Source organism: Sphingobium nicotianae, assembly GCF_018603885.1.
Taxonomy (GTDB): domain Bacteria; phylum Pseudomonadota; class Alphaproteobacteria; order Sphingomonadales; family Sphingomonadaceae; genus Sphingobium; species Sphingobium nicotianae.
The window spans coordinates 285,635-343,305 of record NZ_JAHGAW010000002.1 but is presented as its reverse complement, the minus strand read 5'-3'; the positions used below and the strand labels follow the sequence as shown (position 1 = coordinate 343,305).

Genomic DNA, 57,671 nt, shown 5'->3' with positions numbered 1-57,671 from the left:
TCGAGACGACGCACACCGGCAAGGGTGTCGCCGCCAACCATGCCCTCCTCGACATCTATCAGAAGCAGATCGAGGGGTACCACCGCATGTGGCACCATCACTTCGAATTCCTGCTGCTCGGCTATGGCGCCTACATGACCTTCTTCGACTTCTGCAAGAAGGCCTTCCCCGAGATCAGCGACCAGGCGATCAGCCGCATGGTCGCCGGCATGGAGGCCGAGATTTTCCGGCCCGACGAGGAAGTGAAGCGCCTCGCCCGCCGCGCGGTGGAGCTGGGTGTCGACGCGCATTTCACCGATGGCATGAGCATCGAGCAGGTGCTCGCCGATCTCGACAAGGTCGGCAATGCCGGCAAGGAGTGGCTGGGCGAACTGGAGACGAGCCGCAACCCGTGGTTCAACGTCTCCTCGGGCGACGGCTTCTACCATTATCACCGCTCGTGGAACGACGACCTTTCGCTGCCCTTCGCGGCGCTGCCCGGCTATATCGACAAGATCAAGGCCGGCACCAACATCGAGCGGCCGACCGGCCAGCTCATCGAGGAGCGCGAGCAGCTCGTCGCAGACTATCGCGAGCTGCTCGATACGGACGAGGACCGCGCGACCTACGACCAGCTCATCGGGCTCGCCCACCGCGTCTTCCCCTATGTGGAGGGGCATAAATTCTACTGCGAACATTGGTACACGAACCTGTTCTTCAACAAGATCCGCGAGTTTGGCGCGCTGCTACGCGACAACGGCTTCTGGGCAAAGGAGGAGGACGTGTTCCACCTCACCCAATATGAGCTGGAGAGCGCGATCGTGGACCTGATGCTGAGCTGGGGCATCGGCTCACCACCGCGCGGGCCGGACCACTGGCCGGCGATCGTCGCGCAGCGCAAGGCGGCCATTGCCGAATGGGGCAAGCATGGGACACCCCCGGCGCTCGGCCAGGTGCCTGACGCGATCGACGATCCCGCGATCGTCATGCTCTGGGGCATCACCCGCGAGAGTCTCGACGCCTGGCTGTCGGTCGACGAAGACGCACCGAGCAACGAACTGAAGGGCTTCGCCGCCTGCCAGGGCGTGGTCGAGGGGCCGGCCCGCGTCGTCCGGTCGGTGGAGGAGATCAGCCGGCTCAAACAGGGCGACATTCTCGTCTGCCAGGTCACCAACCCGACCTGGGCGCCGATCTTCCAGAAGATCGTCGCGGCCGTCTCCGACATTGGCGGATCGATGAGCCACATGGCCATCGTCGCGCGCGAATATGGCCTGCCCGCGGTCGTCGGCACCGGCTCCGCCACGCAGCGGATCAAGGACGGCCAGCGCATCCGCGTCGATGGCGGGCGCGGTATCGTGACCATTCTCGAAGACGAGCCTGTGCTCGAAGACGCCTGAGGAACAGCCGTGACGGACAACGCAGCGGTCAGCTGGTTCGCTGACCTTCGAATCACCGATCGCCCCACCGTGGGCGGCAAGGGCGCGAGCCTGGGCGAGCTCACTTATGCCGGGATCGACGTGCCGCCCGGCTTCGTGGTGACGACGGCCGCCTTCGAGCTGTTCCTGAAGGCGCTGGAGGAGCGATCGCCGGTGCGCGCGCTGATCGAGCCGCTGGACGAGACTGATCTCGATGCGGTGACGGCGGTGTCGAAGACCTTGCGCCAGCGCGTCGTGGAAGAGCCGCTGCCGCAGCAGGTGGAGCGCGCCATCCTCGATGCGCACCTGGCGCTGACCGGGGCGGACATGGCGGTTCCTGTCGCGGTGCGCTCGTCCGCGACGACTGAGGATGCCGAGGATGCGAGCTTCGCGGGTCTGCAGGACACCTTCCTGTGGGTGCTCGATGCGCAGGACACGGTCGCCCGCGTGCGCGAATGCTGGGGCAGCCTCTATTCGGTCGAGTCCATCACCTATCGCCGCAAGCATGGCCTGCCCGAGGATGGCGTCGCCATGGCGGTGGTCGTCCAGAAGATGGTCGATGCGCGCACAGCCGGCGTCATGTTCACCCGCTCGCCGACCACCGGCGACAAGTCCGTCATCACGATCGAGGGCGCCTGGGGTCTCGGCTCGGCGGTCGTCTCGGGCGAAGTGACGCCGGACCGCTGGGTGATGGGCAAGATCACCGGCGAGATTTCGGTGCGCGACATCAGCGAGAAGCATATCCGCCAGGTGCCCGCGCCCGGCGGCGGCATCGTCGACGAAGAACTCAGCGGCGACATGCGCACCCAGCCCTCGCTGAGCGATGACGAGTTGCAGGCGCTGCGCACTGTTGGCCGCAAGATCGAGCGCCATTATGGCCGGCCGCAGGATATCGAATGGGCGATCGATCAGGAGGGCAAGCTGCTGCTGCTGCAGAGCCGGCCCGAGACTGTCTGGTCGGCCAAGGCGGCCGCTCCGGTCGCGCCGGTGATCGATGACCCGCTCAAACATGTGATGACGATTTTCGGAGGGCGCCAATGAGTCTCACCGCCAAGGATGTCGATGAGATCATGAAGCTGCTCGAAGGCTCGTCCTTCGATCGGCTCAGCCTCGAGGTCGACGGGCTCAAGCTCGAGCTGGAGCGTGGTGGCGGCGGTGCGCCGCGCGCCGCCCGCCCCGCCCGCGCTGCGGCCGCGCCGGCAACATCGGCCGCACCCGTTGCCGCAGCCGCGCCGCCACCCGCCGCCAAGGCGCGCCAGAGCAGCGAGGCCGGCCTCGTCGAGGTCAAGTCCCCCCTGCTCGGCATTTATTATCGCGCGCCCAAGCCGGGCGAACCGCCGTTCGTCGAGGTCGGCTCGAAGGTCGATGCCGAGACGGTGATCGGCATCGTCGAGGTGATGAAGCTGATGAACTCGGTGCATGCCGGCGTGGCGGGCGAGGTGGTCGAGATCATCGGCGCCAATGGCGAGCTGGTCGAGCATGGCGAAGTGCTGCTGCTGGTGCGGCCGGCGTGAACATCACGAGAATGCGAAGGGACGACAACCTTGGCCCCTCCTCTTCAGAGGAGGGGTTGGGGTGTTGCTGGACGATCCGAATGATCGCGTCGCGAGCGATGCTGCGCATCGCCACCACCCCCTACCCCTCCTCTGAAGAGGAGGGGCGTTAAGTGACTATCCGCCGCATCCTCATCGCCAATCGCGGCGAGATCGCCGTGCGCATCATCCGCACGGCGCAGCGGCTGGGCATCGAGACGGTGCTGGCGGTGTCCGAGGCGGATCGCGGATCGCTCGGCGCGCAAATGGCCGACCGGGCGCTGTGCATCGGCCCGGCGCGGCCGAGCGAGAGCTATCTGCGCGTCGAGACGATCGTGCAGGCGGCTTTGGGATCGGGCTGCGATGCGATCCATCCGGGCTATGGCTTCCTCTCCGAGCGCGCCGCGCTGGCGCAGCTATGCGAGGATGAGGGCGTCATCTTCATCGGCCCGACCGCGCGGCAGATCGAGGCGGTCGGCGACAAGCTGCGCGCGCGGACCGAGGCGATCGCGGCCGATGTGCCGGTGGTGCCCGGCGGGCCGGTCGGCAGCATGTCCGAGGCGCAGGCGCTCGCGGCGGAGATCGGCGCGCCGATCCTGGTCAAGGCGGTCGGCGGCGGCGGCGGGCGCGGCATGAAGCTGGTCGAGCGGCTGGAGGATCTGGCCGCGACGATGGACATCGCCTCGGCGGAGGCTGGCGCGGCGTTCGGCGATGCGCGCGTCTATCTGGAGCGCTATGTCGCGCAGGGACGGCATGTCGAGGTGCAGGTGCTCGGCGACGGCGCGGGCAAGGTCGTCCATCTGGGCGAGCGCGACTGCTCGGTGCAGCGGCGCTACCAGAAGCTGATCGAAGAGACGCCGGCGCCGAACCTGCCCGAGGACATTCGCGCGGCGATGCATGAGGCAGCGGTGCGCTTCGCCGCGCGGCTGGACTATCGCGGGGCGGGCACGGTCGAGTTTCTCTACGACGTCGCGCGGCGCCAGTTCTACTTCCTGGAGATGAACGCCCGCATCCAGGTCGAGCATCCCGTGACCGAGATGGTGACGGGCGTCGATCTCGTCGCCGAGCAGATCGCGATCGCCAATGGCGAGGGCCTGCGGTTCGCGCAGGAGGATATCCGCATCGACGGCGCCGCGATCGAGATACGCGTCAATGCCGAAGACCCGGCCCGCGACTTCATGCCCTCGCCCGGCACCGTGAGCGCCGCGCACTGGCCCACCGGCGAGGGCATCCGCGTCGACACGCATATCGTCGCGGGCGCGAAGATCCCGCCTTATTATGACTCGATGGTCGCCAAGATCATCGCGCATGGCCCCGACCGCGCGACCGCGCTCGATCGCCTCAGGGCCGCGCTGCGTGAAACCCGGATCGAAGGCGTCTCGACGAACATCGCCTTTCAGGCAGAGAGTCTCGCCGATCCCGATTTCGCGGCGGGCGGCGTCGACACCGGTTTCCTCGCCCGCAAGGCGGCACAGGCAGAAGTATAGACATGGCCAATATCCAGATCGTCGAAACCTCGCTACGCGACGGCAATCAGTGCCTGTGGGCGGCGCTGGGCGTCGACACCGCGCGCACGCTCACCATCGCGCCAGTGATGGAGCGGGTCGGCTACAAGGCGATCGACTTCACCACCTCCACCCATATGGGCGTGGCGGTCCGCTACAAGCAGCAGGACCCGTGGGAGCGCATCCGGCTGATGGCGGCGGCCTGTCCGACCACGCCGCTGCAATTCCTCTCGACCGGCTTCCGCTTCATCGCCTGGGAGACGGCGTCGCCTGATTTCATGGCGCTGGCGTTCCGCACGCTGATGAAGAACGGCATCGGCCGCTTCGCGCTGGCCGACCCCAACAATGACGCGGACGCCAATGTCGAGGTGGCGCGGATGATCAAGGCGGGTGGCAGCGCCTATGTGGTGGGCGCGCTGGTCTTCACCTTGAGCCCGATCCACGACGATGCGCATTATGCGGATGCGGCGCGCAAGATGGCGCAAAGTCCGGACATCGATGCGCTCTACATCAAGGATCCGGGCGGGCTGCTGGACTCAAAGCGTGCGCAGACATTGATTCCCGCCATCCTTGCGGTGATCGGCGACAAGCCGCTGGAGCTGCATGCCCATTGCACGATCGGGCTGGGCGAACAGAGCTATTACGAGGCGGCCGATCTGGGCGTCTCGGCCATGCAATGCGCGAGCGGCGCGGCGGCGGACGGCACCTCCAACCCGCCGATCGAGCGGGTCGTCGCGAACCTGCGCGAGCTCGGCCACACCGTCGACATCGATGATGCGGCCATGGCGGAAGTCGGCCGCTATTTCACGCAGATGGCGGAAGCGGAAGGACTCGCCTCCGGGCATCCCATGGCGTTCGACGCCGCCTATCTCCATCACCAGCTGCCCGGCGGCATGGTCGGCACGATGCGGCGGCACCTCGCCGATCATCGCGTGCCGCATCTGGAAGGCGCGGTGGTCGAGGAGCTCGGCCGGGTGCGCGAGGAGCTGGGCTGGCCGATCGTGATGACACCCTTCGCCCAGATGGTGATGACGCAGGCGGTGATGAACGTGACCGCGAGCGAGCGCTACAGCGTGATCCCGGACGAGGTGATCCGTTATGCGCTCGGCAAGTTCGGGCGGCCCAACCAGCCGATCGCGCCCGATGTGCTGGACAGGATCATGGCCCTGCCACGGACGAAGGAACTGGCTGCCGAGCCCGGCCCGGCGGAGCTGTCCGACCTGCGCAAGCGGATCGGCACCGGACTTTCGGACGAGGAATTCCTGCTGCGCGCGACGATGCCGGCGGGCCAGGTCGATGCCATGCAGGCGGCCGGCCCGGCGCCGCGTCACTATGACCCGACCCTGCGCCCGGCCATGGAGCTCATCCGCAAGCTCATTGCGCGCGCCGACATGGGCCGGATCCTGGTCGAGAAGCCGGGATTCAGGCTGGAGCTGGAGAGCTACGGCTGAGCCTGAATAAGCCCCTCCCTTTCAAGGGAGGGGAAGGGGTGGGTGGCGATGCGGAGCATCGCTCGCAAGGCCGTCCGGCAACGCACCGCCCTACCCCACCCCAACCCCTCCCCTGAAGGGGAGGGGCTAGATTTTTGGAAGGACGAATAGAGATGACCGCCGCCCTCTTCACCGAAGCCCTCCGCCCTGCCAGGGGCTTCATGTTCGATCTCGACGGCACGTTGATCCTCAGCGACAAGGCGCTCGGCGGCTATCAGCTGCTGCCCGGCGCGATCGAGCTGCTGACCGAGCTGCGGGATCGCGACATCCCCTTCCTCGCCCTCACCAACGGCAGCGCCTATCCCGCCGCACAGCAGGCGCCGCGCCTTCGCGCGCTCGGCCTGCCGATCGCCGACACGCATCTCTTCACGCCAAACAGCGTCGCGGGCCACGTCTTTCGCGCGCGCGGGTTCGAGCGCGTGCTGGTGCTCGGCACGCAGGGCGTGGTCGATGCATTGACCGGCGAGGGCATTGCCACAGTCCGCCCCGGCGAGGACGGCGCCGAGAAGGCCGACGCCGTCTATGTCGCCTGGCATCCAGACTGCGGCATGCCGGACATCCACGCCGCCTGCGAAGCGGTGCTGGGCGGGGCCGCGCTGTTTTCCGCATCGGACGTGCCCTTCTTCGCGTCGCAGGCCGGGCGCGCCTTCGGCTATAGCTGCGCGATCGGCGGCGCGATCGCCCGCGTCACCGGGCGCGAGCCGGAAGTGACCGGCAAGCCCTCGCTTCACGCCATGCATTTCGTCTCCGCCAAGCTTGACGTCCCCGTCGAGGATGTCGTCGTGATTGGTGACGATCCCAAGGTCGAGACCGAGATGGCGCGGGCCGGCGGCGCGATGGGCATCGGTGTGACGACAGGCACGACCTCCGCCGCCGAGTGGGCCGCGCAGGCGCCCGAGCGCCGGCCGCATCGCGTGATCAGCGGGTTGGATGAAATCCGGGAGCTTGGGCTGCTGGGCTAAGCCGAACGCAAGGGTGCTTCTGCGCGACCGATGATCCATGTAGGATGGCGGGACTCACAAGCCGGAGAGGCCGCTCCATGATCTTCGACGATCCTAAAATCACCGCTCTTTTCGAGGAGTATCAGGCCCGCAACGCGCAGGAGCGGAGCCTTTTCAACACCATGATGTCCGGCACCGGAACCGTCTCGCGAGACGATCTGCTGCTGCCGGTCGGCCCCGAAGTCGGCGCCTTCCTGCACGCGCTGGTGCTGGCGCATCGTCCGAGGCGGATCCTGGAGCTCGGCACCAGCTACGGCTATTCGACCGTGTTCCTCGCCGATGCCGCCAGGAAGGTCGGCGCCAAGGTCATCACCATGGAGCTGGCCGACTATAAGCAGGCCTATGCGCGCGAGAAGCTGGCCGCCGCGGGCCTGGTCGACGTCGTCGAGTTCCGCCAGGGCGAGGCCGTGGCGATGATCGAGGCCGACGAAGACCCGTTCGATCTCGTGCTGCTGGACATCTGGAAGGAAGTCTATCTGCCCTGCTTCGAGGCTTTCTATCCCAAGCTCTCGGAGGAGGCGATCATCGCGGCAGACAATATGATCGACCCCGCCTCGGCGCGCGACAGCGTGCGGCTCTATCGTGCGGCGGTGAAGGCCAAGCCGGACCTGCAGACAGTCTTGCTGCCGATCGGCCAGGGGATCGAGTTGACGGTCAAATGGAGCGCCGGGAACGGGAAGCTCTAGGGCACCCCGCGTCACCAAAAAAAGGCCGTTAAGGCGGAGTCTTACGGAAAATAGAGCTTCAATGCTGTCCGTGACATCTCCGCACGGATGGCCGGATCGGGCACCCAGGCGCAGAAGCTTTCCAGCACCCGGCTGTAACTGACGCGGCCCTCATAACCCACGAACGGCGCATCGCTGCCCCAGAGCAGCCGGTCCGGGCCCACCCGCGCGAGCAGTTCCTGCGCGACGAGCGCGGCGATGCTGTCGAGATCACCCTGCGGTTCACGCCACGTGTCCGTGCCGAGCAGGCGAAAGCCGCCGGAAAGCTTGACCCAGACGCGGCCAGTGTCGACCGCCGCCAGCATCGCCCCGAACCCGTCGCAGCCGAGCGGATCGGCCGGATCGGGATGGCCCATATGATCGATGACGGTGTTGACCTCCGCCTCCAGCAAAGGTTCAAGCACTCCGCGCAGGACCGGTCCCTCGATGGCGACGTGAACATGCCAGCCAAGGTCCCGGACGCGCCGGAACAGCAGGCGATAGGCATCGCTGCGCAGATCCGGCAATTGTTCGGCGCGGGCAAGCTGGAGCCGCACGCCGACGATACCTTCGGCTGCCATCTGCTCGAGCGCGTGGAAGCCGGTGTCCGGCGCGACGATCGCGGTGCCGCGCAACCGCCGATAGCGGCGCAGCGACCGGATCATATAATCATTGTAGAAGCCGGAAATGCTGATGCCGGAGATGACGCCGAAATGGACGCCGTGCGCATCCAGCATCGCCAGCAGTTCCTCGGCCGAAAATCCATAGTCGACCTGCATCCAGGCGTCGCGGCTGACCGGCATATCCCTCACGAAAATATGCGCGTGACAGTCGACGATCGGCGCGTCCGTCCCGAGTCTCACGCTGGACCTCGTCTCGCTCAATCGCGCCTCCGTTCGATCGAGCCGTCTCTGAACCAACCGGCAGAAACTCACTTGCACAGACGGGCAGGATCGCTTGACAGCTCGACCAGGTTTGGGTGGCCGAAAAGGCGCCCGTCGCGTTTTTCACAGCTTGCGACGAATGGGGCCTGGCGGCCCGGAACCAGAAGGCCGGCTCAGACGTATCCCGCAGTGCAACATGTCTCAATCAGGGACGCACGGTCTGGGAAAAATCGGAATGTTCTACAAGTCGTTCGGTCAGCCAGTTTCCCACATCGCCGTGCTCGGCAATGCCCTCCCCCGTCAATGCGGACTCGCCACATACACCAGCCACAGCGTCGAGGCCCTGCGTGCGACCTTTCCGGAGCTCGTCGTCGATCATTATGCAATGGATGACGGCCATGGGGCGATATACGGACCGGGCGTCAAGATGACGATCGGCGAGGGAGACATCCCGGCCTATATTCGCGCCGCCTCTGCCATGGAGCGATCTGGCGCAGAGCTTGTCTGGATCCATCACGAGTTCGGGATTTTTGGGGGGCCGGCGGGCGATCATCTCCTCACCCTGCTGCGCCATCTGAGCATTCCCGTGGTGGTGACCCTGCACACCGTTCTGGCCCGACCGGACGCCGAGCAGTACCGCGTCATGCGCGCGCTGATCAAGGCGGCCGACGGGCTGATCGTCATGGCGCAGGAAGCCGCACGGTTGCTCGAAACAGTTTATGACGCGGACCCGGCGCGCATCCGGATCATTCCCCATGGTGCTCCAGACCGGCCCTTCTCGCCCACCTTGCCCTTCAAGGAGAAGCTGGGCCTGGGCGCCGGGCCGACTGTGCTGACCTTCGGCCTGCTCTCGCCCGGCAAGGGCATCGAGATCGCCATCCGCGCCTTGCCGGAGGTTGTGCAAGATCATCCCGCCCTTCACTATTACATCGTCGGCGCGACGCATCCCGCGCTTGTTCGTGCCGAGGGCGAGCATTATCGCGAGACCTTGACGACGCTGGCGCGGACGCTCGGCGTCGCTGATCACGTTGTCTTCGTCGATCGCTTCCTCGGGAATGAAGAACTGCTCGACTATTTGCAGGCGACCGACATCTATCTCACGCCCTATCTCGGGCGCGAGCAGGTGACCTCCGGGACGCTCGCTTATGCTCTGGCGATGGGGAAGCCTGTTGTTTCAACACCCTATATCCATGCGGAGGAAGCGCTCGCCAATGGTGTGGGGACATTGGTTCCCTTCGGCGATGCCGACGCCATTTCCGAGGCTTTGCATGATCATCTGCGCGATCCGGCCCGGCTGGAAGCGCTGTCGCGCGCCGTCTGGGACAGTGCGCGATCGACGATTTGGGACGAGAATGCGAGGGCAGTGATGGATCTGATCTCCGAAGCAAAATCGAACATGCCGGTTACCATCAAGGATCGTCGGCCGCCCCGCGCCGAGCAGCAGGTGCAGCTCGCCGGCATCGCCGCGATGACCGACGATGTCGGCATCACTCAGCACAGCATCCATGGCGTGCCGGACCGGCGCCATGGCTATTGCATCGACGACAATGCCCGCGCGCTGCGACTGATCTGCGAGACGCGCGCCGGCGATCCCGTTGAGCGGCAGCGTCTGGCGCGTATCTACGCCGCCTTCGTCGAGCATGCGTGGAACGAGGAGACCGGTCGGTTCCGCAATTTCATGGGTTACGACCGGTGCTGGCTGGAGACGGAAGGCTCGGAGGACAGCAATGGCCGTACGCTCTGGGCGCTCGGCTGCGTCATGCGATCCGCGTCGCAGCCGGCGCTGCGGCGCTGGGCTAATGGCCTCTTCAACAAGGCCCTTCCCCTGGTCGACGAGATGACGTCGCCGCGCGCGATCGCTTTCTCGATGCTCGGCATGGCGGCGGTGCTCGAAGTGGAGCCGGGTCACCAGCGCTGCCGCGAACTGTTGACCAGCTCAGCAGCACAGTTCAGCATCCTGCTCGCCCAAGCGCAGCGGCCTGGCTGGGCCTGGTTCGAGATCGTGCTGGCCTATGACAATGCGCGTCTGCCGCAGGCGATGATCGCGGCTGGCCGTGTGCTGGGAGATAAGGTCGCCACCTCGGTCGGGCTCTCGACCCTGGCCTGGTTACTCGACAAGCAGCGCGCGCCCGCCGGCCATTTCCGACCGGTAGGGTCTGACAGCTTCGGCCGGGCCTATGCCGAGCCCGAGCCGTTCGACCAGCAGCCGCTGGAGGCCGAGGCGACGATCGACGCCTGCGCGGCGGCGCATGCGGCAGACGGCGACGCTCGGTGGATCGAGGCGGCGCACAGAGCGTTCACCTGGTTTTCCGGCGAGAACGACCTGCAGCTGCCGCTTACTTGCGAAGACGGCACACTCTGTTTCGATGGGCTGACGCCGCAGGGCGTCAATCTCAATCTTGGCGCTGAATCCATCCTGGCCCTGCAGGCGGCGCGGCAGGCCATGGCCCAGTTCACCGGCACGCTCGACGAGACGCCGCAGCTCATGGTGGTGCAATAACGTCGCGAAAGGCGGCTGGCATGAGCAGCAAGCCTGCCGTAAGAGCGGCGCTCGACCCCGATCAACGAGCCGACAGGGACGCCGTGCCAATATTTCGTCGCCTGGAGCAACGGCTCACGGCAGATCCTGCCCGCGTCGTGGTCCGCCCTTTCCATCTGAGCTGGCAGGCCGCCGGGCTCGCCACCAGCCGCGCGGGCAGGCTGGTCAGCGACATATTGGACATGAACGACGCGGCGGTCGACCGCGCACTGGAAGCCGTTTTCCACGATTTCGAGGCCCGCCACTGGCAGATCGCCCGCGTGTTCGAGACGCGCTTCGAGCAGGTTGCAACTGATCTCAAGGTGGATTGCGCCCTGATCAGCGGGGCGAAGCGCCTCCTGATCGGTGCTTATTTCTGCCACGAATATAGCTATGCCGCCGCCGCGTTGATGAACCCCTCGATCGTGCCGCATCCCGACCAGTCGGGCTTGGACGCGGAGACGGTGCGCTTCGTCATGTCGCTGCGCGCGGTCGGCGAGGGGCATATCAGCTCCATCTCCTTCCGCGAGGGACTGGTCAGCGCGAGCGGCCGGTTCGACCTTGTGCGCGAGCCGCCGATCGCCACCGCCGCGATGGCGCAGCCGGGCGGGGGCGATTCCGATGGCGTGGTGATCGTCAATCGCGACCATGACAGCACCTTGTCCGGAACGGTGATCTTCCCGGTGACACCGGCTCAGGCCAATGGCCTCGAAGACCTGCGCCTCACGGCCTTCACCCATGATGACGGCGAGAAGGAATGGATCGGGACCTATACCGCCTATAGCGGGCAGGCGATCCACTCGGAGCTGATGCGCACGCATGATTTCCGCCGGTTCAGCCTGCAACCGATGGCGGGATCGGCCGCGGTCAACAAGGGCATGGCCTTGTTCCCGCGCAAGGTCGACGGGCGCTACATGATGATCGGACGGCAGGACGGGAAGAACCTTTTTCTGCTCGGCTCCGACGAGATGTGCGAATGGTCCGGCGGCGCGCGGATCATGGAGCCCAAATATCCCTGGGAGTTCATCCAGATCGGCAATTGCGGACCGCCGATCGAGCTGGACGAGGGGTGGTTGCTGCTCACGCACGGCGTCGGCCCGATGCGCAAATATGCCCTGGGCGCAGCCTTGCTGGACAAGAATGATCCCTCGATCGTGCTGGCGCGCACGCCTGACCCGCTGCTTTCCGCAGCCGATCATGAGCGCGAGGGCTATGTACCCAACGTGGTCTATACCTGTGGCGCCTTGCGGCTCGGCAAGACCCTGTTCCTGCCTTACGGGCTCGCCGACAGTTCGGTCGCCTTCGCGTTCGCGGACATCAGCGATGTGCTGGCGAAGATGGAATAGCCGCCAGAGCGATCATGCGATCCTCCGTCACGCTACCCCGAGCGCCGACGGCCTCGCCGATCAGCAGGACGGTGGGGTCATCCTGCCCGATCGTACGCACCAGGAATGACAAGGCGTCGAGGCGCCCGCGCAGCACGCGCTCGGTGGGAAGCGACACGTTGACCGCGACCATGACCGGTGTCGCCGGATCGCGCCCCGCCGCGATCAGCTCGCGTGCGATCGACGGCGCGGCAGCACGCCCCATATAGATGGCGAGCGTGCCCTTGGCTCTGGCCAGCGCATCCCAATCATGCACAAGCGCTTCCCCCGCCTTGGCATGGGCGGTGAGGAAGGTGAGCTGCCGCGCGGCACCGCGCAGGGTGAGCGAGGCGAGTCCGCTGGCCGCCGCGGCGCTGGCGGCGGTGATACCCGGGCAAATGCGGACCGGAATGCCATGCTCGGCGCAGGCGGTCAGTTCCTCCGCGACGCGCCCGAATACCGACGGATCGCCGCCCTTGAGGCGAACGACGCGACGACCGAGCGACGCCGCAGCGACGATCAGCCCGTCGATCGTGCTCTGATCCTTGCTGTGACGGCCGGACCGCTTGCCGACGCTCACCAGTTGCGCCTTGGGGGCGAGCGCCAATATCTCCTCGCCGACCAATGCGTCGTAGAAGACGATCTCGGCGGCGGCGAGCAGGCGCTCGGCCTTGCGGCTGAGCAGTTCGGGATCGCCGGGGCCGGCGCCGACGAGCCAGACGGTGCCGGGTGGGAAATCATCAGCCATGGGCTGCCTCCTTGCCTTCGGTTGCGAGCAGCCGGGCGAGCGCGGGGCGGCACGAGCCGCAATTGGTGCCCGCGCCCAGCGCCGCGCCGATCGCGGCGACATCGGCCAGTTGCTGATCGCGGATCGCCGCGACGATGGTGCGCACGCCGACATCGAAACAGACGCAGACGATCGCGCCGCGATCCTCCTGCGCGCCCGGCGCGCGGCCGGCGAGAACCTGCAGGCCCTGCGGCTGGCTGAGCTGCGAGATCAGCCAGTCGCGGCCCGGCAGCTCACCGGTGCGCGTGACGAAGAGCGCCGCGACCAGCCGCCCATCGCGCAGCACCGCGACGCGCCGCGTGCCGCGCGCCGGATCGTTCGCCTCGATGCGTTCGCCCCTGGGCAGAGCTGCATCGAGCGCCGCCGCGTCACCCAGCCCGGCCAATTCGAAAAGCGCGCCGCCGGGGACCGTCACGCGGGTGGCCCACAGGCAGTCCGGTGCCCCGGCCTCGCCATGGACGATCAGGAAGCCGTGCCAGTCGACGGTGACGGCCTCGATCCGCACCGGCGTCATCTTGAAACCGGGCTGCCCCGAATGCGGGTCGACGAGCGGGCGCGGCAGCAGGCCGGTACGCCCGCCGGTCGATTGCCGATCGGTCCAGTGGATCGGCGTGAACAGCTCGCCGCGCCGCTGGCCCGTGCTGTGCGCCACGCGGAACAGGCTCTCGCCCTGCGGGGTTGCCACGCGGGCGAGCTTGCCATCGGCAATGCCGAGCGCCGCCGCATCGTCGGGATGGATCTCGACCAGAGGCTCCTCGCGGTGGCGTGCCAGCCTGGGACTGAGGCCGGTGCGCGTCATCGTGTGCCACTGGTCGCGATAACGGCCGGTGTTGAGCGTCATCGGCCAGTCGGCAAGCGGGTCCTCGGCCTGACGCTGGGTCAGGTCGATCAGTCGCGCCTTGCCGTCCGGCGTCGAGAAGCGGCCATCGGCAAAGGGAGCGCCGCCCCACTGGAACGGCGCCATCGCATCATAGGCTTCATTGCCGATCGCGGCTCTGTCGCGCAGGTCGAGCAGCCGTGCGCCATCGTTGCGATAGGCGGTGAGACGCGCATGCTCGCGCCAGATCTCGGCCGGCCGGTCATAGCCGAAGGCGGTGCGCCAGCCCATGCGGCGGGCGACTTCCTTGATGATCCACCAGTCCGGTCTCGCTTCGCCCGGCAGCGGCAGGACGGCGCGCTGGCGGCTGACGGTGCGGTCCGAATTGGTGACCGTGCCGTCCTTCTCGCCCCAGCCGGCCGCGGGCAGGCGAACATGTGCGAAGCGGCCGGTGTCGGTATCCGCGATCACGTCCGACACGACGACGAACGGACAGGCGGCCAGCGCCTCGCGCACCCGGCCGGCGTCGGGCAGGGAGACGGCGGGATTGGTCGCCATGACCCAGACCGCCTTGATCCGCCCCTCGCCCATCGCGCGGAACAGGTCGACCGCCTTGAGGCCTGGCCTGGTCGCCATGCGCTCGGCCGCCCAGAAGCGGCCGACGTCCGCGACATCCTGCTCGCCGAAGCCGCGATGGGCCGCGAGCGTAGAAGCGAGCCCGCCGACTTCCCGCCCGCCCATGGCATTGGGCTGGCCGGTGATCGAGAACGGCGCGGCGCCCGGCTTGCCGATCCGGCCGGTGGCGAGATGGACATTGATGATCGCGTTCACCTGATCGGTGCCGCGGATCGACTGGTTGATGCCTTGGCTGAACAGGGTGACGGTGCGCGGCGTCGCGGCAAACAGCTCATAAAAGCGCTGCAGCTCGGCCGGCGGCACGTCACAGGTGCGCGCGACGCTCCACAAGTCATGATCGGTATGGAGAGCGTTCCAGAAGCCCGCAGGCACATCGACATGGTCGGCGAGATAAGCCTCATCGACCAGCCCCTCGCGCCGGCAATGGGCGAGCAGGCCGTTCATCAGGGCGACGTCGCTGCCGGGCCGCAGCGGCAGATGCAGGTCAGCTTCCTCGCAGGTCTCGGTGCGGCGCGGATCAATCACGACGAGCTTTGTGCCGCGCGCGGCGCGCGCCGCCATGATCCGCTGATAGACGATCGGATGGCACCAGGCGGTGTTGGAGCCGACCAGCACGATGAGATCGGCCTCGTCGAGATCGTCATAGCTTGCCGGCACGACATCCTCGCCGAACGCGCGCTGATGCCCGGCCACCGCGCTCGACATGCAGAGTCTTGAATTGGTGTCGATATTCGCCGAGCCGATGAAGCCCTTCATCAGCTTGTTGGCGACATAATAATCCTCGGTGAGCAGCTGGCCCGAGACATAGAAAGCGACGCTGTCCGGCCCGTGCCGCGCGATCGTCTCGCGGAAGCGCTTCGCCACTAGGTCGAGCGCCTTGTCCCAGTTCGCGCGGCGATTGCCGATCATCGGGTGGAGCAGCCGGCCTTCGAGGCCGACCGTCTCGCCCAGATGCGTGCCCTTGGAGCAGAGCCGGCCGGCATTGGCGGGATGATCCGGGTCGCCCTTGATCTCGACGGCGCGACCGCCGGTCGGCGTCGCGAGGATGCCGCAGCCGACACCACAATAGGCGCAAGTGGTGTGGATCGCATCCATTAACCCCTCTCCTTCAGGTTCAAACGAGGCACGTGACTCGTTTGAAGGGAAAGGGGTGGGGGCGATGCGCAGCATCGCTCGCGAAGCGACAAACTGCGGCGTTGCCGCCCCACCCCAACCCCTCCCCTGAAGGAGAGGGGCTTATGGTTGTTCACCCTCACGCCGCCGCCTTGAGCGTGCTCGCCCGGCAGATCAGCACGCGGCCGCCGTCGATCTTCACCGGAATAGTCGGCGTGCAGCCCTTGTCCTCGCCCTGCGCCTCGCCCGTCGCCAGCGCGATGCTCCAGTTGTGCAGCGGGCAGGCGACGCTGTGCCCATGGATGATGCCCTGGCTCAGCGGCCCGCCCTTGTGCGGGCAACGATTGACCAGGGCGAAGACCTTGTCGTCGCCGGTGCGGAAGACGGCGATCTCCTCGCCGCCATCGACCGGAACGGTGCGGCTGCCGCGCATCGGAATTTCGTTCAGCCAGCCAATGTCGAGCCACTCGCCGATCATGCCATTTCCTCCTGTCGGATGGGTTTGAACTGCGCCATGTGCGCATGCTGCTCGCGCTCGGCGCCGGCCGCGCGCTCGGACCAGGGATCGTTCTGGCTGAAGCTCTGCGAGAAGAGGAAACGCGAGCGCAGCGCCTCGCGGCCGACCTCGTCCTCGACGATGCGGGCACGGACATAGTCGATGCCGACCCGCTCGATCCAGGGCGCCGTGCGCTCCAGATAGCGGGCTTCCTCGCGGTAGAGCTGGATATAGGCCGCGCAATAATCCAGCGCTTCCTGCTCGGTCGCTACCTTGCACAGGAAGTCGGTGGCGCGGACCTTGATACCGCCATTGCCGCCGACGCTCAGCTCATAGCCCGAATCCACGCAGACCACACCAAAGTCCTTGATCGTCGCTTCCGCGCAATTGCGCGGACAGCCCGAGACGGCGATCTTGAACTTGTGAGGCATCCACGAGCCCCAGCTCATCTTCTCGAGCTTGACGCCGAGCCCGGTCGAATCCTGCGTGCCGAAGCGGCACCATTCCGATCCGACGCAAGTCTTCACCGTGCGCAGCGCCTTGCCATAGGCGTGGCCCGAGACCATGCCGGCGGCATTGAGATCGGCCCAGACGGCGGGCAGATCCTCCTTCCTGATCCCGAAAATATCGAGCCGTTGGCCGCCGGTCACCTTGACCATCGGCGCGTTATATTTCTCGACCACGTCGGCGATGGCGCGCAGCTCGCGCGGGTTGGTGAGGCCGCCCCACATGCGCGGCACGACCGAATAGGTGCCGTCCTTCTGGATGTTGGCGTGCAGCCGTTCGTTGACGAAGCGGCTCTGCTGGTCGTCCCGATATTCCCCGGGCCAGGCGCAGAGCAGATAATAATTGAGTGCGGGACGACAGGAGGAACAGCCATCCGGCGTCGACCAGCTCAGCTCCTGCATGATCTGCGGCATTTCCCGGAAGCCGCGCTCGACGATCGCCTTGCGGACATCGTCATGGCCAAAGCTGGTGCATTTGCACATCGTCTTGACGGCGCGCTCGCCAGAATAATCGTCGCCCAGGGTGAGCGCGAGCAGGCTCTCGACGAGGCCGGTGCAGGAGCCGCAGCTTGCCGACGCCTTACAGGTAGCGCGGACCGCGTCGAGCGTACCGGCGCCCGCTTCGATGCAGGCGATCACCTTGCCCTTGGAGACGCCGTTGCAGCCGCAAATCTCGGCGTCGTCCGAGAGCGCCGCAACGGCCGCCTTAGGGTCCGCCGCGCCTCCTCCCGAGGCGAAGGCCTGGCCGAAGATCAGCAGGTCGCGCAGATCGGCGACATTCTCGCCCTTGCGCAGCAGGTCGAAATACCAGCTTCCGTCAGACGTGTCGCCGAACAGGACGGCGCCCACGACGCGGTCATCCTGTAGGATCAGCCGCTTGTAGATGCCCCGGCTGGCGTCGCGCAGAACGATGTCCTCGCAGCCGCCGCCGGTGCCGGAAAAATCGCCCGCCGAGAAGACATCGAGCCCGGCGACCTTGAGCTTGGTCGAGGTGACCGAGCCGCGATAGGGATTGGCCTTGCCGACCAGACCGTCCGCCAGGCTGCGGCACATGTCCCACAGCGGCGCGACGAGACCATAGACATTGCCGTCATGCTCGACACACTCGCCGACCGCGAGGATAGCCGGGTCGCTCGTCACCATATGATCATCGACCTTGATGCCGCGGCCGACATCCAGCCCGGCCTCGCGCGCCAACGCGACGGAGGGGCGGATGCCGACGGCCATGACGACCAGGCTCGCGGGAATCTCGCGCCCGTCCTTGAGGCGGACGCCCTCGACCTTGCCGTCACCGAAAATCTCGGCGGTGTCGGCGCCGGTCAGGATCGTCTGCCCGCGCGCTTCGAGCGCGGTCTTGAGCAGCCATCCGGCCGCCTCGTCGAGCTGGCGCTCCATCAGCGTCGGCATGATGTGAAGCACTGTCACCTTCATGCCGCGCAGGGTCAGGCCGTGGGCGGCCTCGAGGCCGAGCAGGCCGCCGCCGATGACAACGGCGTCGCCACCGGCCTCCGCAGCCGCAACCATACAGTCGACATCCTTCATGTCGCGAAAGCTGATCACGCCGGGCAGATCCTTGCCCGGCACCGGGATGATGAAGGGATCGGACCCGGTGGCGATCAGCAGGCGATCATAACCCATCGTGCGACCCGAGCGGCTGGTGACGCTCCTGGCGGCGCGGTCGATCGCGGTGACGGGATCGTCGGTCACGAGTGTGATGTCGTTATCGGCATACCAGTCGGGGCCGTTGATCACGATCTCGTCGAACGTCTTCTCGCCGGCGAGCACCGGGGAGAGCATGATCCGGTTATAATTCACATGTGGCTCGGCGCCGAAAATGGTGACGCGGTAGCGGCCGGCGTCGCGCGCCAGCAGTTCCTCCACGGCGCGGCAGCCGGCCATGCCGTTGCCGACCACGACGAGATGCTCGCGCCGGTCGACGGAGCCGCGCTCCGACGCGTCCCCCGCGCTATCGCGGGATTGATAGTCCTGGAAGTCCATGTCCGTAGCTCCAAAACGAAAAAGGCCGCCATCCGGGCTCCGGTTCTGAAACCGAAACCTGGATGGCGACCTTGCCATCACGATGCGCCTTGGCGACCCGGCATCGGGCCATCGCGGCTATGAAAGAGTCGGGCAGCCTTGCCCTTCGCACTGCAACATGATCGGAAATGCTTGAGGGTGCAAGTGATTCTCTTGCTTTCAGATCCTCCCCGAGCGAGCTCGGGGAGGATCCCGGTTTAAATCCGGGCGCCGGTGCTCCAGTTGGCGCGCCACTTGGCCTTGACCAGAAGGATGCCGGCAAGCGCGAGGACCGCCAGTCCGGCGAAGATCAGGAAGCCCGAGGCGAAGCTGCCGGTGAACTGCTTGGCGAAGCCCAGCGACGAGGCGAGATAGAAGCCGCCGACGCCGCCGGCCATGCCGACCAGGCCGGTCATGATGCCGATCTCCGCCTGGAAACGCTGGGGCACGAGCTGGAAGACGGCGCCGTTGCCGGTGCCGAGGGCTAACATCGCGACAACGAACAGTGCTAACGCCGTGCCGATCGTCGGCGCCATGCTGACCCCGGCGAGCGCGACGGCCGCGACGATGAACACGATCGTCAGCGTCGCAATGCCGCCGATCCGATCGGCCAGCGCGCCGCCCATCGGCCGCACCAGCGAGCCGGCGAACACGCAGGCCGCCGTGCAATAGCCGGCGAGCACCGTGGTCAGGCCGAACTGATCGGTGAAATAGATGGTGAGCGAAGACGCCAGCCCCGAAAAGCCGCCGAACGTCACCGCATAGAAGGCCATCAGCCACCAGGCGTCGGCCGTCTTGAGCGGATGGAAATATTCGGTGAACTTCTTGGGCGCCGGCTGGTTAGGCGCATCCTTCGCCATGATCAGATAGGCGACCAGGACGATCGCGAGCGGAATGCAGGCAAGGCCCAGCACCGCGTTCCAGCCGAACAGCTTGGCGAGCGTCGGCGCGAACAGGGAGGCGAGCACCGTGCCCGAATTGCCCATGCCGGCAAGGCCCATCGCCTTGCCCTGATGCTCGGCGGGATACCAGCGGCTGGCCAGCGGCAGCGCGATGGCGAAGCTCGCCCCCGCGAAGCCGAGGATGACGCCGAGCGCCAGCGTGCCGCCGAAGCTGTTGACGCCCAGCAGCCAGGCCGAGAGCAGGCCGACGATCACGATGACCTGCCCGATCGCCCCGGAGAGCTTGGGGCCGATGCGATCGACCAGCAGGCCGTTGACGACGCGCAGAATGGCGCCCATGAGCGTCGGCGTGGCGACCATGAGGCCCTTCTCGGCCGGGGTCAGCGAGAGTGTCTTGGCGATCTCCGGCGCGAGCGGCCCGAGCAGCACCCAGACCATGAAGGCGAGATCGAAATAGAGAAAGGCAGCGATCAGCGTCGGCCGGTGGCCGGCGCGCCAGAAGCTGTTGGCGTCGGCGGTTTCGCCGGAAACGGCGCCTGAAATGTCCTTGACGATTGTTGCCATGTCACGTGCTCCCGAGGATGCGCGATGAAACGAAAAAACAAAAGCCGCTCGACGGACGTCCGCACGGTGGTGCGAAATCCGGTCAGCGGCTTTGCTGCGAAATTGTCTGATTAGGACGGCCCAGGCTCCGTCTGTGGAGCACGCTATCCTGATGGGCGCACATCTTTGCGCGTCGGAAACTTTATCTCGCGATTCGTTTCATGTTGCAAGGCACAAATTTGCAATCGCTCAGCGGCGGGGCGGGAAGCCGGCGACATACTCCTCGATCCGATCCGGATCGAAGGCGCGGCCATCGAAAAAACGATCCGGCCCGAGCGTGATCGACCCCTTCGGCGCGCCGATCGCCAATGGCGAGAGGAGCGCGCCTTCCACCTTCATGCTGGCGCCGGGCATCGGCGCATCGCTGTCCGCGAGCGCGCGGCGGTAAATGTCGGGGCGGAACACATCGGCGGCGCGCGCCTGCGCCTGCGCGCTGGGCTCGACCATGCCCCAGCGGACCAGCTGCGAGTAGATCCACAGCGCCTGGCTGCGCCACGGAAACGGCGTCGCGTCGCGCGCGAACAGGATGAAATCGGGCAGGTCGACCGGCGCCTCACCCTGCCGCACGACGATCCGCCCGGCGAGCGCGCGCTCGATCAGTTCGGCGGGCTGATCGACATAAGCCGGCTGCGCCAGCAATCCGGCCAGCTCGACGCGGTTCACCGGATCATCGCACCAGGCGGCTGCCCCGGCCATGGCCCGCAGCAAGCCATCGACGAGATCGGGATGTTGCTCCATCCAGTCGGTGCGGAAGGTCAACACCTTCTCGACGCCGCGCTGCCATAGGCGCTCGCCCGCCGCGACCGCCTCGGCGAGGCCGACCTCGACGGCCGCGCTGCCCCACGGCTCGCCGGCGGTGAAGCCGTCAATCTCGCCGGCGCGCATCGCCTCGACCATCAGCGAGGGCGGCAGCACGCGCAGGACGACGTCGCGATCCGGATCGATGCCAGCGCTCGCCAGCCAGTAGCGCAGGATCAGCGCATGGCTGGAGAAGCGATGCACCACGCCGATGACCGGCTTGCGATGGTGGAGGCCGATCGCATTGGCGAAGTCATGCGCGGTCGCCAGCGGATCATTGAGGCGCACAGCCGCGTCCCGCTCCAGCGCGGCGGCGAAATCGGGCGCCATGACGAGCTGGTTGCCGTTGACGTTGAGCTTGTAGGGCGCGGAGAGCGCGCAGGGCTGCTGGCTGAGGCCGAGTGTCACCGCCACGGCGAGCGGCGCCAACATATGGGCGGCCTGCACCTGCCCATAGACCAGCCGGTCGCGCAGTGTCGCCCAGCTTGTGTCGCGGACGAGATCGAGCGCGATGCCCTGCGCCTCGGCAAACCCCTTCTCGCGCGCGGCGATCAGCACGGCGGCATCGGTGAGCGCCAGGAAAGCGATGCGGATCGGCGTCACGATGTCCCTCCCAACAGATCGCTGGCGGTGATCAGCGCCGCAGCGACGTCGACCAGCTTCTTGCCCTGGTTCATGGCAGTGGTCCGCAGCAGCGCATAGGCGTCCGGCTCGGACAGGCCGCGCGAGCTCATCAGGATCGCCTTGGCCCGGTCGATGGTCTTGCGATCGGCGAGCTGGGTACGGGCCTCGTCCAGCTCCGCCTGCATGCGCGCGAAGGCGCTGAAGCGGCGGATGGCGAGATCGAGGATCGGCTTCACCCGCTCCTTGCGCAGGCCGTCGACGACATAGGCGGATACGCCGGCATCGATCGCCGCGCCGATCATATTGTCGTCCGACTGGTCGACGAACATGGCGATCGGCTTGGCGAGCGCGCGGCTGACGACCAGCATTTCCTCCAGCGTGTCGCGGCTCGGATTGCCCAGATCCATCAGCACGACATCGGGCGCCATGCGCTCCAGGCGAGCGACGAACGCGCCGCGCGGCGGCACCACGTGGATGTCCTCATAGCCCGCATCGCGCAGACCCTCCTCGAGGACCGTCGCCCGCGCACCGCTGTCGTCGATGATGACGATTCGCACCCAAATCCCCTTCGCACGTGCAACATGAATGCATCTCGCGCGATGGAACGTCAAACGGCTTGCCGGAATCCGAGCCCGCTCCCACGCCGGGGGCAAGGCGCCCCGTCATCGCCCGGTGAAAATTTTCCCTTGTGCACTGAAGGCTTTAACCGAAGCAGGCGCGGCCAGCCGGCAGGGCCAATTTTGTCGCTAGGGCGTCTCCAGTTTCCCCGCGATCCAGCGCTCGATGACCGCAGCGCAGGCATCACTGTTGCGCTCCAGCATCAGGGCATGGCCATTGCCGAGCACGCCTTGATCCTCCAGCCGCACATGCTCGACATCGGCGCCGGCCTGGCGCAGCACATCGACGGTGCCGTGATTGTCGGCCGCCATCCAGCTCGCCTGCGCCGTTACCACTACAATCGGATAGCCTTGCAGGTTGGGCAATGCCCGCGCTGGTTCGGCCTGCACCCGACAGGCCTTGAGATCGGCACCGGGCGCGGGACGCTCGACTGAAGACAGCGCCTCGCCCTGTGCCAGCGGCGGATCGAAGGTCAAAGGCGCGGCGGTGAGGCCATAAGGCAAGGTGGTCGGGTCCGCCGACATACCGGTGAACGGCGGGCCGAACGGCTCGACCGCGACCAACGCCTTGACGAGGTGCGGGCGCGCATCCGCGATCATCCAGCCGCAAGGGCCGGCGGCCGAGTGGGTCATCAGGATCGCCGGGCCGATCTTGTCGAGCGCCTCGGCCCCTGCTTTTTGTGCGGCGAGATGACTGGCGGCCATGTCCTTCTGCGCCGGCCCGGTGCCGGCGATGAAAGCTTCCAGCAGGGGATCCTCGACGGTGCCCGGGCCTGGCCATTGATTGTGCAGACGCGCCTGCGGATAGGCCTCCGGCCGGGCGCCGGGATTGGTGAAGAGCGCGCTCAACAGCTCGAACGTGCCGGGCGGCGTCATCTCGCCAAGCGCATCGGGATGGAAGGGTGCGCGGCCGTGGCCGGGGCGGTCCATCACATAGACGGCATAGCCCTGCCGCACGAAATATTTGGCCCAGCCTTCCCGCCCGTCGGGCGTACCGAGATAGTCAAGCCCCTGCCCGCCCCCGCCATGCAGCATGAGGATCGGCCACGGCCTGGTCAGAGCGGAGGGGATGAAATATTCGACATAGGCCTGGCCGGCGACGATCGTGCCGCCGGGCGTCGCCTTGCGTTCGATCCCGGTCCAGAAGGAGCCGTGCGCGGCGAGATTGAGCGGCTCTCCGGCGGCATGAAGGTCGCCGGGTTTCAAACTGCGCATCACTTGGCCTCTCTCCTTGCTCTGATTGGCTACCTTGCTACAGATTTCGCAGGCGGCGCGCGACTGTTTCGACGCACTGCCAGGGAGAGAGAATGATGGAGGATGTCGGAGAGGTGCTGATCGTCGGCGCCGGGCCAGTCGGCGTGTTCAGCGCGCTGGCGCTCGCGCAGACGGGGGTCAAGGTTACGCTGATCGAGGCGGGCGCGCAGATCATGGATTCGCCGCGCAACGCGGTGGTGATGCCCTCGACCATCCTGGTTTTTCAGGAGCTGGGCATCCTGCCAGAGATCGAGGCGCTCGCCGTTCCCTGCACCACGCTCGGCCTGCATGTGCCGGGCTTCCGCGAATCCTTCACCCTGCACTATCCCGAGATGTTCGGCTGGCCGATCGACCGGCAGCTTCATGTCGGCCAGCATCTCTTCACCGGCATCGGCCTGGAGCATGCGCGCCGCGCGGGCGTGGACGTGCGGTTTGGCACCGCGCTGACCGGCTTCAGCCAGACCGACGATCATGTGGTGGCGGAGGTGGAGACGGCGAACGGGCGCGAGCAATTACGCGCCAAATGGCTGATCGGCGCCGATGGCGGGCGCAGCGCGGTGCGCAATGCGATGAACGTCACGTTCGACGGCTTCACCTGGAGCAACCGCTTCGTTGCTACCAACATCTATTGCGACTTCGCCTCCTATGGGTACGGCCCGGCCAACTTCATCTGCGATCCGGTCTATGGCGGCGTGATCGCCCTGCTCAGCAAGGACGGCCTCTGGCGCGTCACCTATCAGGAAGATGCGGCGCTGCCGGCGGAGACCTTCCTGGAGCGCCTGCCCGAGCGCTTCGACCATATCCTGCCGAAGGCCGCCGCCTACACGATCGACACGGCGAGCCCCTATGCCCTCAACCAGCGCGCCGCCAGCAGCTTGCGCGAGGGCCGGGTGCTGCTCGCCGGCGATGCGGCGCATGTCACCAATCCCAATGGCGGCATGGGGCTCACGGGTGGCATCTGGGACGCCATGATCCTCTCGGACGTGCTGGGCGCGGTGGCGCGGGGCGAGGAGAGCGAGGTGATCCTCGATGCTTACTCCCGCGAGCGGCTGCGCATCTTCTGGGAGATCGCCTCGGCGAGCGCGGTCGAGAACAAGAAGATGCAGGAGCGCAGCGACCCGGCCGAGCGGCAGGCCGACCTGGAAGGCTTCCGCGCGCTGGCGACCGATCCGGAGCTGAGCAAGGCGACCTTCGCCTATCCCTTCCGGCTGATCGGCGACACGCTGCGCGAGACATCACGCTGGCGCACGATCGACCCGACCGGCGGCGCGATCATCGGCAGCTCGCATTCGCAGCTGTCGACTGGTCAGCGCTGAGAGGCCGTGATCTAACCCACTCCCTGTCATTCCCGCGAACGCGGGAATCCAGCATCACGAGCGCCGCCCTGTCGGAGTCTGGATCCCCGCGTTCGCGGGGATGACGATGGGAATATGCGGGGGCGCTCGACTTAATGCGCCGCGTCGATGAACCCGACTTCGCCCTTGTCGCTGATCGGATTGCGATCATTCTGCGCGCAGATGAATTCGAGCTGGTCCTGTGCCCGCTCGCGCGAGAAGAGATAGGTCGAGTGCCAGGGCGCCGCGAGCGCCAGCGGGTCTTCGAAGGTGTTTTCGACGACGAGGACGTCCTTGTTGGCCGGATCGAGATGGATGCGCTCGGTGATCTTCACCTTGTCGCTGTGGCTGATCCCCCAGCGGCCCATGATACCGCCCTCGCGCAGGCCGACCGTGGTGACGACCAGCGTGCTTCCCTCCCAATGGCCGACCGAGAAGCCGTTATAGGTCGGGTCCGGATCTTCGGGCAGCGGCCGCCCGTCGGTGAAGATACGGCGCACCTGCATATAGGCCTCCTGGATCATGGTGACGCGGCCGGGCGTGAACAGGAACTCGATGTCATAGGGCTGCGTCATGACGCCCGGCATGCCCGGCGGCTCGCAGGCCGAGGCGCGCCGCTCGACCTTGAGTTGCGCTTCGGGATCGCCGCTTTTGATCAGCGCCTGGATCTCGTCGTAGAGCGTCTTGTATTTGCCGATCAGCCTGGGAATTTCGGGCTTCGGCGCGCCCGGCATAGGAAGCCAGATGCCGCGCCAGTCTGGCAGGCTCTGCAGGGCGGCATAGCTCACCTGCTCGGCCGCCGAGGGCCAGATCTTGCCCGCCGCCTCGCTCTGCGCCGCGACCGGGGCCGCCTGTTCGGCCGCCACGGGCAGGGCGGCGAACGCGGCCAGCATCACGCCGAGCGGCAGGAAGCCAGGCCGCATCATTCTCATCCCGCTCATCCGCTCCGGCCTATTTATTCTCGAGGATCTTGCTGTCGGGCAGCACCACCTTGACGAGCGACCCACCGGTCTTGCCGTTGAGCAGCGGATGATAGGTGACGGTGACCTTGTCGCCGGGCTTGAGCGAGCTGCGCCGCCAGCCGCTCAGCACCAGATTGTTTGGGCTGGTCATCTCGAGCGCCCAGTTGGCCCTGGTGCCGCTCTTGTCGGCCATGTCGACATGCATCCAGGCGTGCGGATTGGTCCAGCGGAAGTCGGTGACGACGCCTTCGGCCGTCACGTCCTTCTTCATGTCGAACATCGCGAAGCTGTGATGAGCGATCGCGGGGACGGCGAGTGCGGCCACGGCCAGCATCGCGACAGATTTGATGCGCATCTCTGGCGACCTCCTCAATTGGCTGACGGCACGTTGATGGGCTTGCCGCTGGACGGCCGCACATCGGCGAGGACACTGCCGTCCGGCAGGACGACCTTGTTGAACAGGCCGCCCTTCTTGCCGTTGCGCAGCGGATTGAGCGTCACGGTCACGGTCTGGCCGGGCTTCAGCGACGAGCGCCGCCAGCCCTGGCGAGTGAGGTTGTTGGGGCTGTTGAGCTCGATGCTCCAGCGATCGCTCGCGCCCTGCCCGTTGGGGACATCCAGCTCGATGAAGGCATGAGGATTGGTCCACTGGAATTCGACGACCTGCCCCTTGAGCGACACCGTCTTGTTCTGGTCGAACATCGCGAAACTATGATGCGCTGCCGTGGGCATCGCGATCATCGCCGTCGCCAGCGCGGCTGCGGCCAGGAGAGACTTGCTCTTCGTCACATCGGTTCCTTTGATCATTTCTTCTTCTCGCGCTCGTCCAGCTCCTGCTGGCCGCGATCGGTGCCGGGGAGATTGGCGTTGCGCGCCTCGGTGCATTCGACTTCGCCGATGTCGGCCTGGGTGACGCGATCCCACCGCTTGGTGTTGCGCCACTCGCCCTTCCACATCCTGGGATCGGTCATGATATATTCGATCTCCAGCGTGTTGCCGCCGTTGATCATCCGGATGCGCTCGACCATGTGGAATTCGTCGCTGATCGGCAGGCCGACATCGATCCAGTGATGATCGGTCTCGAATCCCTGGGTGTCGACGACCAGCGTGTCTCCCTCCCAATGGCCGATCGATTCGCCGTTATAGGTCGGCACGTAGATGTCCGGATCGGTATGCGGCCGGCCGTCGAGGAAGATGGTGCGGAAGCTGTTGGTGAAGCCCGCGACCATGTAGATGGCGGTCGGCACCTGCACGAACATGATCGGCCAGACCCGCGTCATGATCATCGGCATGCCGGCCGGATAGCATTGCCCGATGCTGTCCCGATAATTCTCGCCCCGCGCCCGCGCCGCCGCGCCCTCGATCTGCGCCTTCTTCCCCTCCTCGAAAAACTCGGGATAGGGCGGACCGAACATGAACTTGTTGAACCCCTCGGAGAGGTCGACGAACCAGGTGCCGGTCATGTCGAAGCCGGGCTTGGGGCGCTTCTTCGCAAGATTGTCCGGATCGAGCGCTCCGGCGAGGCCAGGGTGACGCTGCTGCATGATCTCCAGCTGCTCCGGACTGAGGCGACGATTGCGGTCCGTCGTCTGTGCATGCAGGGGGACCGCCAGCAGCAGAGCGCTCGCCGCAACCGCCAGCACATCGCGGCATAATCCGGTCCGGAACCGGGACGCGCACTTCGCAGCCATGCTCATTTCTCTCCCGCTCCCTTGCGCACGGACGTCCCCGGCCAACGCTGGCCGCGCCAAACCCTCGACAAGTTGGAGCCCCGTGATTCGTTACAGTTGACAAATCAACCGTCACCGTTGATCAGTCAATAGCGAGACGGACGTTACAGAAAAACGATGAACGTACGGAACGTTTCAGATTGCGGTTAGCCGCGGGTTTTCTCGCAAAACTGCAGGCGGAACAGGGGGAGAGGATGATGAAGACATTCGGGACTCGGTCCAGGATTCGGGCCGATATGATTCGCGCCGCCGCGCTGGCGGGCACTGCCATGATGGGGCTGCAGGGCGGAACGCTGCACGCACAGGCAACGCAGCCGCAGGCTTCCGGCGACAATGACGTCGGCATTCAGGACATCATCGTCACCGCGGAACGCCGCGCGACCAACCTCCAGAATACGCCGCTGTCGATCATCGCGGTGACGCAGGAGACTCTTGAGGCCAAGGGCATCCAGGATCTGCAGGATCTCTCCCATTTCACGCCGAATCTCAGCATCTCCCCCACCCGCGGCGGCGGCAGCAGCGCGGCCAGTTTCGTGATCCGCGGCATTTCGGGTGGCGGCGGCGCGACGGGCGAGCGCGGTGTCGGCCTCTATGTCGACGGCATCTATATGCCGCGCACGAGCGGCGCCGTCCTGCGCGTGCTCGACGTCGACCGGATCGAGGTGCTGCGCGGGCCACAGGGGACGCTGTTCGGCCGCAACTCGACCGGCGGCGCCATCCGCATCTTCAGCAAGCAGCCGACCGACCGGTTCGAGGGTTCGCTGGAAGGCGTGGTCGGCACCTTCAAGCATAGCGACGTGATCGGGATGGTGAACATCCCCATCGGCAACGGTTTCGCGCTGCGCGCACAGGGCGCCTATCTCTATCAGGACGGCTTCGTCAGCCGTGGAACGCAGAAGCTCGGCATGCAGGAAGACTATGTCGCGCGCGTGCAGCTGCGCGGCGAACTTGCGCCCGGCCTGACCGCCACTTGGGGCTTCCTCTACAACAAGTCCAAGGAGAACGCGACGCCGTGGGTCATGCAGGAATTCGACATGCGCCCCGGCATCGACGGTATCATCCAGGGCAATTATGGCGACTGGCTAAACGACTCGTTCAAGGCGGCCGGCCAAGCGCCGCTTGCCGCCTATAATGATCCGCGTCTCGTCAAAGGCCCCTATCAGGCGCCCGACGTCTGCCTGATGGATGATTTCAACCCGGACTATGACGCGGCCTGCGACCAGTATAATAATGACGAATATTGGCAGGCGGATCTCAACGTCAATTGGTCGCTCAGCGATACGGTGAGCCTCCACTCCATCACCGGCTATTCGAAGCTCAAGCACCGCGCCGTGACCGACTGGGAACTTATCGGCATGGAAATGCGCTACGACATCCTCAACTCGCGCGTCTTCTACCAGGAATTGCAGCTCAATGCGGCGCTGTTCGGCGGCGCGGTCGATCTGGTCGCGGGCGGCACCTATTTCCACGAGAAGAGCGGCGCGCCCTATAACTATATCGTGAATCGTCGTGGTACGAGCAACTATCCGGCTACGCCGGGCACACCAGCGAACGCCGATGGTGGTCTTTATACGCGCACGATCAGCGACGTCTTCCAGACCTCGGACTCCGTCGGGCTGTTCGCGAGCGGCACCTGGCACGTCACCGACAAGCTCAACCTGACCGCCGGCTTGCGCCACGCCTGGGATCACAAGGATTATACGCAGACGCGCTATCCGCCGCCCGCGACACCCTATCAGACACCCGACTTCACCGTCGCGCCCGGGACATCCTCGACGACCGTCAACGCCAGCGCGCCGTTTCGCGCGCTCGATTACCGCGCGACGATCGACTATCACTTCACCGACGACATCATGGCTTATGCCACGATCTCCAAGGCCTATAAGGCCGGCTCGTTCAGCTACACGGTGCTTGGCTGGACTGCGACCAACAACGCAACGGGAGCCAACCAGAGCCCGCTGGTCAAGCCCGTCCCGAACGAAGAGGTGGTCAATTACGAGTTCGGCTTCAGGACGACCCTGTTCAATCGTCGCCTGCGGCTCAACCCGACCGCTTTCCTGATGCACTATACCGATCGCCAGGCCGTGATCCGCGTCAATTGCGGCACGGGTCCGCTGGCGCAGATCGTGCCCGGCAGCGCGGCCTGTCCCGTAGGCTTCATTCCGACCCTGCAGGATCAGGGCGACGCCTGGATCCGCGGCATCGAGGTCGACGGCCAGCTCGTGGTCGCGCCCGGCCTGACGGTCGACGGCAGCCTGGGACTTACCGCCTACACGCTCAAGAATCCGCCGGCCGGGACGACCCACCTCTATCCGGACATTCCCACGCCGACCTACAATATCGGCGCGACCTACACGACGCGCATGGGCGCGGGCAAGGCGACGCTGAACGTCAATTATGCCTATGTCGGCAAGCAATCCGTCTATCCGGACGATACGGCGGATTCGGGCTATATCCTGCCCTCCTACGGGCTGGTCAATGCGCGGGTGCAGATCCAGCCGACCGCTCTGCCCATCACCCTCACCATCTATGCGAACAACCTGCTCGACAAGGTCTATGCGACCTATGCGCAGCGCTTTGGCGGCGGCTTCTGGGATTCGGGCGCGGGTACCGGCATCGCTGCTCCTCCGCGCAATGCACTCAGCGTCGTGCGCGGCCGCCCGAGCGACATCGGCGTCTCGCTGAAGTTCAACTTCTGATCGAAGGGAGAGGGGCGCCCACGCGTCCCTCTCCTGCCAACCGGGCAACAGCTCTCCGTCCAGCACCGTGAAGCGAAGATCGTCGGCGACACACGCCGTCACGACGATCCTTCGTGTCGGGTGCAACCTTGCGCTCTGGACATCATGCCGCTCCAATCATAACCGTTGACTGATCAACAGTTTTGGATAAAGTCCGGTTTCCAACTTGCCCGGAAGTGCGCGCCCGGCGCGGACTTCCTTCGAGGATCGATCATGACCCAATGGATCAACGAGCTGGTCACCTGGCTCGAAACCACCAGCGTTCATCAGACGATGCAGACCGTCGAATGGGCCGTGCCCGCCGTCCAGACCATCCACATCCTGGCGATCGCCGCCGTGTTCGCCTCGTCGCTCGCGCTGTCGCTGCGCACGCTGCAACTCGCCGGGAGCGACTGGTCGCCGGCACAATGGGGCCGGCGACTGGACGGCTGGATCGGCTGGGGACTGGCGGTGCTGCTTGTGTCCGGCGTGACGATGATCTGCGGCGAGCCCGCCCGATCCCTGAACAATTTCCTGTTCCAGACGAAGATGCTCCTGCTGCTGGTCGCTATCGCCCTGTTCCTGGCGCTGTCACGCTCGGTCCGGGGGCTCGTCCAGCCGGAACAGCGCACGCCGGGCGGTGTCCGTCTGCTGGCGATCCTGCTCGTATCGGTCTGGATCGCGATCATCATCTGTGGGCGCTGGATCGCTTATACCTGAACGATCGGGGGATATTGATGTACGACTTACTGGACGCCATCGGATCGAGCGCCATCGGCGATTTCATGGCGGTCGATCCGTCTGCCTTCCCGGCCGTCGAGACGGTGCATGTGATTGCCATCACCACGGTCATCGGCCTCATCGCGATCGTCGACCTGCGGCTGATCGGCCTTGCCGGGGTCAGCTATCCGATCAGCCGGCTGAGCCGCGCGCTGCTGCCGCCGACCTGGATCGCCTTCATCCTCGCGGGTATCACGGGGACATTGCTCTTCACGTCCCAGCCGGTCACCTATTTCGACAATATGGCGTTCCGCATCAAGCTGGCGCTGATGCTGCTCGCCGGGATCAATATGCTGGTGTTCCACTATCTCACGATGCGCAACATCGCGGCGTGGGACCGGGGCGGACCGATCCCTGCTGCGGCGAAGCTGGCGGGCCTGTTGTCCCTTTCCATCTGGATTCTGGTCGTCGCTTGCGGCCGCTGGATCGGCTTCACCACGGCGCCTTTCTGAGGCGCAACCCGTTCAGCCAGATCAATCCTTGGACCGGCGGGAACGCGGGGCTCCAGCCGTCCGGATTCGCGTACTCCGTCGTTCGTCCACCCGGATCGCGATGCCTTCCAGCGCCCGGTTGAAGTTATGCCGCTCTTCCTGGGTCATATCCTGCATGATGTAAGAGAAATAGGCGTCGCGCGTGGCGACGACGCCGTCGAATACGACCCGTCCGGCAGGGGTCGCGATGATCCTCATCTTTTGGCGGTGGCTGTCATCCGGCTCGCGCTGGATCAGATCCGCCTTGAGCAGGCGCGAGACGGCACGGCTGACCTCGGCGCGGTCCGTCTCGAAAACGGCGCAGATCTCGGCGGCGCTGGACGAGCCCCGCGTGCAGGTGATGCTCAGCACACGCCACTCGGCGACCGAGATGTTGAACGCTGATTGCAGGTCGCGCGCCGTTTCCCGTTCGATCTTACGCGCCAGCAGCAGCACGCGATGCGGGATGAAATAATCTCCGCCGTTTTGGTTCCACGCAAGGGGCAAGGCCATAGCCGCCTCTGTTGGCGCGTGCGTGGCCGAAATGCAACTATGATCGGCGGAACGCCGCCGCCGTCCTGCTACGAGACATCGAGATCGGCGACGTCGGGGCGGTGCAGATGATGCCAGTTCTCCCGCCCGCTCAAGGGGTTCATGCCCGCGGGACCGGCCATGGTCGGTCCAGTAATCGCTGTCCGCGCGGCGATCGCTCCGGACGCGCACTCGCCCCAAGCAACTCCGGACGCAGGCCTGCCTCGATCGTCGCCATGCTCACCTGTCCCTCTTTGTCTTTGGAACCTCTTATGCCGGGCTGGCTGACAGGAGACCCTCTTTTCCCTGAACGGGTGGCGACCCCGAAACATTGTCGCAACACTGGCGAAACACATTAGTACAAATCCTGACTGGACCCGTCCCGCCTTCGCGAGCATTCCATCGCCATGAAGCATGTGAGTTCCGTGCTGTTCTGCACATTCCTCGTCTCCGCGTGCAGCGTCGGCCCGACCTATCGCCCGAGCAGTGCGGCCGATCTTGGCGTTCCCGATGGCTGGTCGGTGGTCGCGGCGCCCGCTGCCGAGGATCTGACGCGCTGGTGGAGCAAGTTCAACGATCCGGTACTGACCCGGCTGGTCGATCAGGCCTCGGCCTCCAACCTCGATCTGGCGCAGGCAATCGCGCGGCTGCGGCAGGCGCGCGAGCAGCTCGCAGTCAGCCAGGCGTCCCTGTTCCCGAGCCTCAGCGGTTCGGCCGGCTACAGCCGCACCGAGCCGATCCGTGGCGGCGTGACGACGACCACCCTGCCCAACGGCACGGTGACGACCACCGGCAGCGGTGGACGCAGCAGCTTTTCGCTCGGCCTCGACGCGAGCTACCAGGTCGATCTGTTCGGCGGCGTGCGCAGCGGCGTGGCGGCGAGCCGGGCGGACTATGAGGCGGCCGGCTTCGACTATGCGACCGTGCTTCTCTCGGTCGAGAGCGAGGTCGCGCGCAACTATGTGCTGGCGCGCGCCTATCAGGCTCAGCTCGACAATGCGAAGGCCAGCCTCGCCATCCAGGACGACAATCTGGAGATTGTCGGCTTTCGCGTGCAGGCCGGCCTCGTCTCCTCGCTGGACGCCGAACAGGCCCGCGCCAGCCGGGCGCAGACCGCCGCCGCCATCGCGCCGATCGAGCAGCAATATAATGCCGCCGTCTCGCGCATCGCCGTGCTGACCGGGCAGGCCCCGGGCGCGCTCAAGCCCTTGCTCGCCGCGCCGCAGCCAATCCCGGTCGGCCCGGCCGATGTCGCCGCCGGCATTCCCGCCAACATCCTGCGCCAGCGGCCGGACGTGCGCGCGGCGGAGCGCAACCTCGCCGCAGCGACGGCGCAGATCGGTGTCGCCAAGGCACAGCTTTTCCCCGCGCTCAATTTATCCGGCAGCCTGTCCGCCAACGCCGGCAACTTCAGCAGCGTGCTGGACACGATTACCGGCGGGCTCTTCGCCAGCCTCAGCCAGGTGATCTTCGACGGCGGCCGGCTCAGCGCCCAGGTCCGCGCCAGCCGCGCCGCGGCGGACGGTGCCTTCGCGGCCTACAAGTCGAGCGTCCTGACCGCGCTCGAGGATGTCGAGAATGCCGTCATGGCGCTGCGCTCGGCAACCGAGCGCGAGCAGCAGTTCGCCATCGCCTATGACGCGGCCAGCAATTCGGCGATCCTGGCGCGCAGCCAGTATCGCTCGGGCCTCACCGATTTCACCACGCTCAACACGCAGGAAGCGGCGCTCATCTCCGCGCGCAACGGGCTCGTCCAGGCCCGCTCGGACAAGGGGACGGCGCTGATCGCGCTTTATGGCGCGCTGGGTGGAGGATGGGATTCCGCCGTCACGCCGACCGCACCTGCCGCACCCCCCTCCGCATCCGCGCCCAACTGACCGGAAAAGACGAAGCCATGGCTGATCAGACCCTCGATGACTTTCTCGGCGTGAAGCAGCAGCCGGCCTGGCGCCGCTATATCAAATGGGGCGTCATCGCCGTGGTGATGCTCGTGCTGGTCCTGCTGCTGGCGCGCTGCTTCGGCGGATCGAGCAATCCCGACTATGCGACCGCGACGGTCGAGCGCGGCAATCTCGTCACCACAGTCGCCGCGACCGGCAAGCTGGCTCCCACCAATCAGGTGACGGTCGGCTCGCAATTGTCCGGCCTCGTCGTGAAGGTTCTGGTCGACGTCAACGACAAGGTCACGGCCGGCCAGGCCCTCGCCGAGATCGACCCCGAGCAGATCGAGGACCAGATCCGCCAGAGCAAGGCCCAGCTCGCCGCCAACCAGGCGCAGGTTGGGCAGGCCCGCGCAACCCTCGCCGAGGCGCAGGCCCAGCTCGCGCGCTATAAGGAAGTCGCGAAGCTCTCGGGCGGCCGCGTGCCGGCCGAGACGGAGATGCAGACGGCGGAAGCCAACGTCCAGCGTGCCGTTGCCGCACTCAATGTCGCGCAGGCCAACGTCCTGGCCAGCCAGGCCTCCCTCTCGCAGAACCAGACCCAGCGTGCCCGCGCGATCATCCGCTCGCCGGTCTCCGGCGTCGTGCTCGCGCGGCAGGTCGATCCCGGTCAGACCGTCGCCGCCTCGTTCAACACGCCGACCTTATTCGTGATCGCGGAGGATCTCTCCAAGATGAAGCTTGAGGTCGCGATTGACGAGGCGGATGTCGGCTCGGTCCAGAATGGGCAGCGCGCGACCTTCACCGTGGATGCCTTCCCCGGCCAGACCTTCCCCGCGACGATCTCGCGCGTCGACATCGGCTCCAACCTCTCGGCAAGCTCGGCCAGCTCCTCCTCGTCGACCACGAGCAGCAGCACGACGGCCAATCAGGTTGTCTCCTATTCGGCGGATCTCACCGTCGACAATGCCAGACTCACGCTCCGACCGGGCATGACCGCAACGGCCGACATCGTCACGTCGGACAAGAAGAATGTGCTGCTGGTGCCCAATGCGGCGTTGCGCTTCACGCCGGCGGCGACGACCAGCAGCCAGTCCGGGGGTATTACCGGTGCGCTCACCATCCGGCCCGGCCGCCGGGGCGCAGGCGCCGAGCGCACCGCCACGCTCGGCCGCGGCGCGACGCAGACCGTCTATGTGAAGGACGAGGACGGCAAGCCCAGGGCGATTCAAATCACCACCGGCGATACGGATGGCTTCCATACCGAAATACTCTCGGGTGATCTCAAGCCGGGCATGGAAGTCATCACCAGCCAGCTCGCCTCAGGCGGATCGGCGAAACAAAGCGGGTCATCGCGCCAGAGCACCGGTAACGGCGCGGGCGGCAGCTCCGGCCAACGCCAGCAGGGCCGCGCAGGGGGCAATGGTGGCTGAGGACAGCTTCATCTCCCTGCGGGGCATCACCAAGGTCTATGGCGAAGGCGCGACCGCCTTCCAGGCGCTCAAGGGCGTCGATCTCGACGTTGCTCAAGGTGATTTCGTGGCGGTCATGGGGCCATCGGGCTCCGGCAAGTCCACGGCCATGAACATCATCGGCTGCCTCGACGTGCCCACCTCAGGCACCTTTCGGTTCAAGGGCTTTCCCGTCGAGACGCTGGACCGCGATCAGCGCGCGCTGCTGAGGCGCAAATATCTCGGCTTCGTATTCCAGGGCTTCAATCTGCTCGCGCGCACCTCCGCGCTGGAGAATGTCGAACTGCCCCTGCTCTATCGCGGCGATCCCAAGGCCGAGCGGCGCGAGACGGCAATGAACGCGCTCGACAAGGTCGGCCTGAAAGAATGGTGGGACCATACCCCCGCCGAGCTCTCCGGCGGGCAGCAACAGCGCGTCGCGATCGCCCGCGCACTGGTGACCAATCCCGACGTGCTGCTTGCCGATGAGCCAACCGGCAATCTCGACAGCGAGCGTTCCGTGGAGATCATGGAATTGCTCGCCGCCCTCAACCGGGAGGCGGGCATCACCGTTCTCATGGTGACGCACGAGCCTGACATGGCGTCCTTCGCGCGCACGATCGTCCATTTCAAGGATGGCCTGGTCGACCGGATCGAGCAGGGCAACGGAGCGAAGGCGGTGACGCCATGAGTGCGACCATCCAATCTCCCCTCCTCTTCAGAGGAGGAGGCGAGTGTGGTGGTGCGCAGCATTGGTTGCGCAGCAACATATTGGTACCCTCCAGCACCACCCCCGCATGGGGTGAACAGCGCCCCGCGCTGTTCAGGTCATGCCGGGGGCATGACCGGCCCGATGCGCCTCCTCTGAAGAGGAGGGGCTAAGAAGATGCTCGGTACGACCTTCCTCCTCGCGCTGCGCTCGATCCTGCGCCACAAGCTGCGCTCGTTCCTGACCACGCTCGGCATCATCATCGGCGTCGCGGCCGTGGTGACAATGGTGACGCTGGGCAAGGCGACGACCGCCGCCGTGCAGCAGCAGATCGCCGCGCTCGGCACCAACATCCTGCAGGTGCGGCCGGGGCAAGGCTTCGGGCGTGGCGGCGGCGGCCCACGCCCGCCGGATTTCGAGCCGGCCGACGTCACCGCGATCCAGCAACAGGTGACGGGCGTCACCGCCGTCGCCCCGCAGGCGCAGTCGACCGCGACGGCGATCTATGAGGGCGCCAACTGGTCGACGACGATCAACGGGACGACCTCGGCCTATTTCGTCGTGCAGCCCTGGCCGCTGACCGCCGGGCGCCTGTTCACGCCGGCCGAGGAAGGCGCCGGCAAGGCCGTCTGCATCATCGGCTCGACCGTCGCGAAGAACCTGTTCCGCAATGTCGAGCCCATCGGCAAGCGCTTCCGCATCGGTGACATCAGCTGCGATGTCATCGGCCTGCTCTCGACGCGCGGCCAGGCAGGGTTCGGCGGCGATCAGGACGATGTCGTGATCATGCCGCTCAAGACGGTGCAGCGCCGTTTCACCGGCTCGACCGACGTGCGGATGATCCTCGTCGGCGTTGATCAGGCCTATTCGACGGCGCAGGTCACCTCGACGCTGACGGACCTGCTGCGCGACCGTCGCCACCTGACCGGCGGCAAGCCGGACGACTTCAACATCTTCGACACCAAGCAGATCAGCGACACGCTCACCAGCACCACGACCATGTTGACCCAGATCGTCGCGGCGGTGGCGGGCATCAGCCTCGTCGTCGGCGGTATCGGCATCATGAACATCATGCTCGTCTCGGTGACCGAGCGCACCCGCGAGATCGGCATCCGCCTGGCCATCGGGGCCGTCGCGAGCGAGGTGCTGATGCAGTTCCTGGTCGAGGCGGTCGTGCTGTCCTGCCTTGGCGGTGTCATCGGACTCCTGATCGCCCAGCTTGTCATCGGTGTCCTCACCCCCGTCATGCAGGTGCCCTGGACCTTCGATCCGCAGATCAATGCCTTCGCCTTCCTGATTTCGGGCGTGATCGGCGTGGTCTTCGGCTATTTCCCGGCGCGGCGCGCGGCCAGTCTCAACCCGATCGACGCGCTGCGCCACGAATGAGCGTCATCGCGCCCGGGCGAACGCCGCCGCGCACAAGGTGAGACCGGCCGAGAGGTAAAGCGCGGCCTCGGCGCCGAGCTGCGGGAAACGCAGCGCCAGGGCAGCGAGCAGCGCGCCGATCGTCTGGCCGGTGAGCCGGCAGGTCGATTGCATGCCGGACGCGGCACCGGCGCGATCGAGCGGCCCGGTGCGCAGCATCACATTGTTGTTGGGCGACTGGAACAGCCCGAAGCCGAGGCCGCAGCAGGCCAGAGCCGCAGCAAGCGCCGCGAGCGGCGCATGATGCCGGATCATGACCGCCAGCGCCACCAGCGCGGCGGCATTGAGACAGAGCCCCAGCGCGCTCATCAGCCCGGCCCAGTGCTTGTCCGCCATGTGCCCGGCGACCGGGGAAGACAAGGCGATCATGATCGGCAGGGACAGCAGCAGGAAGCCGACGGTGGCGACATCGAGATGCAGCTGGCCTTCGAGCAGGAACGGCAGCGAGACCAGCATGCACATCTGCGCCGCGAAGGCGCAGATCGACGCGCCATAGGCCTTCTGCATGCGCTTGATCCGGATGAGGTCGAAGGGGATCATCGGCCGCGTGTTCGACCGGCTCCGCGCCACCAGCGCGGCGCCCGCGGCGAGCCCGGTCAGCATGCACCCGGCGAGCCACAGCGACGGCCCGCCATGCACCGCTTCCGAGGCGGCGAGGAAGAGCGCGCAGAACATGATCGCGTTCAGCGCCGCACCGGGATAGTCGAACGTGGAGGTTGCCGCCGGCGTGCGCGGCCCGAAGCCCAGGACCAGAGCGAGCGCGAGCAGGCCGATCGGCACGTTCACCAGAAAGAGCCAGGGCCAGTCCGCAATGGTCAGCAGGAAGCCGGCAAGGCCGGGGCCGGCCGCAGCGGTGCACGAGACGACGACCGCATTATAGGCAATGCCGCGGCCCAGCAGCGCGCGCGGCCAGACGAACCGGAGCTGCGCACCGTTCACGCCCATCATCGCCGCCGCGCCGAGGCCCTGAACGAAGCGGAACGCGGCCAGCGCTTCGAGTCCCGGCGCGAACGCGCAGCAGACCGACATCAGGATGAACAGCACGAGCCCACCGAGATAGACGCGGTGATAGCCCAGCCGCTCCCCCAGCGCCGCCATCGGCAGCAGCGTCATCACGATCGCGATCTGATAGGCGGTGACGATCCAGGTCGTCGTCGCCGAGCTGACCGAGAGGTCGCGGGAGATGGTCGGCAGCGCGATGTTGACGATCGAGGAATCGATGACCGACATCGCCATGCCGATCCACAGGCCCGCCGCCGCCCAGGTGCGGCGCGGCGTTGGCAGGCCGTCCAGCTCGGCGGCATTCTCACGAAAGGTCACGGTCATGCCGGCGCAGATGCCGGGGAAGCCCGGCCTTGCCAAGCGCTATCGGCAGGGAACCGATCGGCCCGAGCAGCAACCGTCCGTTCGCGTCGAACGGGAAGGGTGCGGAACACCTCTAGACGCGCGCGGCACGGCCTTTCGCGCTCGGGCCGCCATTCGCGAGATAGCGCAGCAGATGGCGACCGGGCACGAAGAAGTAGCCGCCGCCGCGCAACGTCACGAAGTTGGGCATCGGCGCCAGCGCGACCGGGCCGGTGCGCACCGGGACGGTGAAGCCATTGCTCCCGGCCGTGCCGGCGACGGCGATCGGGTCGGTCTCCGCATCCAGCCCGTGGAATTTCACGCTCCCCATCCAGGTCTGCTGGATGAATTCGAACTGCCGCTCGATGTCGGCATTGAGGCACATGAACATGAGGCCGGACGAGCGCCCTTCGCGCGCCGCGAAGCCGCGCCCGATCCGCAGGATGCGGTGGCGGTTGGTGATCTCGACCTGCTCCATGGACCCCGGATCGAGGCTGTCGCGCGGGTTGGCGCGGCGGACATGCGCGCCATAGGGGCAGCGCAGCCCCTGCGGGTCCTCGGTGCCGAACAGATAGTCATTGTCCGGCTTGACCGCCGGCGTCGCCGCCGCTTCCCGGTCGGCCGCCTCGATCGGCGTCGCAGCCATGTTGGCGGGGTGGGTCTTCTCGCGCTTGAGCTGCGGGGCGCTGGCCTTGCCGGAGAGCTGCTTGAGCCGGCTCGCCGACATATAGGGATTGCGCACCAGCGACGAGCCGTCGGTCCAGCGCCCGATCATCTTGGCGGCGATGAACTCCGCGTCGCAGATCACCGGCTCCGGAAAGCGCGCGGAGAAGCTCTTCGCCTGCGCCGTGCAATAGTCCCAGAAGCGCTCGTGATGCTGCTCGAGCTGGCGCACGACGAGGAAGCTGCCGTTCATGCCGACGAGGCGCGGGTTCGCGCCGATCTGATCCTCGAATTCATGATCGTCCCCCGCGATCGGCAGCATCATGGCGGGGTCGTCCTTCGCCCTGAGCATCGGGCCGGTCGGAATGCTCCGGCGATTGTCGGGATAGCCCAGGATGATCTCGCCCGGCTCGACGAGATGGATCGGATCGGCATTGCGCAGCCCGCGATAGGTGCCGCGAATGGCAGGCTGCGAGATGCCGTCGACGAAGCCGAACGGCTCCTTGCGGTCGGTCAGCTCCCCGGCGACCCGGACGAGATCGATCTGGTCGACGAGGCGCGCGCCGGGCGGCAGCGCCCTGGCGATCATGTCGGTCAGCGCCGCGACGGCTTCGACCGTGTCGCCATAGACCAGCAGGACGCCGTCGACGGCGTCCTTGTCCCACCACCAGTCCGCATTGGGATCGTCGCCCAGGATGCGGGCACGCCCCTCGCCGCGCATGCCGAGGAGAAACGCGGCCGGGAAGCTCTCGACCGCATCCTCGGGCAGGCCCAGCTTGGCAAGACCGCTGCAGGTGACGCCGATCGTCACCACCGCCTCGCGCGCGATATAGCGCCCGTCGTTGAAGCTCATCGCCGGGAAGATCTCGGCGAGCGCGGCCTGATTGGCGGCAATGTCGTCGCCCAGACGGATCGTAACGACCCGTCCCTCCGGCTTGAAACCCATGCCGCCAAAGACGATGCTCTGGATCTGCGGCGTATCGAGCTTCTCGGCCGGCCGCCGCGCGGAGCCGAACAGGGTCAACCACTCGGCCGCCTCCGTCTCGGTCTCGACATGCAGGCCACGGCGGATCGCCGCATGGTCGCGGATGTTGGCGGTCGTGAGCGTCGGATAGGCGCTGTACCAGAAGGGCGTGTAGCGCATGCTCTGCCGGGCGAAACGCTTGAACCGCTCGCCATCCGTCGCGCCGTCGAAGAACAGGTTGGTCGTGCGCGGAAAGCCGATGGTGTTGGACCAGGCGCCGGTCAGCCCCTCATGCGCCTTGGTGATGAAATCCTCCAGATAGCTTTCCCAGCTCCCGCCATAGTTGGAGAAGAAGAGCAGATCGCGCGTGCCCGGGATCGTCACCCAGCGCGCGAAATGGATGGTGCCGATGTCGCCGAGATGGCCGACGCGCGGATTGAGCGCCGTCCGCGCCGCAATGATCCAGAAAGCGAGCCGCGTGGTAAGATAGCGCAGCAGGCCGGGCTTGCGGATGGTGTGCGAGAGCATGTGGTTGTGCGCGTAGCCGGGCGCATTTTCGTGCGCGAACATCTCGCAGGCATCATCGAAGGTCGGCGCCGTGTCGGAGGGGACATCGGCCGCTTCCGCACGGGAGAAAGCGAGATAGACCATGAGCAGGAGGGTGACGACTTCCAGCACCAGCAACAGCGTGGCGTAGAGTGCGAACGCCACGCCGGTCGTGACCAGATGCGGCCAGGACGATCCGTCCACCGGCGGCCAGGGCCAGCCGCCGGCCGGCCAGGCCAACCAGACGGAGAGCGGCAGGAAGATCAGCAGCGCGGGCCACAGGAAGGTCTTGATGAAGCCCGGAATGAGCGCCTTGAGCGTTTCGCCGGGCGTCGGATCGGCGCGGGGATGCGGCGGCACCGGCGGCGGCGGCGCCTTCGCCCAGGACCATTGCGGATCCGCGGACAAAGCGGCGCGCACCGCCTCGAGATGCGCAAGCGCGGATGCCTGCTCCTCGTGCCCTGCCAGCAGGCGCGCGATCTCCCGCGCCAGTGCCGCCTCATTCTCGATCTCGCCGACCGTGCGCCCCGGAATACCCGCGAAGCAGAGTCCGGCGGTCTGGAACAGGCCATGCCCGACCGTCACCAGATGGCCGATCAGGAATGTCGCGAGATCCTCCTTCCGCAGGCTCTCCTTGGCGATCCGGAAGATCGGCAGGAACGCGTCCCCGGCCCGTGTCGCCAGCCGTTCGAGAATCTGTCGCGGTTCGCCATCGGCCGACATTTCCAGCACCAGATAGCCCCGCCCCGGCCTATGCGAGCGAATGGCGTGGAGGCTCCCGAAATGGACGAACTTCTCCTCCTCCAGCGTCGGATCGCCGGCGATGGCGAGGCCGACCTCGCGGGCCGGATTGCCGAGCGACGTGTCGATGAGCGCCTGCGCGGCCTCGACCTGCGCGGCGTCGATCCGCACGGCAACGGTGATCATCGATTGCGTCATGGACGCGTCCTTTCTGTCGGAAAGCGAGGAAATTGCGGTCGGTCCCGGCGCGGCATTCAGTCGAATTCCACGACGAGCGAGCTGGCCAGCAGCCCCTTGCGGCGCAGCCTGCCCATCGCGCCCTTCGCGCGGCGCAGATTGGGCCGCGCCAGCAGCGGCTTGAGCATGAGGTGCAAGGTCGCGCGATTGATATGGCGGCCGAAGCATTCGTGCAGGCCATGGCCGAAATGGATGTACGCATCGGCCGGCCGGTCGGACCGATAATCGCCGGGCTCGGGCACGCGCGCGGGATCGCGCATCGCCGAACCGATGCAGGCCAGCACATGGGCGCCGGCCGGAATGGTGCGGGCGCGAGGCGTCCCCACCGCCAGCTCATGCGTCGAGAGCGCGGTCCGCGCCAGCCAGGGTGCGATCGGATCGAACCGCATCGCTTCCATGAGGCAGGCCCAGAGCTTGTCGTCCTCATCGGCCCGGGCCGCCGCCTGCGCCTGCGCCAGCGCAGCCGGGCGGCGCAGCAATTGCTCGATCGCGTGCGGCAGGACCATCGGCGGCTGAGGCGGCCCGCCGACAACCAGGCCGACCAGCGCGGTGCGGATCACCGCGTCCGAATAGCCCGGCTCGCCCGCCGCCTGCAGCGCCAGGCAGCGCGACAGCACATCGTCCCGATCGATCGGATGCGCGCGGCGCTGCTCGATCGCGCGCTGGACATGAGCGCGGATGATGGGCGCGATCTGCTCCGCCTCGGCCTGCAAGGGCTTATCATCGGCCACGAAGACATATTCGAAGAGGCGCGTGCCCCATCGATAGAGGCTGTCGTCTGCCGTCCGGGGCACGCCAAGATAGTCGGCGACGAAATCGAAGGCGACGGGCCGGGAGAGTTCGCTCACCACGTCGATCCAGCCGTTCGACCGCTCGACGATGTCGCTCGCCATGCGGCTGACCGTGGCAGCAAGGCGAGGCAGGTCGTCCCGGCGCACCACGCGCTCCAGCGCGGCGAGATCGGCGCGGTAGTCCGGGCCGTCCGCCATGCCCAGGATGAAGCGCTGATGATCCATGACCATGTCGAGCTTGGCCAGATACGGCACCCCGAACACGACGTCGGTCTCGAACACCGCTCGAACATCCTCGGCGCGCGTGACGAGATAGGTGTTGCCGAAGCGGGCGATCGGGCGGACACGACGCAAGACGCGGAAGACGAGCGGCAGCAACCCCATGCCGGCCTGCGTCAGCCATTGCATCACGACGCCGCCGCGATCGCGCAGGACCGGCGGCGCAATGGAAACCGAGGATGCCGCCATCAGACGGTCTCCACGGCAAATCCACGATTATCAGCAAGCAGCCGTCCGGGGAAGCAGGCCGCACCGCGCCGCCGATACGGCGGCTCGCCCGGATAGATTGGGGAATTGGACGAAAATCGACGTCCTGCTCGAACCTGCGCCATCTATATCCCCGACGAAGAGGAGGTGGACGCGACCTTTTTCCTGTTTGATTGCGCTTAGATCATCGAACCCGCAGGAGGTCAAACGGGATCATCAGGCCGACGGCGCCTGTTACCTCGATTTCGGATGTCGACCGGCCGGTATTCGCGCTCTCAAAAACGGGAGTCACTCAGGCGGTCGGGAGCGGGACGGCCGGCTCCGCATCGACCGGTCCCGCCCGCCGTCCCCACCAACTTTGTTCTGTTTCGAGGAACATTTCTATCGGTTCGACCGTTCGGTTCCCGAGTTCCCAAGTTCCCGCGCGAATACCGGCGCATGAAGGAGACACCGGCTTGTTCCATCTCAGCCTCCCGCGGATCAACCTTCACTCGGCGCGCGCCGCCGGGCAGCTTGTTCTCAACGGCGGCGTGTGAGCATTTTCGTGCGGGACGATCTTTCATCTGGCGCACGCACAGGCGTTCAGGGCCTCGATGACATTCTTGGCGGAGGGCTGACGCGCGGTCGGCTCTTCCTGCTTGAGGGAAGTCCGGGAACCGGGAAAACCACCATAGCAACGCAATTTCTGCTGGAGGGTGCGCGGAACGGCGAGCGTTGCCTTCACATCACGCTATCCGAAACCGAAGATGAGATGCGCGAGAGTGCACAGTCCCATGGCTGGGATCTTTCGGATATCAAGCTGTTCGAGCTCTTGCCTCCGGAGAGCTTGCTCGACGACGAGCAGCAGCAGAGTCTTCTATATTCCTCGGATCTCGAACTTGGCGAGACCACCAAGCGGATCTTCGCTGCTTTTGACGCGTTGAAGCCCGATCGGGTCGTCCTCGACAGCCTGTCCGAAATCCGGCTTCTTGCCCAAAGCTCGCTACGCTACCGACGGCAAATTCTGGCGCTCAAGCACTTTTTTTCGACGCAGCAGGCGACCATCCTGATGCTCGACGACCTCACGGCCGACGTTGCCGACAAGACAGTGCACAGCGTCGCCCACGGCGTGATCCGGCTTGAGGAATTGTCGCCGGGCTATGGGCCGGATCGGCGCCGGCTTCGCATCGTCAAATTTCGCGGCCGGCGCTTCCGCGGAGGCTATCATGATTTTGTGATCGATACCGGTGGGGTCCGGGTCTTTCCCCGTTTGGTCTCGGCCGAGCATAAAACCGATTTCTCACGCGAAATGCTTCGGAGTGACTCGCAAGAACTGGACGCGCTTCTGGGCGGCGGCGTCGAACGCGGATCGAGCGTGTTGGTCCTCGGGCCAGCGGGCACCGGCAAGTCGTTGGTCGTGCTGACCTTTGTGGTCGCTGCGGTCGCGCGCGGAGAGCGCGCCGCCATGTTCATCTTCGACGAGGAAATCGGCCTGCTTTTCTCCAGGGCGATCGGGCTCGGTATCGACCTGCAAAAGATGGTTGCCGATGGAAATCTGGTCATCGAGCAGGTCGATGCCGCCGAATTATCACCCGGCGAGTTTTCGGAACGTGTCCGCAACTGCGTCGAGCGACATGCGGTACGGACGATCGTGATAGACAGTCTCAACGGCTATCAGGCCGCGATGCCGGAAGAGAATGCGCTCGTGCTGCATATGCATGAACTCCTGCAATATCTGAACCGGCAAGGCGCCACGACGTTCCTGACTGTGGCCCAGCATGGCCTGGTTGGCGACATGAAGGCGCCGGTCGACGTCACCTATCTGGCCGATACCGTGATATTGTTGCGCTATTTCGAGGCGTCCGGCCGTGTTCGTCGCGCGATGTCAGTCATCAAGAAGCGCACCGGCTCGCACGAGGATACCATTCGTGAGTTCCGGATCGGCCATGATGGCCTCCGCTTCGGCGCGCCGCTGGTCGACTTCCAGGGCGTACTGCGCGGGGTTCCGACGTTCACCGGTGAAAAACCCGCGCTGCTTGAAGATATTCCGTGATCCCGCACCTTTCGGAGCGCGCGCTCATCCTCGCACCCCATGGCCGCGATGCGCGCATCGCCGCCTCCATCCTTTCCGAAGCGGGGGTGTTGACGGATATCTGCGCTTCGCTGGGCGCGCTTCAGCAGGGGCTGGAGGGGGGAGCGGGATTTGCGCTCGTCACCGAGGAAAGCCTGCTTTCGGCCGATCTTCATCCTTTGTCGCATTGGCTGAAGACTCAGCCGGAATGGTCGGACTTCCCCTTCATCCTCCTGACTCACAAGGGCGGCGGACTGGAGCGCAATCCCTCGGCTCGGCGTTTCCTCAACCTGCTCGGCAATGTCACTTTTCTGGAGCGCCCTTTCCATCCCACAACCCTGCTCAGCCTGGCGGAGGCGGCGCTCCGCGGCCGACGGCGCCAATATGAAGGGCGCGCTCGGCTCGAGGAACTCCATAGCGTCGCCAACAAATATCGCTCGCTGTTCGAATCCATCGATGTCGGCTTTTGCATCATCAAGATGGTCTTCGATCAGGCCGGACGGCCGATCGACTATATCTTCCTGGAGGCGAATCCGGCCTTCGCGCGGCAGACCGGCCTCGATCATGTCATCGGCCGGTCGATGAAATCACTGGTGCCGGGACACGAACAGCGCTGGTTCGATGTCTACGGCCAGGTCGCTTTGGAGGGCCGGAGCGTTCGTTTCGAGGAACATGCCGCCGCGCTCGGCGGTATCTGGTATGACGTCTATGCGTTTCGCGCGGGGACACCGGATCAAAACCAGGTTGCCGTGTTGTTCAACGACATTTCCGAGCGCCGTCGCATGGAACAGACGCTGCGAGACAACGAAGACCGCCTGCGACGGCTCAACGAGACGCTCGAGGAGCGCGTGATGGAGCGGACCCGCGACCTGGAGCAGGCGCAGGGTGCGCTTCGGCAGTCGCAGAAGCTCGAATCCATCGGCCAGCTGACCGGCGGCGTCGCGCACGACTTCAACAACCTGCTGATGGCGATCATGAGCAGCGTCACCCTGCTCCAGAAGCGTGTGCCGGACGATCCCGTTCTGCATCGCCTGATCGACAATGCCTTGCAGGGTGCCCAGCGTGGAGCGGCATTGACCCAGCGCATGCTCGCCTTCGCGCGCCGGCAGGATCTTTCGTCGGTTCAGATCGACCTTGCCGGCCTGGTCCGCGACATCACCGAATTGGTCGAGCGCACGATTGGTCCGGCCTGGTCTCTCGACATACGCATCCCCGATGATCTGCCGCGGGTGGTGGGCGATGCCAACCAGCTGGAAATGGCGTTGCTCAATTTGGCGGTGAATGCGCGCGACGCGATGCCCGAGGGCGGCGCGATCATCATTGCGGCGGAACGGCGCCATTTCGCATCGCAGGAGATCGAGGGGCTCGGGGCCGGTCGTTATGTAGGACTATCGGTGATCGATACGGGCGTCGGCATGGACGCGGAAACGCTCGAGCGCGCGACCGAACCCTTTTTCACCACAAAGGGTATCGGAAAGGGGACCGGCCTGGGCTTGCCGATGATCCATGGCCTGGCCCGCCAGTTGGGCGGAACCTTCACGCTGACGAGCGCCCCAGGGGAAGGTACAACGGCAACATTGTGGCTGCCCGCCGCGCAGGCGGATGACGTCAACATGATCGCGCCTTCCGACCAGGCCAGCCAGAACAACATGGTCGGTCGGCTGAAAGTGCTGGCCGTGGATGATGACGGGCTCATCCTGATGAACACGTCCGCGCTGCTCGAGGATCTGGGACATTCCGTCCTTGAGGCAAGCTCGGGGACCCAGGCTCTCGACCTCCTTCGGAAATATCCCGACATTGATCTGCTGATCACGGATCAGGCAATGCCGAACATGACCGGCACCCAGCTCGTCCATCATGTTTCGGAGCTTCGTCCCGATCTGCCGATCATTCTGGCGACCGGATATGGGGAGGTGCCAGCAGGGTTCGAAACGAGCGTGGTCAAACTCGGCAAGCCATTCGCGCAGACCCTGTTGGCCCAGGCTCTCGCCCAGGCGGTCGGCAAGGCGACGGCAAAGCAGAAAGAGTGAATGATCAAGGCCGCGAGCCATTTCTCGTCATGGGATCAGCGCGTCAGGCGATAGCCCACACCGGGCTCGTTGCGAATGAAGGACGTCTCGATCGCTTCGCCTTCGAGCTTCTTCCGAACACCGCGCGCGGCCACGCGGAGATATTCAACATCCTGCTCATGCCCGGGACCCCAGACATTCCGGAGCAACTGCAGGTGCGTGACCACGCGTCCGGGATGCTTGGCAAGTTCGGCCAGGAAGCCGAATTCCTTGGGCGTAAGGCGCACCTCCTCGCCCGCCCTGCGGACGAGGCGCGCCGTCAGGTCGATCTCGATATCGCCGATCTGCACGCTCGGCGCCTCGACTTCCGCTGACAGGCGATGCCGCAATGCAGTTCGCACGCGCGCCAGCACTTCCTCCGTGTCGAAGGGCTTGGTCACATAATCGTCGGCACCCAGGTCCAGCGCGGCGACCTTTTGATCCGTCGCGTCGCGCGCCGAGACCACGATGAGCGCGGCGCCAGTCGCCTTGATCAGGGACACAAGCTCGAGGCCGTCGCGGTCCGGTAAACCAAGATCGAGCAGCACGGCATCGGGCTTGTCGATCTGGACGGAAACGAGAGCATCGCGCGCCGTTGCGGCCTCGACGATGCGATAGCCCGCACGCGCCAGCCCGGCGCCAAGCAGCCTGCGAATGGCGGGCTCGTCGTCGACCACAAGAAGCTTCGGCCCGGTCGTCATTCGCCTGCCATGCCTTTCACAAGTTTGGATTGCGGGAAACGCAGATCGAAGCACGCACCTGGGCGATCACGACGGTTCGACGCCTCTACACCGATGCCCATCGCTTCGGCAAAGCCCTTGACGATCGCGAGGCCCAGGCCAGTGCCGCCCTTGCGGTCAGATCCTTCGATGCGGGCAAATGTTTCGAAAATGCGACGCTCCTCGCCAGCCGGAAAGCCGGGCCCTTCGTCCAGGACCGAAAGCGTGAGGCCGCTTGCATCGCGCTTCGCCGCAATCGTGATCGGCGCGTCCGCACTGCTATATTTCGCTGCATTTTCGATGAGGTTGATGAGGCAGTGATGAAAGAGCTGCGGATCCACCGACACGAACGGGAGATCCGGCGGCACGTCCAGCCGGACGGTTTGATTCTGCAGGACGCGCCGCAGGTCGTGGACGGCAGTCGCGACGGCTTCCGCCAGATCGACCGGTTCGATCGACTGATGCAGCGCGCCGGTCTCGATACGCACCATATCGAGCAGATTGGCGACGAACCGTTTGAGGCGCTCCGCCTCACCTCGCGTTTCGCGAAGCTGCACGGCTTGCTCCTCGGTTGCAGGCCGTATCTCGCCCAGCATGCCAAGAATGGTCGTGAGCGGCGTGCGCAGATCATGGCTCACCGAAGAAAGCAGCGCCGCCCTCAGCCTGTCTCGCTCCTTGAGTTGCGTAACGGTCGTCATTTCGGCCTCGAGGGATATGCGTTCGAAGGCCAGCGCTGCCTGATCGAGCAGGCTTAGCAGAAGCGGGAGCTGATCAGAACGGATCGGCGTCCCGGCGTCGGGCCGTGCAAGGCCGAAGACACCGAGCACGCGCCCCCCAGCAGCCAGCGGATGAAAAAGCCATTCCGATGCCGTCAACGTCTCGGAGTTCCGGCCGGCCGGCTGATTATGGTCGAACGCCCAGCGCGAGGCCGCCTGCTCGATCGCTTCCAGCCGTGCATCGGGCGGCACTGCGGCGCGCAATGCGAGCTGACCATCCTCCGGAAGCAGAAGGAGAGTGTGAACGCCAAGCAGACGACCTACTTCGCCGCAGAGAAGCTGAGCCAGTTCGTCCGGCTTGCTGATCGCGGTCAATTGCCGCGCAAAGCCCGCGAGCGAGCTGTTCTGTGCAGCGCTGCGCTGGGCAAGAAGAGCCTGGTCGCGAACCCGGGCCGCCAACTGGCTGCTCACCACCGCCACGCCGAGAAGCACGAGCACCGTCAGGATGTTCTGCGGGTCCTGGATCGTGAACGTGTGCGTCGGCGGGATGAAGAAGAAATTATAGGCAAGCGAGGAGATCAGACTGGTGACGATGCCGACGCGCAGGCCGTAGCGCGAGGCGGCAGCCATGACCGGCAGCAGGAACAGCAGGCCGACATTGGTGATGCTCTCGGCCGAGAAAATGAGTTCCCCGAGCAGTGTGACGAGAGCGACCAGGCCGAGGGCGATCAGATAGTCGGTAGCCGTGCCCCATTGGCCTTTTGCACGGCGGCTGCGCGGCGCGGAGGCTGGTCTGTCCTGCTCCATTGGAACGACGTGCACCGTGACGCCGGGGGTCTCGCGGATCAATTGGTCGACCACCGACCCGTGGCGCAGCTCGAACCAGCGCGAGCGCGAGGACTTGCCGACGACAAGTTGGGTCGCACGTGCCTCCCCGGCGAAGCGAATAAGCCCATTAACGACGGTTTCGGCCGGAACCGTCGCGACCTGCGCCCCCAGTTGGCTCGCCAAATGAAGGGTGGCGGCAAGCCGGCTGTTATCCGCGTCGGAGAAGTAATTGGAACGGGGCGTCTCGATGTGCACCGCAGTCCAGGGGCCGCGCAACGCGTCGGCAATGCGCTTGGCAGCGCGGACCAGTTCCGCGGCGCCGGGCTGTTCGCTGACGGCAACAACGATCCGCTCTCCCGCCGCCCAATTGCCGGCGAGCGCATGGGCGCGGAGATAGTCGAGCATTTCGGCATCGACCGCCTGTGCGGCGCGGCGCAGGGCGAGTTCACGCAGCGCCGTCAGGTTGGACTTGGAGAAGAAATTGCCGAGCGCCCGCGTGGCTTCCGCCGGGATGTAAACCTTGCCCTGCCTTAACCGCTCGATGAGTTCGTCGGGCGGAATATCGACGACTTCGATGTCGGCATTTTCGATGACCCGATCCGGTAGCGTCTCGCGGACGCGCACCTTCGTGAAAGAGGCCACGACATCGTTGAGACTTTCGAGATGCTGGACGTTGACCGTCGAATAGACGTCAATGCCCGTGGCGAGCAGCTCCTCGACGTCCTGATAGCGTTTGTCGTGGCGGCTGCCTGGTGCGTTGGTGTGCGCGAGTTCGTCGACCACGACCAGCTCGGGCCTCCTGGCGAGAATGGCATCAATGTCCATCTCGCCGAGCGTGCGGCCCTGATATTCCACATCCCGCCGGGGGACCATCTCGAGCCCGTGAACCAGCGCCTCGGTTTCCCTGCGCCCATGCGTCTCGACCACGCCAATGATGACATCGGTGCCACCCTGCTTGCGGGCCATGGCCTGGGTGAGCATCTCGAAGGTCTTGCCGACGCCGGGTGCCGCGCCAAGGAATACTTTGAGACGGCCGCGGCCCTCCTGCGCGGCGGCGCGCAGAAGGGCCGCGGGATTCGGACGGCTGTCGAGAGGGGGCTGCGGATTCACGGCGTCTGTTTAGCGCGTTCCCCGCCCAAAGTATCGAGCGCGCGATTGAGCATCAGCACATTGACACGTGGCTCGCCGAGAAAGCCGAACAGCGGTGTTTCGATTTGCTTCGTCACCAGCGCACGCACCCGGGCCGGATCGAGTGCCCGCGCCTTCGATACCCTGTCGACCTGGAACAAAGCCGCCTCGGGACTGATATGGGGATCGAGCCCCGAGGCGGAGGTCGTCACCAGATCGGCAGGTAGGGTTGGAGCGTCTGGCGAAGCTCGCAGTTTCTCGATGTCGGCCTTCACCCGGTCGTGTAGCGCCTGGCTTGTCGGGCCGAGGTTGGAGCCATAGCTGTTGTCGGCCTCATAACCCTTGCCGGCGGCGGAGGGTCGCGGGTGGAAATAGCGCTCTCCTGCAAAGCCTTGTGCGATGATCTCGGAACCGACCACGCGATCCCCATCCATGATCAAGCTGCCATTGGCCTGATGCGGAAAGGCAAGCTGGCCGATGCCGGTGAGCAAGGCCGGATAGGCCAGGCCGAGCAGGGCCGCGAACAGGAGCGTCAGCACCACGGCCGGGCGGATGGCGGAAGTCAAATCCTTGAGCATGATATTTGTCCTCAGGCGAGGCCAAGCCCGGCGACCGCCAGGTCGATGAGCTTTATGCCGATGAAGGGAGCGATGAGGCCGCCCAGCCCGTAAACGGCCAGATTGCGCGCGAGCAGCGGGCCTGCGCCGATCGCGCGATACTTGACGCCCTTGAGCGCCAGCGGAACGAGCAGCGGGATGATCAGCGCATTGAAGATGATGGCCGAGAGGATCGCGCTGTTCGGCGACGAAAGCCCCATGATGTTGAGCACAGCCAACCCCGGATAGAGCACGACGAACATCGCCGGGATGATCGCGAAATATTTGGCGACATCGTTCGCCACCGAGAAGGTGGTGAGCGCGCCGCGGGTCATGAGGAGTTGCTTGCCCAGGCCAACGATCTCGATGAGCTTGGTCGGGTCGCTGTCGAGATCGACCATGTTGCCGGCCTCGCGCGCGGCCTGCGTTCCGGTGTTCATGGCGACGCCGACGTCGGCTTGGGCCAATGCCGGCGCGTCGTTGGTGCCGTCGCCACACATGGCGACGAGGCGTCCGCCCTGCTGCTCCTTGCGGATGAGGTCCAGCTTGTCCTCGGGCGTTGCCTCGGCGAGGAAATCGTCGACGCCCGCCTCCGCCGCAATGGACGCTGCGGTGAGCGGATTGTCGCCGGTGATCATCACGGTGCGGATGCCCATGCGGCGCAACTCGGAGAAGCGCTCGCGCACGCCCGCCTTGATCACATCCTTGAGCGCCACCGCACCCAAGATGCGACCGTCCCGCGCGACAGCCAGCGGCGTCATGCCGCCACGGGCGATCTCGTCAGTAATGCGGCGCAACTCGTTGGCCTGCGCGCTGTCGCCCGAACCAGGATTAGCCTTGAACACCGAGTCCACGGCACCCTTCTGGATCAGCGAGCCCTCGGCGCGGACCCCGGAGATGCGGGTTTGCGCCGTGAAGGGTATGACTTCGGCCCCAGACGGCAGCGCGGCCTGTTTCACACCGAACCTCTCGCGGGCGAGTGTCACGATGGAACGGCCCTCGGGTGTCTCGTCGGCGAGGCTCGCCAGCAGCGCGGCATCCGCCAGCTCCGATACTTCGACACCCGTCACCGGACGAAACTCGCTCGCCTGCCTGTCGCCGATGGTGATCGTGCCGGTCTTGTCGAGCAGCAGCACGTCCACGTCACCCGCCGCCTCGACGGCACGGCCGGACTTGGCGAGTACGTTGAAGCGCACCAGCCTGTCCATTCCGGCAATGCCAATGGCCGAAAGCAATGCGGCGATTGTCGTCGGGATAAGCGTAATCAGCAGTGCGGCCAGCAGCGCGACAGGGATGTGACCCCCGGCATAGCTGGCAAAGCTTGGGATGGTCGCCACGGCGATCAGGAAGATGATTGTGAGCCCCACCAGCAGGATCGTGAGCGCGATCTCGTTCGGCGTCTTCTGCCGCTCCGCGCCCTCGACAAGCGCGATCATGCGGTCGAGGAAGCCCTGGCCCGGCTCCTGCGTCACACGCATCTTGATATGGTCGGAGATAACCCGCGTGCCTGCGGTGACAGCGGAGCGATCGCCCCCGGCCTCACGGATCACGGGCGCACTCTCGCCGGTGATGGCCGCCTCATTGACGGAGGCGACGCCTTCGGTGACCTCGCCGTCAGCCGGGATCAGGTCGCCAGTCCCGACGACAACGATGTCGCCGCGCTTCAGTTGTGACGCGGGCACCGTCTTCCCGTCCGGCAATCGGGCGACCAGCTCGGACTTGGCGGCGCGCAGCGACGCCGCCTGAGCCCGCCCTCGCCCTTCGGCGAGCGCCTCGGCAAATGTGCCGAACAGAACGGTAAGCCAGAGCCAGACGATGAGTTGGACCTGGAAGCCGAACGCGAGCTTCTCGCCACCTGCGACGAGCAGGACTGTGAGGAGGAGCGCCACCACGGCGGTGGTGAAGAGCACGGGGTTCTTCACCAGTTCACGTGGATTGAGCTTCCTGAAGGCGTTGCCGATCGCCGGACCGACGAGCTTTGCCGAAAAGATCGAGGATGCAGTTGTCATGTCTATGCCCTCAGAAGAGCTGGCCGTGGATCATCGCGAGATGATCGGCGATCGGACCGAGCGCGAGGCTGGGAAGGAAAGTGAGACCGCCCACGATCAGGATGATCGAGACCAGCAGGCCTACCCAAAGCGGGCCCGTGGTAGGGAAAGACCCCGAGGTCTCGGGCGTGTATTTTTTGGCGGCCAGGCTGCCGGCAATGGCCAGCACCGGCACGATCATGAAAAAGCGGCCGATCCACATCGCGATGCCGATGAGGCCGTTATAGAAAGGCGTTCCGGAGGTGATGCCAGCGAAGGCTGAACCATTGTTTCCGGTCGCCGAGCTGAAGGTGTAGAGGATCTCGGAGAAGCCATGCGGCCCCTTGTTGAGCGGACCAGCGAGGCCCTGGGGCAGCACTGAGGCGAGTGCCGTGAAGCCCAGGATACAGAGCGGCAGCACGGCAATGGCGAGCACGGCCAGCTTGACCTCCCGACTCTCGATCTTCTTGCCGACATATTCCGGTGTACGCCCGACCATGAGGCCCGCGACGAACACGGCCAGGACGGCGAACAGCAGGAAGCCGTAGATACCCGCGCCAACCCCGCCGACCACAATCTCGCCGAGCTGGATGTTGAACATGGGCACAAGGCCGCCGAGCGCCGTGAAGCTGTCGTGCATCGCATTGACCGCGCCGCACGAGGCGGCCGTGGTGATGACCGAGAAGAGGGCCGAGGCGGCAAGGCCGAAGCGGACTTCCTTGCCTTCCATGTTGCCGCCGGGGAGGCCCAGTTGATGCAGCATCGGATTGCCCGCCGCTTCCTGCCAATAGACGATGCTGACGCCGGCGAGGAACAGGACCATCATCGCGCCGAGGATCGCCCAGCCCTGACGTGGATTGCCCACCGCCTTGCCGAAGCACCAGCTGAGGCCAACGCCAATCGAGAAGATCGACAGCATCTGGACAAGGTTGGTGAGCGCCGTCGGATTCTCGAACGGATGTGCGCTGTTGGCATTGAAGAAGCCACCGCCATTGGTGCCGAGCATCTTGATCGCTTCCTGCGACGCAACGGGACCGACGACGATATGCTGCTTCACGCCTTCGAGCGTCGTCGCATCGACGAGGCTGGCGAAGGTTTGGGGCACGCCGCTGGCGATCAGGAAGATCGCATAGACGAGGCAGAGCGGCAGCAGCAGATAGAGCGTCACGCGCGTCATATCGGCCCAGAAGTTGCCGATCCCACTTGTCTGTCGCCGCGCGAACCCGCGGAACATGGCAAAGGCGATGGCGATGCCGGTCGCGGCCGACAGGAAATTGTGGATGGTGAGGCCCACCATCTGGCTAAGGTTCGACAGTGCGACCTCGCCGGAGTACCATTGCCAGTTGGTGTTGGTGGTGAAGCTGATCGCGGTGTTCATCGCGCCGTCCGCACCAATGCCAGCGAGGCCGCGCGGGTTCATCGGGAGCACGCCCTGCAAGCGCAGGATCGCATAGGTGAACAGTAGTGCCGCCAGCTGGAAGAGCAGCATATGGAGAGCGTAGCGCCGCCAGTTCTGCTCGGCGTTCGGATCGATGCCGGCAAGTTTGTAGAAGCCGCGCTCGACCGGGCCGAGGACGGCGTGGAACGGCGTGCGCCGCCCTTCGTAGAGCGCGAACAGCCACATGCCCATGGGCTTGGCGAGGGCGACGATGAGGACGGTGAAAACGAGGATCAGCGTCCAGCCTTGCGCGGTCATGGCCAACCTCCTTCAGAAACGCTCGGGCCGCAGGAGCACGGCCACGAGATAAAGCAGAAGGCCGAGCGCGGTCGCGCCAGCCAGGGTGAGTTGCAGTGTCACGGTCGTTCTCTCCTCATGCATCGTCGCACAGGCGCGCAAATGCGAGCGTGAGCAAGAACAGCCCGGCGAGCACGCCGAGCCAGATCAAATCGTTCATCATTCCGGTCCTTTGGTAACGGGGAAACGGACGTATCGCGCAGGCAGTTCGATTTGCTCGAAGAGGCCAGGACCGACCGTCAGCAGCGCGCCGCCGGCACTCCAGCTCATGACGATGACCATCGCACCGGCCCACTCCAGAACATGCTCATGCATCGGCGATCGGTGGACCGAATGGTATAGCCACAGGCTCGCCGCCACGCACAGACCCAGCAACGCCAGGCCGAGTGCACGCAGGACCATTTCCGCCATCCACCGGCCTTGTCTGGTTTCGAGCCGACGCAAGATCGTGCTCATGATCGAGGCACTCCGCTGCGCCGTCGAAATGCAGGATCGCACTTCTCGGGTCGCATCCAATGAGGGACATTACGGATGCCCATGTGGTACAGGGGGCGATTAAGGTTCCACGGGGAATTTGGCCCGCCGCATAAAGATTCCATAAAGTTCGTGGTGCAAACGTGAGGCGGGGAATAGAGCGCATTGGCGCCGGCCCCGGGGAGGTCGACATCAATCGAAAGGTCGGATTGCTTGCAAGCTGTGCAGCCGGCGGAGGCCGATCACGCTCACGCCCATTCGGAAAAGCTCAGTGCGCTGGCGCTCGGCGCTATCGGCGTGGTGTTCGGCGATATCGGCACCTCGCCGCTTTACGCCCTCAAGGAGAGCTTCATCGGCCATCATCCGCTGGCGGTGGACCAGGCGCACATCTACGGCGTCCTGTCGCTGATCTTCTGGACGATGATGCTGATCGTGACGCTGAAATATGTCTTCCTGATCCTTCGGGCGGACAACAAGGGTGAAGGCGGCAGTCTTGCGCTCCTTGCCCTCATCACGCGCAAACTCACGACAGCGCGGGGCAGCACGGCAATCATCATGCTGGGGGTCGTGGCGACAGCGCTCTTCTATGGCGACGCGATCATCACCCCGGCCATTTCGGTACTGTCAGCGGTCGAGGGGTTGACGACCGTCAGGGCAGAGCTGACGCAGCTGGTCCTGCCGATCACGATCGCCATCCTCGTCTTTCTCTTCGCCATCCAGTCCCGCGGCACGGCCAGCGTCGGCCGCCTGTTCGGCCCCGTCATCATCGTCTATTTCGCCGTGCTGGCCGTTCTCGGCATCACCTGGATCGCCCAGGCGCCCGAAGTGCTTTGGGCGCTCAACCCTTGGCATGCGCTCCATTTCTTCCTGCTTGATCCGACACTGGCCTTCCTGGCTTTGGGATCGGTCGTGCTGGCGGTTACGGGCGCCGAAGCACTCTATGCCGATATGGGCCACTTCGGGCGCAAGGCAATCATGGTCTCGTGGCTCTATGTCGCCTTTCCATGCCTGATGCTCAACTATCTCGGCCAGTCGGCGATGATCCTGCGCAATCCAGCGGCGGTCGAGAATCCCTTCTTTCTGATGGCGCCGGACTGGGCGCGCCTTCCGCTGGTAATTCTTGCCACAATGGCCACCATCATCGCCAGTCAGGCTGTCATTTCCGGCGCCTTTTCGGTCTCGCAGCAGGCCGTCCAGCTTGGCTTCCTGCCGAGACTGCGGATTTTGCACACCAGCGCGAAAGCGGCCGGGCAAATCTACGTACCGCTGGTCAACTGGGGCCTGCTCGTCCTGGTCATCCTGCTGGCAATCGGCTTCGGGAGTTCGAGCAATCTGGCGGCGGCCTATGGCATCGCCGTTACCGGCACGATGTTCATCACCGCCTGCATGCTGGGCGTGCTGACGTTCGCGGTGTGGAAGTGGCCGCCGGTTATCGCGGGTCTCGTCACCGGCATCTTCCTGCTCATCGACGGGCTCTACTTCGCGTCCAACGTCACGAAAGTCCCTGACGGCGGCTGGTTCCCGTTACTGGTCGCCGCCGTGGTCTTCCTGCTGCTGACGACCTGGGCTACCGGGCGGAGATTGATGCGGGAGCGGCTCGCGGAAGGCGCAATGCCCGTCGAGGTGTTCATCAAGTCCGCCGCTCAATCGGTCAAGCGAGTCCCGGGCACGGCGATTTTCCTCAACTCCACGACCGATACGATCCCGCCGGCGCTGCTGCACAATCTCAAGCACAACAAGGTGCTGCACGAGCGCGTCGTCGTGCTGAACGTGTCGACGCAGCAGGTGCCCCACGTCGCGATGAAGGATCGCGCCGAGGTCACCGCCTTTGGGCAGGGATACTACCAGATCGTGTTGAAATTCGGCTTCATGGACGAGGCCGATATTCCGGCAGAACTGGCGCGGATCAAAAATGCTGGCGAACCCTTCAGGAGCATGGACACGAGTTATTTCCTGGCGCGCCAGACCCTGCTCCCCTCGGCACGGCCCGGCATGCCGCTGTGGCGCGAGAAGCTTTTCGCCTGGATG

Annotated in this window: 44 protein-coding genes (2 of these 44 running past the window's edge); 20 read left to right on the top strand and 24 right to left on the bottom strand. The window is 65.7% G+C overall.

The window, feature by feature from the left end:
- From KK488_RS04330 to KK488_RS04300, 7 genes are all read left to right on the top strand, one after another.
- Positions 1-1,376, top strand: partial view of a PEP-utilizing enzyme gene (locus tag KK488_RS04330; RefSeq protein WP_214621895.1) — the 3' portion only. The gene continues 466 nt to the left of window position 1, outside the view; 1,376 of the gene's 1,842 nt are visible here — the last part of the coding sequence; its start codon lies beyond the left edge, outside the window; the stop codon is at positions 1,374-1,376.
- Between the two features lie 9 nt (positions 1,377-1,385).
- Positions 1,386-2,435, top strand: a complete 1,050-nt coding sequence (locus KK488_RS04325) for a PEP/pyruvate-binding domain-containing protein (protein WP_214621894.1) — start codon at positions 1,386-1,388, stop codon at positions 2,433-2,435.
- A complete protein-coding gene (accB, locus tag KK488_RS04320) occupies positions 2,432-2,908 on the top strand; it encodes an acetyl-CoA carboxylase biotin carboxyl carrier protein (RefSeq protein WP_214621893.1) in 477 nt (158 codons plus the stop codon). The genes KK488_RS04325 and accB overlap by 4 nt, the downstream gene beginning before the upstream one ends.
- A gap of 152 nt (positions 2,909-3,060) precedes the next feature.
- Positions 3,061-4,413 (top strand): acetyl-CoA carboxylase biotin carboxylase subunit, encoded by a 1,353-nt coding sequence (locus KK488_RS04315; protein ID WP_214621892.1) that lies wholly within the window; start codon positions 3,061-3,063, stop codon positions 4,411-4,413.
- Between the two features lie 2 nt (positions 4,414-4,415).
- On the top strand, positions 4,416-5,882 hold the full coding sequence (locus KK488_RS04310) for a biotin carboxyl carrier protein (protein ID WP_214621891.1): 1,467 nt from the start codon (positions 4,416-4,418) through the stop codon (positions 5,880-5,882).
- A 152-nt stretch (positions 5,883-6,034) separates the two neighbouring features.
- Positions 6,035-6,883 (top strand): HAD-IIA family hydrolase, encoded by an 849-nt coding sequence (locus KK488_RS04305; protein ID WP_214621890.1) that lies wholly within the window; start codon positions 6,035-6,037, stop codon positions 6,881-6,883.
- Between the two features lie 77 nt (positions 6,884-6,960).
- On the top strand, positions 6,961-7,608 hold the full coding sequence (locus KK488_RS04300; RefSeq protein WP_214621889.1) for an O-methyltransferase: 648 nt from the start codon (positions 6,961-6,963) through the stop codon (positions 7,606-7,608).
- 41 nt (positions 7,609-7,649) lie between these two features.
- On the opposite strand, the gene KK488_RS04295 is transcribed toward KK488_RS04300, so the two are convergent.
- Positions 7,650-8,489 carry an amidohydrolase family protein gene (locus KK488_RS04295; protein WP_349356846.1) on the bottom strand — a complete coding sequence of 280 codons (840 nt, stop codon included), beginning with the start codon at positions 8,487-8,489 and terminating at the stop codon, positions 7,650-7,652.
- A gap of 256 nt (positions 8,490-8,745) precedes the next feature.
- On the opposite strand from KK488_RS04295, the gene KK488_RS04290 reads away from it, so the two are divergent.
- Together KK488_RS04290 and KK488_RS04285 are read left to right on the top strand one after the other, a co-directional pair.
- Positions 8,746-11,010 (top strand): glycosyltransferase family 4 protein, encoded by a 2,265-nt coding sequence (locus KK488_RS04290; protein WP_214621888.1) that lies wholly within the window; start codon positions 8,746-8,748, stop codon positions 11,008-11,010.
- 83 nt (positions 11,011-11,093) lie between these two features.
- Complete coding sequence (locus KK488_RS04285; RefSeq protein ID WP_432653835.1) at positions 11,094-12,374, top strand: glycoside hydrolase family 130 protein; 1,281 nt, start codon at positions 11,094-11,096, stop codon at positions 12,372-12,374.
- Here the strand turns inward: KK488_RS04285 and cobA are convergent.
- From cobA to KK488_RS04245, 8 genes are all read right to left on the bottom strand, one after another.
- On the bottom strand, positions 12,346-13,140 hold the full coding sequence (gene cobA / locus KK488_RS04280; RefSeq protein WP_214621886.1) for a uroporphyrinogen-III C-methyltransferase: 795 nt from the start codon (positions 13,138-13,140) through the stop codon (positions 12,346-12,348). The two genes, KK488_RS04285 and cobA, sit on opposite strands and share 29 nt — an antisense overlap.
- A complete protein-coding gene (locus tag KK488_RS04275) occupies positions 13,133-15,727 on the bottom strand; it encodes a nitrate reductase (protein ID WP_214621885.1) in 2,595 nt (864 codons plus the stop codon). Before KK488_RS04275 ends, cobA begins: the two co-directional genes overlap by 8 nt.
- A gap of 157 nt (positions 15,728-15,884) precedes the next feature.
- A complete protein-coding gene (gene nirD, locus KK488_RS04270; RefSeq protein ID WP_214621884.1) occupies positions 15,885-16,223 on the bottom strand; it encodes a nitrite reductase small subunit NirD in 339 nt (112 codons plus the stop codon).
- Positions 16,220-18,745, bottom strand: a complete 2,526-nt coding sequence (nirB, locus tag KK488_RS04265; RefSeq protein ID WP_214621883.1) for a nitrite reductase large subunit NirB — start codon at positions 18,743-18,745, stop codon at positions 16,220-16,222. The genes nirD and nirB overlap by 4 nt, the downstream gene beginning before the upstream one ends.
- Before the next feature lie 236 nt (positions 18,746-18,981).
- Positions 18,982-20,229, bottom strand: a complete 1,248-nt coding sequence (locus KK488_RS04260; protein ID WP_214621882.1) for a nitrate/nitrite transporter — start codon at positions 20,227-20,229, stop codon at positions 18,982-18,984.
- Positions 20,230-20,457: 228 nt separating this feature from the next.
- A complete protein-coding gene (locus KK488_RS04255) occupies positions 20,458-21,672 on the bottom strand; it encodes a CmpA/NrtA family ABC transporter substrate-binding protein (RefSeq protein WP_214621957.1) in 1,215 nt (404 codons plus the stop codon).
- On the bottom strand, positions 21,666-22,247 hold the full coding sequence (locus tag KK488_RS04250) for an ANTAR domain-containing response regulator (protein ID WP_214621881.1): 582 nt from the start codon (positions 22,245-22,247) through the stop codon (positions 21,666-21,668). The genes KK488_RS04255 and KK488_RS04250 overlap by 7 nt, the downstream gene beginning before the upstream one ends.
- A gap of 189 nt (positions 22,248-22,436) precedes the next feature.
- On the bottom strand, positions 22,437-23,522 hold the full coding sequence (locus tag KK488_RS04245; protein ID WP_250890082.1) for an alpha/beta hydrolase: 1,086 nt from the start codon (positions 23,520-23,522) through the stop codon (positions 22,437-22,439).
- A 92-nt stretch (positions 23,523-23,614) separates the two neighbouring features.
- On the opposite strand from KK488_RS04245, the gene KK488_RS04240 reads away from it, so the two are divergent.
- Positions 23,615-24,877: an FAD-dependent oxidoreductase gene (locus tag KK488_RS04240; RefSeq protein ID WP_214621879.1), complete on the top strand. Its 1,263-nt coding sequence runs from the start codon at positions 23,615-23,617 to the stop codon at positions 24,875-24,877.
- Positions 24,878-25,008: 131 nt separating this feature from the next.
- Here KK488_RS04240 and KK488_RS04235 read toward each other — a convergent pair whose 3' ends face one another.
- From KK488_RS04235 to KK488_RS04220, 4 genes are read right to left on the bottom strand one after another with little or no spacing between them, the layout of a single operon-like run.
- The gene (locus KK488_RS04235) at positions 25,009-25,821 is read right to left on the bottom strand and encodes a hypothetical protein (RefSeq protein ID WP_214621878.1); all 813 of its coding nucleotides are present in this window, start codon (positions 25,819-25,821) and stop codon (positions 25,009-25,011) included.
- 25 nt (positions 25,822-25,846) lie between these two features.
- The gene (locus tag KK488_RS04230; protein ID WP_214621877.1) at positions 25,847-26,212 is read right to left on the bottom strand and encodes a DUF6152 family protein; all 366 of its coding nucleotides are present in this window, start codon (positions 26,210-26,212) and stop codon (positions 25,847-25,849) included.
- Positions 26,213-26,226: 14 nt separating this feature from the next.
- Positions 26,227-26,646 carry a DUF6152 family protein gene (locus tag KK488_RS04225; RefSeq protein ID WP_214621876.1) on the bottom strand — a complete coding sequence of 140 codons (420 nt, stop codon included), beginning with the start codon at positions 26,644-26,646 and terminating at the stop codon, positions 26,227-26,229.
- 14 nt (positions 26,647-26,660) lie between these two features.
- Positions 26,661-27,554 carry a hypothetical protein gene (locus KK488_RS04220; RefSeq protein ID WP_214621875.1) on the bottom strand — a complete coding sequence of 298 codons (894 nt, stop codon included), beginning with the start codon at positions 27,552-27,554 and terminating at the stop codon, positions 26,661-26,663.
- A 269-nt stretch (positions 27,555-27,823) separates the two neighbouring features.
- Here KK488_RS04220 and KK488_RS04215 point away from each other — a divergent pair, with 269 nt between their 5' ends.
- The 3 genes from KK488_RS04215 (at position 27,824) to KK488_RS04205 (ending at position 31,536) form a co-directional block, all read left to right on the top strand.
- On the top strand, positions 27,824-30,286 hold the full coding sequence (locus KK488_RS04215; RefSeq protein ID WP_214621874.1) for a TonB-dependent receptor: 2,463 nt from the start codon (positions 27,824-27,826) through the stop codon (positions 30,284-30,286).
- A gap of 252 nt (positions 30,287-30,538) precedes the next feature.
- Complete coding sequence (locus KK488_RS04210) at positions 30,539-31,024, top strand: DUF6644 family protein (protein ID WP_214621873.1); 486 nt, start codon at positions 30,539-30,541, stop codon at positions 31,022-31,024.
- A 17-nt stretch (positions 31,025-31,041) separates the two neighbouring features.
- Positions 31,042-31,536 (top strand): DUF6644 family protein, encoded by a 495-nt coding sequence (locus KK488_RS04205; RefSeq protein ID WP_214621872.1) that lies wholly within the window; start codon positions 31,042-31,044, stop codon positions 31,534-31,536.
- Between the two features lie 21 nt (positions 31,537-31,557).
- On the opposite strand, the gene KK488_RS04200 is transcribed toward KK488_RS04205, so the two are convergent.
- Complete coding sequence (locus tag KK488_RS04200; RefSeq protein WP_214621871.1) at positions 31,558-32,010, bottom strand: MarR family winged helix-turn-helix transcriptional regulator; 453 nt, start codon at positions 32,008-32,010, stop codon at positions 31,558-31,560.
- Between the two features lie 482 nt (positions 32,011-32,492).
- Here KK488_RS04200 and KK488_RS04195 point away from each other — a divergent pair, with 482 nt between their 5' ends.
- The 4 genes from KK488_RS04195 to KK488_RS04180 all read left to right on the top strand — a co-directional run bounded on the left by KK488_RS04195 (position 32,493) and on the right by KK488_RS04180 (position 37,511).
- Positions 32,493-33,962: an efflux transporter outer membrane subunit gene (locus KK488_RS04195; protein ID WP_214621870.1), complete on the top strand. Its 1,470-nt coding sequence runs from the start codon at positions 32,493-32,495 to the stop codon at positions 33,960-33,962.
- Between the two features lie 17 nt (positions 33,963-33,979).
- A complete protein-coding gene (locus KK488_RS04190; RefSeq protein ID WP_214621869.1) occupies positions 33,980-35,398 on the top strand; it encodes an efflux RND transporter periplasmic adaptor subunit in 1,419 nt (472 codons plus the stop codon).
- Positions 35,391-36,107: an ABC transporter ATP-binding protein gene (locus tag KK488_RS04185; protein ID WP_214621868.1), complete on the top strand. Its 717-nt coding sequence runs from the start codon at positions 35,391-35,393 to the stop codon at positions 36,105-36,107. The genes KK488_RS04190 and KK488_RS04185 overlap by 8 nt, the downstream gene beginning before the upstream one ends.
- Before the next feature lie 195 nt (positions 36,108-36,302).
- Positions 36,303-37,511 (top strand): ABC transporter permease, encoded by a 1,209-nt coding sequence (locus tag KK488_RS04180; protein ID WP_214621867.1) that lies wholly within the window; start codon positions 36,303-36,305, stop codon positions 37,509-37,511.
- Positions 37,512-37,514: 3 nt separating this feature from the next.
- On the opposite strand, the gene KK488_RS04175 is transcribed toward KK488_RS04180, so the two are convergent.
- From KK488_RS04175 to KK488_RS04165, 3 genes are all read right to left on the bottom strand, one after another.
- Positions 37,515-38,876, bottom strand: coding sequence for an MFS transporter (locus tag KK488_RS04175; RefSeq protein WP_214621866.1), 1,362 nt, complete (start codon positions 38,874-38,876; stop codon positions 37,515-37,517).
- A 112-nt stretch (positions 38,877-38,988) separates the two neighbouring features.
- On the bottom strand, positions 38,989-42,006 hold the full coding sequence (locus KK488_RS04170) for a Dyp-type peroxidase (protein ID WP_214621865.1): 3,018 nt from the start codon (positions 42,004-42,006) through the stop codon (positions 38,989-38,991).
- A 56-nt stretch (positions 42,007-42,062) separates the two neighbouring features.
- Entirely contained in the window at positions 42,063-43,304 is a 1,242-nt protein-coding gene (locus tag KK488_RS04165) for a cytochrome P450 (protein WP_214621864.1), read from the bottom strand.
- Positions 43,305-43,854: 550 nt separating this feature from the next.
- Here KK488_RS04165 and KK488_RS04160 point away from each other — a divergent pair.
- Both KK488_RS04160 and KK488_RS04155 read left to right on the top strand, forming a co-directional pair.
- Positions 43,855-45,354, top strand: coding sequence for an ATPase domain-containing protein (locus KK488_RS04160; RefSeq protein ID WP_349356845.1), 1,500 nt, complete (start codon positions 43,855-43,857; stop codon positions 45,352-45,354).
- Positions 45,351-47,402: an ATP-binding protein gene (locus KK488_RS04155; protein WP_214621863.1), complete on the top strand. Its 2,052-nt coding sequence runs from the start codon at positions 45,351-45,353 to the stop codon at positions 47,400-47,402. The genes KK488_RS04160 and KK488_RS04155 overlap by 4 nt, the downstream gene beginning before the upstream one ends.
- A 35-nt stretch (positions 47,403-47,437) precedes the next feature.
- Here the strand turns inward: KK488_RS04155 and KK488_RS04150 are convergent, their stop codons facing one another.
- From KK488_RS04150 to KK488_RS04120, 7 genes are all read right to left on the bottom strand, one after another.
- Positions 47,438-48,121, bottom strand: coding sequence for a response regulator transcription factor (locus KK488_RS04150; RefSeq protein ID WP_214621862.1), 684 nt, complete (start codon positions 48,119-48,121; stop codon positions 47,438-47,440).
- A complete protein-coding gene (locus KK488_RS04145; RefSeq protein ID WP_214621861.1) occupies positions 48,118-50,793 on the bottom strand; it encodes a DUF4118 domain-containing protein in 2,676 nt (891 codons plus the stop codon). Before KK488_RS04145 ends, KK488_RS04150 begins: the two co-directional genes overlap by 4 nt.
- Complete coding sequence (gene kdpC / locus KK488_RS04140; protein ID WP_214621860.1) at positions 50,790-51,389, bottom strand: potassium-transporting ATPase subunit KdpC; 600 nt, start codon at positions 51,387-51,389, stop codon at positions 50,790-50,792. The genes KK488_RS04145 and kdpC overlap by 4 nt, the downstream gene beginning before the upstream one ends.
- An 11-nt stretch (positions 51,390-51,400) precedes the next feature.
- The gene (gene kdpB, locus KK488_RS04135) at positions 51,401-53,416 is read right to left on the bottom strand and encodes a potassium-transporting ATPase subunit KdpB (RefSeq protein ID WP_214621859.1); all 2,016 of its coding nucleotides are present in this window, start codon (positions 53,414-53,416) and stop codon (positions 51,401-51,403) included.
- A 10-nt stretch (positions 53,417-53,426) separates the two neighbouring features.
- Entirely contained in the window at positions 53,427-55,130 is a 1,704-nt protein-coding gene (kdpA, locus tag KK488_RS04130) for a potassium-transporting ATPase subunit KdpA (RefSeq protein WP_214621858.1), read from the bottom strand.
- A gap of 12 nt (positions 55,131-55,142) precedes the next feature.
- On the bottom strand, positions 55,143-55,232 hold the full coding sequence (gene kdpF / locus KK488_RS04125) for a K(+)-transporting ATPase subunit F (RefSeq protein ID WP_214621857.1): 90 nt from the start codon (positions 55,230-55,232) through the stop codon (positions 55,143-55,145).
- 96 nt (positions 55,233-55,328) lie between these two features.
- Entirely contained in the window at positions 55,329-55,625 is a 297-nt protein-coding gene (locus KK488_RS04120) for a DNA translocase FtsK 4TM domain-containing protein (protein ID WP_214621856.1), read from the bottom strand.
- Positions 55,626-55,865: 240 nt separating this feature from the next.
- On the opposite strand from KK488_RS04120, the gene KK488_RS04115 reads away from it, so the two are divergent.
- On the top strand, positions 55,866-57,671 hold the 5' portion of the coding sequence (locus tag KK488_RS04115; RefSeq protein WP_349356849.1) for a potassium transporter Kup. Its footprint extends 84 nt past the window's final position; the window shows 1,806 of its 1,890 coding nt (coding positions 1-1,806); it begins with the start codon at positions 55,866-55,868; its stop codon lies off the right edge, out of view.

Bases quoted from the DNA above. Each gene is read 5' to 3' on its own strand.
- accB (WP_214621893.1), top strand. From the start codon at position 2,432: ATGAGTCTCACCGCCAAGGATGTCGATGAGATCATGAAGCTGCTCGAA.
- KK488_RS04310 (WP_214621891.1), top strand. From the start codon at position 4,416: ATGGCCAATATCCAGATCGTCGAAACCTCGCTACGCGACGGCAATCAG.
- KK488_RS04305 (WP_214621890.1), top strand. From the start codon at position 6,035: ATGACCGCCGCCCTCTTCACCGAAGCCCTCCGCCCTGCCAGGGGCTTC.
- KK488_RS04300 (WP_214621889.1), top strand. From the start codon at position 6,961: ATGATCTTCGACGATCCTAAAATCACCGCTCTTTTCGAGGAGTATCAG.
- KK488_RS04290 (WP_214621888.1), top strand. From the start codon at position 8,746: ATGTTCTACAAGTCGTTCGGTCAGCCAGTTTCCCACATCGCCGTGCTC.
- cobA (WP_214621886.1), bottom strand. From the start codon at position 13,140: ATGGCTGATGATTTCCCACCCGGCACCGTCTGGCTCGTCGGCGCCGGC.
- KK488_RS04275 (WP_214621885.1), bottom strand. From the start codon at position 15,727: ATGGATGCGATCCACACCACTTGCGCCTATTGTGGTGTCGGCTGCGGC.
- nirD (WP_214621884.1), bottom strand. From the start codon at position 16,223: ATGATCGGCGAGTGGCTCGACATTGGCTGGCTGAACGAAATTCCGATG.
- nirB (WP_214621883.1), bottom strand. From the start codon at position 18,745: ATGGACTTCCAGGACTATCAATCCCGCGATAGCGCGGGGGACGCGTCG.
- KK488_RS04260 (WP_214621882.1), bottom strand. From the start codon at position 20,229: ATGGCAACAATCGTCAAGGACATTTCAGGCGCCGTTTCCGGCGAAACC.
- KK488_RS04245 (WP_250890082.1), bottom strand. From the start codon at position 23,522: ATGCGCAGTTTGAAACCCGGCGACCTTCATGCCGCCGGAGAGCCGCTC.
- KK488_RS04240 (WP_214621879.1), top strand. From the start codon at position 23,615: ATGATGGAGGATGTCGGAGAGGTGCTGATCGTCGGCGCCGGGCCAGTC.
- KK488_RS04235 (WP_214621878.1), bottom strand. From the start codon at position 25,821: ATGATGCGGCCTGGCTTCCTGCCGCTCGGCGTGATGCTGGCCGCGTTC.
- KK488_RS04230 (WP_214621877.1), bottom strand. From the start codon at position 26,212: ATGCGCATCAAATCTGTCGCGATGCTGGCCGTGGCCGCACTCGCCGTC.
- KK488_RS04220 (WP_214621875.1), bottom strand. From the start codon at position 27,554: ATGAGCATGGCTGCGAAGTGCGCGTCCCGGTTCCGGACCGGATTATGC.
- KK488_RS04215 (WP_214621874.1), top strand. From the start codon at position 27,824: ATGATTCGCGCCGCCGCGCTGGCGGGCACTGCCATGATGGGGCTGCAG.
- KK488_RS04210 (WP_214621873.1), top strand. From the start codon at position 30,539: ATGACCCAATGGATCAACGAGCTGGTCACCTGGCTCGAAACCACCAGC.
- KK488_RS04205 (WP_214621872.1), top strand. From the start codon at position 31,042: ATGTACGACTTACTGGACGCCATCGGATCGAGCGCCATCGGCGATTTC.
- KK488_RS04195 (WP_214621870.1), top strand. From the start codon at position 32,493: ATGAAGCATGTGAGTTCCGTGCTGTTCTGCACATTCCTCGTCTCCGCG.
- KK488_RS04190 (WP_214621869.1), top strand. From the start codon at position 33,980: ATGGCTGATCAGACCCTCGATGACTTTCTCGGCGTGAAGCAGCAGCCG.
- KK488_RS04180 (WP_214621867.1), top strand. From the start codon at position 36,303: ATGCTCGGTACGACCTTCCTCCTCGCGCTGCGCTCGATCCTGCGCCAC.
- KK488_RS04175 (WP_214621866.1), bottom strand. From the start codon at position 38,876: ATGACCGTGACCTTTCGTGAGAATGCCGCCGAGCTGGACGGCCTGCCA.
- KK488_RS04170 (WP_214621865.1), bottom strand. From the start codon at position 42,006: ATGACGCAATCGATGATCACCGTTGCCGTGCGGATCGACGCCGCGCAG.
- KK488_RS04165 (WP_214621864.1), bottom strand. From the start codon at position 43,304: ATGGCGGCATCCTCGGTTTCCATTGCGCCGCCGGTCCTGCGCGATCGC.
- KK488_RS04150 (WP_214621862.1), bottom strand. From the start codon at position 48,121: ATGACGACCGGGCCGAAGCTTCTTGTGGTCGACGACGAGCCCGCCATT.
- kdpC (WP_214621860.1), bottom strand. From the start codon at position 51,389: ATGCTCAAGGATTTGACTTCCGCCATCCGCCCGGCCGTGGTGCTGACG.
- kdpB (WP_214621859.1), bottom strand. From the start codon at position 53,416: ATGACAACTGCATCCTCGATCTTTTCGGCAAAGCTCGTCGGTCCGGCG.
- kdpA (WP_214621858.1), bottom strand. From the start codon at position 55,130: ATGACCGCGCAAGGCTGGACGCTGATCCTCGTTTTCACCGTCCTCATC.
- KK488_RS04120 (WP_214621856.1), bottom strand. From the start codon at position 55,625: ATGAGCACGATCTTGCGTCGGCTCGAAACCAGACAAGGCCGGTGGATG.